General features: G+C 57.7%; 46 protein-coding genes, 19 tRNA genes, 1 rRNA gene and 1 riboswitch (2 of these 67 only partly in view). Of the genes, 15 read left to right on the top strand and 51 right to left on the bottom strand.

Annotated elements, in window-relative coordinates; translation table 11 throughout:
• The 3 genes from ACFSKT_RS32200 to ACFSKT_RS32190 all read right to left on the bottom strand — a co-directional run.
• A protein-coding gene (locus ACFSKT_RS32200) for a heavy metal translocating P-type ATPase (protein ID WP_377718864.1) crosses the window boundary here: on the bottom strand, positions 1-543 show its 5' portion. It extends 1,698 nt beyond the left edge of the window; 543 of the gene's 2,241 nt are visible here — the first part of the coding sequence; it begins with the start codon at positions 541-543; the stop codon falls past the left edge of the window.
• A gap of 124 nt (positions 544-667) precedes the next feature.
• On the bottom strand, positions 668-871 hold the full coding sequence (gene copZ, locus ACFSKT_RS32195; RefSeq protein WP_377718819.1) for a copper chaperone CopZ: 204 nt from the start codon (positions 869-871) through the stop codon (positions 668-670).
• 19 nt (positions 872-890) lie between these two features.
• Positions 891-1,235: a metal-sensitive transcriptional regulator gene (locus ACFSKT_RS32190; protein WP_377718865.1), complete on the bottom strand. Its 345-nt coding sequence runs from the start codon at positions 1,233-1,235 to the stop codon at positions 891-893.
• A gap of 582 nt (positions 1,236-1,817) precedes the next feature.
• Here ACFSKT_RS32190 and ACFSKT_RS32185 point away from each other — a divergent pair.
• Together ACFSKT_RS32185 and ACFSKT_RS32180 are read left to right on the top strand one after the other, a co-directional pair.
• A complete protein-coding gene (locus ACFSKT_RS32185; protein ID WP_377718820.1) occupies positions 1,818-2,561 on the top strand; it encodes an MBL fold metallo-hydrolase in 744 nt (247 codons plus the stop codon).
• 123 nt (positions 2,562-2,684) lie between these two features.
• The gene (locus ACFSKT_RS32180; RefSeq protein ID WP_377718821.1) at positions 2,685-3,299 is read left to right on the top strand and encodes a PH domain-containing protein; all 615 of its coding nucleotides are present in this window, start codon (positions 2,685-2,687) and stop codon (positions 3,297-3,299) included.
• A 65-nt stretch (positions 3,300-3,364) separates the two neighbouring features.
• On the opposite strand, the gene ACFSKT_RS32175 is transcribed toward ACFSKT_RS32180, so the two are convergent.
• Positions 3,365-3,601: a hypothetical protein gene (locus tag ACFSKT_RS32175; protein ID WP_377718822.1), complete on the bottom strand. Its 237-nt coding sequence runs from the start codon at positions 3,599-3,601 to the stop codon at positions 3,365-3,367.
• Between the two features lie 179 nt (positions 3,602-3,780).
• On the opposite strand from ACFSKT_RS32175, the gene thpR reads away from it, so the two are divergent.
• Positions 3,781-4,371, top strand: coding sequence for an RNA 2',3'-cyclic phosphodiesterase (gene thpR / locus ACFSKT_RS32170; protein ID WP_377718823.1), 591 nt, complete (start codon positions 3,781-3,783; stop codon positions 4,369-4,371).
• Between the two features lie 155 nt (positions 4,372-4,526).
• Here thpR and infC read toward each other — a convergent pair whose 3' ends face one another.
• A complete protein-coding gene (infC, locus tag ACFSKT_RS32165) occupies positions 4,527-5,018 on the bottom strand; it encodes a translation initiation factor IF-3 (RefSeq protein ID WP_377718824.1) in 492 nt (163 codons plus the stop codon).
• 560 nt (positions 5,019-5,578) lie between these two features.
• Between infC and trhA the strand changes: the two genes are divergently transcribed.
• Positions 5,579-6,226, top strand: a complete 648-nt coding sequence (gene trhA, locus ACFSKT_RS32160; RefSeq protein ID WP_377718825.1) for a PAQR family membrane homeostasis protein TrhA — start codon at positions 5,579-5,581, stop codon at positions 6,224-6,226.
• A 126-nt stretch (positions 6,227-6,352) separates the two neighbouring features.
• Here the strand turns inward: trhA and ACFSKT_RS32155 are convergent, their stop codons facing one another.
• Entirely contained in the window at positions 6,353-7,837 is a 1,485-nt protein-coding gene (locus ACFSKT_RS32155) for a sensor histidine kinase (protein WP_377718826.1), read from the bottom strand.
• Between the two features lie 161 nt (positions 7,838-7,998).
• Positions 7,999-8,098, top strand: a riboswitch (purine riboswitch).
• Between the two features lie 66 nt (positions 8,099-8,164).
• Between ACFSKT_RS32155 and ACFSKT_RS32150 the strand changes: the two genes are divergently transcribed.
• Positions 8,165-9,502: a 5'-deoxyadenosine deaminase gene (locus tag ACFSKT_RS32150; RefSeq protein ID WP_377718827.1), complete on the top strand. Its 1,338-nt coding sequence runs from the start codon at positions 8,165-8,167 to the stop codon at positions 9,500-9,502.
• A 155-nt stretch (positions 9,503-9,657) separates the two neighbouring features.
• Here ACFSKT_RS32150 and ACFSKT_RS32145 read toward each other — a convergent pair whose 3' ends face one another.
• The 8 genes from ACFSKT_RS32145 to ACFSKT_RS32110 form a co-directional block, all read right to left on the bottom strand.
• On the bottom strand, positions 9,658-11,838 hold the full coding sequence (locus ACFSKT_RS32145; protein ID WP_377718828.1) for a methyl-accepting chemotaxis protein: 2,181 nt from the start codon (positions 11,836-11,838) through the stop codon (positions 9,658-9,660).
• A gap of 278 nt (positions 11,839-12,116) precedes the next feature.
• On the bottom strand, positions 12,117-13,622 hold the full coding sequence (locus ACFSKT_RS32140) for a DHA2 family efflux MFS transporter permease subunit (protein WP_377718829.1): 1,506 nt from the start codon (positions 13,620-13,622) through the stop codon (positions 12,117-12,119).
• Positions 13,623-13,710: 88 nt separating this feature from the next.
• Positions 13,711-14,085: a MarR family winged helix-turn-helix transcriptional regulator gene (locus ACFSKT_RS32135; RefSeq protein WP_377776383.1), complete on the bottom strand. Its 375-nt coding sequence runs from the start codon at positions 14,083-14,085 to the stop codon at positions 13,711-13,713.
• 402 nt (positions 14,086-14,487) lie between these two features.
• Positions 14,488-15,219, bottom strand: coding sequence for an amino acid ABC transporter ATP-binding protein (locus ACFSKT_RS32130; RefSeq protein ID WP_377718831.1), 732 nt, complete (start codon positions 15,217-15,219; stop codon positions 14,488-14,490).
• 3 nt (positions 15,220-15,222) lie between these two features.
• Entirely contained in the window at positions 15,223-15,870 is a 648-nt protein-coding gene (locus ACFSKT_RS32125) for an amino acid ABC transporter permease (protein WP_377718832.1), read from the bottom strand.
• A 128-nt stretch (positions 15,871-15,998) separates the two neighbouring features.
• Positions 15,999-16,844, bottom strand: coding sequence for a basic amino acid ABC transporter substrate-binding protein (locus ACFSKT_RS32120; RefSeq protein WP_377718833.1), 846 nt, complete (start codon positions 16,842-16,844; stop codon positions 15,999-16,001).
• A gap of 112 nt (positions 16,845-16,956) precedes the next feature.
• Positions 16,957-18,240, bottom strand: coding sequence for a sensor domain-containing diguanylate cyclase (locus ACFSKT_RS32115; RefSeq protein WP_377718834.1), 1,284 nt, complete (start codon positions 18,238-18,240; stop codon positions 16,957-16,959).
• Between the two features lie 221 nt (positions 18,241-18,461).
• Positions 18,462-20,777 (bottom strand): EAL domain-containing protein, encoded by a 2,316-nt coding sequence (locus ACFSKT_RS32110; protein WP_377718835.1) that lies wholly within the window; start codon positions 20,775-20,777, stop codon positions 18,462-18,464.
• A gap of 209 nt (positions 20,778-20,986) precedes the next feature.
• On the opposite strand from ACFSKT_RS32110, the gene ACFSKT_RS32105 reads away from it, so the two are divergent.
• A complete protein-coding gene (locus tag ACFSKT_RS32105) occupies positions 20,987-21,202 on the top strand; it encodes a hypothetical protein (RefSeq protein WP_377718836.1) in 216 nt (71 codons plus the stop codon).
• A gap of 78 nt (positions 21,203-21,280) precedes the next feature.
• On the opposite strand, the gene ACFSKT_RS32100 is transcribed toward ACFSKT_RS32105, so the two are convergent.
• The 8 genes from ACFSKT_RS32100 to ACFSKT_RS32065 all read right to left on the bottom strand — a co-directional run bounded on the left by ACFSKT_RS32100 (position 21,281) and on the right by ACFSKT_RS32065 (position 29,076).
• Positions 21,281-22,396 carry a GGDEF domain-containing protein gene (locus ACFSKT_RS32100; RefSeq protein WP_377718837.1) on the bottom strand — a complete coding sequence of 372 codons (1,116 nt, stop codon included), beginning with the start codon at positions 22,394-22,396 and terminating at the stop codon, positions 21,281-21,283.
• Positions 22,397-22,597: 201 nt separating this feature from the next.
• Positions 22,598-22,780: a hypothetical protein gene (locus tag ACFSKT_RS32095; protein ID WP_377718838.1), complete on the bottom strand. Its 183-nt coding sequence runs from the start codon at positions 22,778-22,780 to the stop codon at positions 22,598-22,600.
• A gap of 95 nt (positions 22,781-22,875) precedes the next feature.
• Entirely contained in the window at positions 22,876-23,388 is a 513-nt protein-coding gene (locus tag ACFSKT_RS32090) for an acyl-CoA thioesterase (protein WP_377718839.1), read from the bottom strand.
• 154 nt (positions 23,389-23,542) lie between these two features.
• A complete protein-coding gene (locus ACFSKT_RS32085; protein ID WP_377718840.1) occupies positions 23,543-25,108 on the bottom strand; it encodes an AraC family transcriptional regulator in 1,566 nt (521 codons plus the stop codon).
• A 178-nt stretch (positions 25,109-25,286) separates the two neighbouring features.
• Positions 25,287-26,333: a siderophore ABC transporter substrate-binding protein gene (locus ACFSKT_RS32080; RefSeq protein WP_377718841.1), complete on the bottom strand. Its 1,047-nt coding sequence runs from the start codon at positions 26,331-26,333 to the stop codon at positions 25,287-25,289.
• 97 nt (positions 26,334-26,430) lie between these two features.
• On the bottom strand, positions 26,431-27,189 hold the full coding sequence (locus tag ACFSKT_RS32075) for an iron ABC transporter ATP-binding protein (protein WP_377718842.1): 759 nt from the start codon (positions 27,187-27,189) through the stop codon (positions 26,431-26,433).
• Entirely contained in the window at positions 27,180-28,133 is a 954-nt protein-coding gene (locus ACFSKT_RS32070; protein WP_377718843.1) for an iron chelate uptake ABC transporter family permease subunit, read from the bottom strand. The genes ACFSKT_RS32075 and ACFSKT_RS32070 overlap by 10 nt, the downstream gene beginning before the upstream one ends.
• Positions 28,123-29,076 carry an ABC transporter permease gene (locus ACFSKT_RS32065; RefSeq protein WP_377718844.1) on the bottom strand — a complete coding sequence of 318 codons (954 nt, stop codon included), beginning with the start codon at positions 29,074-29,076 and terminating at the stop codon, positions 28,123-28,125. The genes ACFSKT_RS32070 and ACFSKT_RS32065 overlap by 11 nt, the downstream gene beginning before the upstream one ends.
• A 288-nt stretch (positions 29,077-29,364) precedes the next feature.
• Here ACFSKT_RS32065 and ACFSKT_RS32060 point away from each other — a divergent pair, with 288 nt between their 5' ends.
• Together ACFSKT_RS32060 and ACFSKT_RS32055 are read left to right on the top strand one after the other, a co-directional pair.
• Entirely contained in the window at positions 29,365-30,201 is an 837-nt protein-coding gene (locus ACFSKT_RS32060; protein ID WP_377718845.1) for a hypothetical protein, read from the top strand.
• Positions 30,202-30,373: 172 nt separating this feature from the next.
• Positions 30,374-31,333, top strand: coding sequence for a DMT family transporter (locus tag ACFSKT_RS32055; protein ID WP_377718846.1), 960 nt, complete (start codon positions 30,374-30,376; stop codon positions 31,331-31,333).
• A gap of 88 nt (positions 31,334-31,421) precedes the next feature.
• Here ACFSKT_RS32055 and ACFSKT_RS32050 read toward each other — a convergent pair whose 3' ends face one another.
• The gene (locus tag ACFSKT_RS32050; protein WP_377718866.1) at positions 31,422-33,758 is read right to left on the bottom strand and encodes a putative bifunctional diguanylate cyclase/phosphodiesterase; all 2,337 of its coding nucleotides are present in this window, start codon (positions 33,756-33,758) and stop codon (positions 31,422-31,424) included.
• A gap of 223 nt (positions 33,759-33,981) precedes the next feature.
• Here ACFSKT_RS32050 and ACFSKT_RS32045 point away from each other — a divergent pair, with 223 nt between their 5' ends.
• From ACFSKT_RS32045 to ACFSKT_RS32035, 3 genes are all read left to right on the top strand, one after another.
• Positions 33,982-34,635: a glycoside hydrolase domain-containing protein gene (locus tag ACFSKT_RS32045; RefSeq protein ID WP_377718847.1), complete on the top strand. Its 654-nt coding sequence runs from the start codon at positions 33,982-33,984 to the stop codon at positions 34,633-34,635.
• Between the two features lie 276 nt (positions 34,636-34,911).
• On the top strand, positions 34,912-38,979 hold the full coding sequence (locus ACFSKT_RS32040; protein WP_377718848.1) for a bifunctional 2',3'-cyclic-nucleotide 2'-phosphodiesterase/3'-nucleotidase: 4,068 nt from the start codon (positions 34,912-34,914) through the stop codon (positions 38,977-38,979).
• Positions 38,980-39,262: 283 nt separating this feature from the next.
• Complete coding sequence (locus ACFSKT_RS32035) at positions 39,263-39,685, top strand: hypothetical protein (protein WP_377718849.1); 423 nt, start codon at positions 39,263-39,265, stop codon at positions 39,683-39,685.
• 237 nt (positions 39,686-39,922) lie between these two features.
• On the opposite strand, the gene ACFSKT_RS32030 is transcribed toward ACFSKT_RS32035, so the two are convergent.
• From ACFSKT_RS32030 to ACFSKT_RS32005, 6 genes are all read right to left on the bottom strand, one after another.
• Positions 39,923-40,387, bottom strand: a complete 465-nt coding sequence (locus ACFSKT_RS32030) for a Fur family transcriptional regulator (RefSeq protein WP_377718850.1) — start codon at positions 40,385-40,387, stop codon at positions 39,923-39,925.
• Between the two features lie 208 nt (positions 40,388-40,595).
• Positions 40,596-42,053 carry a catalase KatA gene (gene katA, locus ACFSKT_RS32025; protein WP_377718851.1) on the bottom strand — a complete coding sequence of 486 codons (1,458 nt, stop codon included), beginning with the start codon at positions 42,051-42,053 and terminating at the stop codon, positions 40,596-40,598.
• Between the two features lie 204 nt (positions 42,054-42,257).
• Complete coding sequence (locus ACFSKT_RS32020; RefSeq protein WP_377718852.1) at positions 42,258-42,854, bottom strand: TetR/AcrR family transcriptional regulator; 597 nt, start codon at positions 42,852-42,854, stop codon at positions 42,258-42,260.
• Between the two features lie 30 nt (positions 42,855-42,884).
• Entirely contained in the window at positions 42,885-44,318 is a 1,434-nt protein-coding gene (locus ACFSKT_RS32015; RefSeq protein ID WP_377718867.1) for a DHA2 family efflux MFS transporter permease subunit, read from the bottom strand.
• Between the two features lie 392 nt (positions 44,319-44,710).
• On the bottom strand, positions 44,711-45,391 hold the full coding sequence (deoC, locus tag ACFSKT_RS32010; protein WP_377718853.1) for a deoxyribose-phosphate aldolase: 681 nt from the start codon (positions 45,389-45,391) through the stop codon (positions 44,711-44,713).
• A gap of 2 nt (positions 45,392-45,393) precedes the next feature.
• Positions 45,394-46,377, bottom strand: coding sequence for a sugar-binding transcriptional regulator (locus ACFSKT_RS32005; RefSeq protein WP_377718854.1), 984 nt, complete (start codon positions 46,375-46,377; stop codon positions 45,394-45,396).
• Between the two features lie 331 nt (positions 46,378-46,708).
• Between ACFSKT_RS32005 and ACFSKT_RS32000 the strand changes: the two genes are divergently transcribed.
• From ACFSKT_RS32000 to ACFSKT_RS31985, 4 genes are all read left to right on the top strand, one after another.
• Positions 46,709-47,944, top strand: a complete 1,236-nt coding sequence (locus ACFSKT_RS32000; RefSeq protein ID WP_377718855.1) for an MFS transporter — start codon at positions 46,709-46,711, stop codon at positions 47,942-47,944.
• Positions 47,945-48,394: 450 nt separating this feature from the next.
• Positions 48,395-49,096: a MerR family transcriptional regulator gene (locus ACFSKT_RS31995; RefSeq protein ID WP_377718856.1), complete on the top strand. Its 702-nt coding sequence runs from the start codon at positions 48,395-48,397 to the stop codon at positions 49,094-49,096.
• Positions 49,097-49,730: 634 nt separating this feature from the next.
• Entirely contained in the window at positions 49,731-51,191 is a 1,461-nt protein-coding gene (locus ACFSKT_RS31990; RefSeq protein WP_377718857.1) for a glycoside hydrolase family 43 protein, read from the top strand.
• Between the two features lie 158 nt (positions 51,192-51,349).
• The gene (locus tag ACFSKT_RS31985) at positions 51,350-52,483 is read left to right on the top strand and encodes a glycerate kinase (RefSeq protein WP_377718858.1); all 1,134 of its coding nucleotides are present in this window, start codon (positions 51,350-51,352) and stop codon (positions 52,481-52,483) included.
• A 220-nt stretch (positions 52,484-52,703) separates the two neighbouring features.
• Here the strand turns inward: ACFSKT_RS31985 and ACFSKT_RS31980 are convergent, their stop codons facing one another.
• The 22 genes from ACFSKT_RS31980 to ACFSKT_RS31875 form a co-directional block, all read right to left on the bottom strand.
• A complete protein-coding gene (locus ACFSKT_RS31980) occupies positions 52,704-52,997 on the bottom strand; it encodes a hypothetical protein (protein ID WP_377718859.1) in 294 nt (97 codons plus the stop codon).
• A gap of 208 nt (positions 52,998-53,205) precedes the next feature.
• Complete coding sequence (locus tag ACFSKT_RS31975; RefSeq protein ID WP_377718860.1) at positions 53,206-54,168, bottom strand: MraY family glycosyltransferase; 963 nt, start codon at positions 54,166-54,168, stop codon at positions 53,206-53,208.
• A gap of 434 nt (positions 54,169-54,602) precedes the next feature.
• Positions 54,603-54,679: transfer RNA gene (locus ACFSKT_RS31970), tRNA-Pro, on the bottom strand.
• A gap of 42 nt (positions 54,680-54,721) precedes the next feature.
• Positions 54,722-54,795: transfer RNA gene (locus ACFSKT_RS31965), tRNA-Cys, on the bottom strand.
• A 7-nt stretch (positions 54,796-54,802) separates the two neighbouring features.
• Positions 54,803-54,877: transfer RNA gene (locus ACFSKT_RS31960), tRNA-Gly, on the bottom strand.
• A 10-nt stretch (positions 54,878-54,887) separates the two neighbouring features.
• Positions 54,888-54,970 (bottom strand) — tRNA-Leu (locus ACFSKT_RS31955).
• Between the two features lie 35 nt (positions 54,971-55,005).
• Positions 55,006-55,078: transfer RNA gene (locus tag ACFSKT_RS31950), tRNA-Lys, on the bottom strand.
• A 9-nt stretch (positions 55,079-55,087) separates the two neighbouring features.
• Positions 55,088-55,162: transfer RNA gene (locus ACFSKT_RS31945), tRNA-Gln, on the bottom strand.
• Positions 55,163-55,170: 8 nt separating this feature from the next.
• A tRNA-His gene (locus tag ACFSKT_RS31940) sits at positions 55,171-55,246 on the bottom strand.
• Positions 55,247-55,264: 18 nt separating this feature from the next.
• Positions 55,265-55,338: transfer RNA gene (locus ACFSKT_RS31935), tRNA-Trp, on the bottom strand.
• A 5-nt stretch (positions 55,339-55,343) separates the two neighbouring features.
• Positions 55,344-55,429: transfer RNA gene (locus ACFSKT_RS31930), tRNA-Tyr, on the bottom strand.
• Between the two features lie 7 nt (positions 55,430-55,436).
• A tRNA-Thr gene (locus ACFSKT_RS31925) sits at positions 55,437-55,512 on the bottom strand.
• A 13-nt stretch (positions 55,513-55,525) separates the two neighbouring features.
• Positions 55,526-55,601: transfer RNA gene (locus ACFSKT_RS31920), tRNA-Phe, on the bottom strand.
• Positions 55,602-55,610: 9 nt separating this feature from the next.
• Positions 55,611-55,687 (bottom strand) — tRNA-Asp (locus ACFSKT_RS31915).
• Positions 55,688-55,698: 11 nt separating this feature from the next.
• Positions 55,699-55,775: transfer RNA gene (locus ACFSKT_RS31910), tRNA-Met, on the bottom strand.
• A gap of 17 nt (positions 55,776-55,792) precedes the next feature.
• Positions 55,793-55,868: transfer RNA gene (locus ACFSKT_RS31905), tRNA-Val, on the bottom strand.
• Positions 55,869-55,877: 9 nt separating this feature from the next.
• A tRNA-Glu gene (locus ACFSKT_RS31900) sits at positions 55,878-55,952 on the bottom strand.
• A 14-nt stretch (positions 55,953-55,966) separates the two neighbouring features.
• Positions 55,967-56,054: transfer RNA gene (locus ACFSKT_RS31895), tRNA-Ser, on the bottom strand.
• A 5-nt stretch (positions 56,055-56,059) separates the two neighbouring features.
• A tRNA-Asn gene (locus tag ACFSKT_RS31890) sits at positions 56,060-56,135 on the bottom strand.
• 16 nt (positions 56,136-56,151) lie between these two features.
• A tRNA-Ala gene (locus ACFSKT_RS31885) sits at positions 56,152-56,227 on the bottom strand.
• A gap of 12 nt (positions 56,228-56,239) precedes the next feature.
• Positions 56,240-56,316, bottom strand: a tRNA-Ile gene (locus tag ACFSKT_RS31880).
• Positions 56,317-56,443: 127 nt separating this feature from the next.
• A 23S ribosomal RNA gene (locus ACFSKT_RS31875) occupies positions 56,444-57,671 on the bottom strand; it runs 1,701 nt beyond the window's last position.

Below are 57,671 nucleotides of genomic sequence, written 5' to 3'. Positions count from 1 at the left end.
ATAAGCCGCCGACGTCCCCAGCGCCACGAGCACATCCATGTTCGCGCTGCGGCTGCGAAGCGCTTTGTACGCCCCCGTATAAAAGTGTGCGCCGATTACGAACTGGACCGGCGTGGCCAAGGACAGCTGGAACCACGGGTTCATGAACAACTCCGGCACCCACAGCCACGTCGTAAAGGAGAAATGGCCCGCCATCGCCCAGAGCAGCGGAAGCGACAGCAGCGCGGAGATCGCAAATTTCAACTGCTGCTTGCGAATCGCCGCCTGCCGAGCATCGCCGCTATCTTCCCGCTCGACCTTCGGCTTGGCGTGATAGCCCAGCTGCTCTACCTTGTTCACCACTTGATCGATCGTCAGTCCCGATGGCGCGAATGCCACGTGAGCCGTCTCCATCGCAAAATTGACCGTCGCCTGCTGCATCCCCGGCAGCTTATTCAAACCTTTCTCGATCCGGTTCGCGCACGCCGCGCACGTCATTCCCTCGATATCCAAGGTCATTTGCTCTACATCCGGATTCAACTGCTCGCCGCTAGCGTGCGGCATCGCCCTTTCGCCCATCGGGATCACCTTCCGTATCTATAGTAACGAACTATACCCCTGTAGGGTATAAATTCGAGCTAAATGTAGGAGCCGCCTCTTCCGAGGCCAGCTCCCTATGCCAAGCCGGTTACACCACGTCGTAACCTTGATCCTCAATCGCTTCCTTGATCGCGCTAAGCGACACTTTCGACGCGTCGAATTCGACGGTGACGGATTTGCCGGCCAGATCGACCTTCGCTTCCGCGTTGCCCAGCTTCTTCACGGCGCCCTCGACCGAGCTTACGCAATGTCCGCAGGACATGCCTTCCACTTTCAACGTTTCTCGCTGCATCGTACAGCCCTCCGCTTCCTTATTTCATTAATTTCTTCACGGTAATGAGCAGCTCGTCGATAACGTCGTCGTCGCCTGCTTGAATCCGCTCGATGACGCAGCTCTTCATGTGTCCTTCCAGCAGCAGCTTGCCGACGCTGTTGAGCGCCGATTGAATAGCCGCGATCTGGTTCAGCACATCGTCGCAATAGGCATCCCGGTCGATCAAGCCTTTCACGCCGCGAATTTGTCCTTCGATCCGATTCAGGCGCGAGATCAAATTCGACTTCGTTTTGTCCGAATGATGGCTCTTGCGCTCGCCGCCGGAGGCGTGGTCGCACGATTCGTGCCCGCATTCCGCAGTGACTGTGTGGTTATCTTCCATGTTCATAGCATGCTCACCTCGTGAATCAAATATACAATACCCCCCATGGGTATGTCAACGGGCGAAATGAACTTTTTCAAGCCTCTTCCTTTACGCTGTCCGATCTCCGCCCCGGTTATGTATATGGATGCTGCCAACCGGTTATTCGCCGTGCATTAGCGATGCTTTAGACAACCACCTTCTCGAATCTCGCCAAGATACACGTCTATCTCGCCCTATCCGTACGCCGACGAAAGCAGGTAGGAGAACCGGCAAGCCGCATCTCCTACCTGCTTTCGTTCTATAAGGGCTGATGCATAGCGGAAAGACGATCCCCGGTACTCCTTAGGGGTATATCATACGACCCCGCTGCCCGCCGGCCGATTCACTTCTTGCTAAAATGAAAACGGCTGGCCAGGTCCAGTCCGACTAGCCTATCCATTCTAAGCCGCCTGTCAGTCGTGACAAATTGGGACTCAGAAAAATAATAGTTGACAAATTCAAAAATGTATGGTATAATTAAATATTTTATTTACAAGGTAACTTTTTACCGCTATCCTTATAGTCTGAGAACATTCATTCCGACTATTGGAGGCGATTATAATGGTTCATTCCAATCCAGTCACCATGCTCACCCTCACCGCTCATTTGCTCGGCGAAGAGCGCACGATTCACCCCGTATTGCTTCGAGACGGCGATTCCGCCGCGCTCGTCGACGCCGGGTACCCCGGCCAGCTGCCGCTTCTGGAGGAAGCGCTCCGGGACGCCGGCGTATCGCTCGAACAGTTAACCGCGGTCATCGTTACTCATCAAGATATCGATCATATCGGCGGGCTGCCTGGACTGCTGCAGGCCGCGCCGCAGCCGCTCGAGGTGCTGGCCCATCCGTTCGAACAGCCGTTCATCGAAGGGAAGCAGATGCTGCTTAAGTTCAGCGGCGACGCCCTGAAAGACATCGACAGTTGGCCGGAAGCGATGAGCGCGCCCTTCAAAAGGCTGATCGCCAATATGCCTCGAGCGGACGTTACCCGGCTGCTGACCGGCGGCGAGACGCTCCCCTATGGCGGCGGAGTCACCGTCATCCCTACACCTGGCCATACGCCAGGTCACATTAGTTTATATCATCCCGCCAGTAAAACACTGATCGCCGTCGACGCCCTGATAATTGAAGACGGAGAGCTTCAGATTTCCCCGCCGGCTCTCACATGGGATATGCAAGCCGCCATCCAGTCCGTCCGCGAGCTGTGCCGCTACGAGATCGAGACCGTCATCTGCTACCACGGCGGCTTGTACGCCGGCAATGCAGCCGAGCGCCTAAGGGAGCTGGCTATGCTGACTGCACAATAACCCCACCTTGCCGACCATCCAACCTTTAACAAATCTAAAGGGAACGAAACGCCTTCGCGTCCGGCCCGTATGCTACAATAGCAATGCACACCACTCATGGGATAACCAAGGAGGAACGGGTAGATGTTTGGAAAAGTAGCTGCCGATATGCTCGGCCTTAGCGATGTAGGCGCGGTCATTCGCCCCGAGAACTACGACAAGGTGGATGCGGACGATTACGTCTTCCACGAAGACAACGAGAAAATTTTCTTCCTGATTAAGTCCAAGGCGGACGAATATTGCTTCACGAACCTGGCTCTTATCCATCTGAACGGCACGAGCGCGATGAGCAAAAAGCGGACGCTGGAGCGTTATCCGTACGTCACGCACCGCATCTCCAACGTCACGCTGGAGACGGCCGGCACGGTCGACCTTGACGTGGAGATCAAATTCACGATCGGCAGCACGACGCTCTCGATCGACGTTCATAAGAAGCATATCGAAGAAGTGAAGGACCTGTACAAGGCGCTGCTTCGCATCGCCGAGATTACGCACGAGAACGAAATCACGCTCGATTTCGCCCGCCAAAGCCTGGACATGGCCGCATCGACGGTCAGCAACATTCAGAAGGCCGACATCAACGTCGCCGAGCAGTTTAACGCGATTAACCAATCCGCGTTCGACTGGCTGTCCGCGGCGCAGAAACAATACAAGGTGAAAGACTACACGCACGTGTTCGAGCGGTATATTAACCGTTAATCACGCGAATGACCGCGTTCCTTTCGGACGCGGTCTTTTTTGTGGCCATACGCCTCGCGCGGCCGTCACTTCCACAGCGTCACGACGAGCACGCCGGCCATCGACGCGGCGAAAGCGGCGATAAAGAAATACCCGAATATGCGGACAGGACCCGGCATCGCCTGCCAATCGACCGGGCGCGGCGGTCCGCCGCCTTCGATCCGTTGGCTCTCCCGCAGCTGCTCCCACGCCGGCGCGTCGTCCAGCAGCCGTTGTTCGACTTGCTCGGCCGGCTGCGTTTGATGCAAAGAGGAACGTTCCATCCCGTTGATTTCGCCTCCTCGAACCCTGTTCTCACCGATTGTATACCTTATTTTACCATACCCCTTTGCATTTAAAACCTTCGTGCTTACAGATGCCTGATCCGGAAGCGTCTGCACATAAGCCGCCGTAATCCTCTCGCGCCGACGGGGCATCCTATCTAGGGAAGGAGATGATTCGCATGACGGAATCGCACCGTCTCTTCGTCGCGGTCTCGCTGCCCAAGCCGGTCAAAACAGGCATCGCCAATTGGTCCGCACCGCTTGCGCGCGAGCTGCCTTTTCGCAAATGGACGCATCCCGAGGATCTCCATATCACGCTGCAGTTCCTCGGCAACACGGAGACCGACCGCTATGAGCAAATTTCCCGCAAGCTGGCGGCTGCGGCGGCCGGATCCGAAGGCACCGCGCTGGCGTTAACGGTCGCTTCGCTCGGCACCTTCGGCCGCCCCGCATCGCCGGCTATTCTATGGGCCGGGATTGGCGGGGAGGGCGCCGAGGCGCTGCACGAGATTCAGCGCCGCGTGGCAGACGCCATGAAGAGCATCGGCTTCGCGCCCGACAATCGGCCTTTCCACCCGCATTTGACCGTCGCGCGTGAGTATCGGGGCGAGGCGCCGATGAAGCAGGATGCCATTGAGAGGTACGGCGCCCCCGTCGACCCGCTCGGCCGTCCGTTCGCTTGGGAAGCCGCCGATATCGTGCTCTATCGCAGCCATCTGAACCGCAAGCCGATGTACGAGCCGCTGACCCGCTTTTCGCTTGGACAGTAACCCCATCCCGTAACCCGCTCATCAGGTTTGTACCGGGTGACTCACCCTCGGCACGCGCAGCAAGGCAGCGCGTTCGCGGCCGGTAGCCCAGCGCCTCGCGAGAACGCACGAAAGGCCGATTCCGCCATTACGGCGCGAATCGGCCTTCCTGTTCCCTACTTCGGATTCACTTTCACGGCCGCCTGCTTGCCGCTTACCTGGATGCCGCTCTCGCGCGTGCCGTAAGCGGACAATTCCTTGGTCAACCGCTCTAGCAGCTCGCGCGCTTGCTGCCCTTCCTTGCTGCCGGAGAGCTTCACGACGAGCTGTACGGCATTGCCGGACGCGAGCAGCTTCTCGGCCTGCCGCTTCTTCGTGTCGTAGTCGTGCTCCTCGATATGAGGCGTCAAGCGCAGCTCCTTCACCTTCAAGCCCTGCTCCTGCCGGCGTTCGGCCTGCTTGTCCTTCTGCGCCTGCTGCTTGGCGGCGCCTGCGCCGACCAGCTTGCACGGCGGCGGACTGCTCATCAGCGACGTGCATACCAAATCAACCTTCAGCTTCTTGGCCAGCGCCAACGCTTCCTCGCGCGGCACGACGCCGAGATCCTCCCCGTCCACGCCGGTGAGATGCACCTCCGACGCTTTGATTTTCTCGTTCATAATTAGCATGTAGCCTGTCCTCCAGCGGTTTTGTTCTTATTATGAACGATAGCCGCCGCCCAGTCGAGGTCGAGGATGCGCCGGCCTATACCGCAATAGCATTAGGACGAAATATTCCTTATTCGAACGTAAGCGTTCATCGTGATCCTATTGATGGCTTACCTCATAATCATAAACCGCGGATATTAAGATCATTGTCGATACGATCAGCGCAAATAAGACCATGATAATCGTCATTATGATGTCATCCTCCTCAATTTGCATGCGTGGGATCGTTCGTCGTCAAAAACAGCACCCACTAAGGATATACACCTTTTTGGGCTACTATGTATATGATCTACATCACAGTCCCCGTATCAGCAACGTGCGTCTGTTGGTTGGATCGCGAATACCCTGCTGCCGCGCTTCGACTCAGGAGCAGCATAAGGACATTATCGCGTTCTTCCGTCAAGACGCACTTCGGCATTCGGTCGCCCATATGGTATAATAGGAGGAACGAAGGCTCTCGGACGGGCAGCCTCGCCCGTGCTTAACCTCATAACTAATTTAAGGAAAGCGGAGTGAATCGGATGGCCAATACGTACACCTACAGCCGCCGGGAAGAAGTCGCCAACGCCGTCACCCACGGCATCGGCGCGCTTCTGAGCGTCGCGGCGCTCGTGCTGCTCATCGTCTACGCCAGCCTGCACGGCACGGCTTGGCATGTCGTCAGCTTTACCATTTTCGGCTCCACCATGCTGCTGCTGTATACCTCGTCCACCCTTGTGCACAGTTTCCCGGAAGGACGCTTGAAAGACTTCTTCGAGATCATGGACCACTCGTCCATTTACTTGTTCATCGCCGGGACCTATACCCCTATTCTGTTCGGCATTCTGCGCGGTCCGCTCGGCTGGACGCTGTTCGGACTCGTCTGGGGCATCGCGCTTGTCGGCGTCGTGTTCAAATCCTTTTTCACCAAGCGATTCCTGTTCACGTCCACGCTCTTCTACATTCTGATGGGCTGGCTGATCGTGTTCGCTTGGGGTCCGCTCACTGCCAGCCTGCCGGCAGGCGGATTGAATTTACTCATCGCGGGCGGGATTTGCTACACGGTCGGCACGATCTTCTACGTCTGGCGCGGCTTCCCGTACCACCATGCGGTCTGGCATCTGTTCGTACTGGCCGGCTCCGCGCTGCACTTTTTCTCGGTGCTGTTGTATATGCTGCCCCGCGTTTAGCCTGCAGGCTCGCGAATCCGATGTTTTTCGCAACGAACAAACCCGTTCGCCGCCGCAAGGCGATGAACGGGTTTGTCGTCGTTGCCGAACCGAATGGTTGACGAAACGAAGCCGGTGTCCAGCAGGTCAGCGACTACCCGGAACGACAGGCAACCGGGCGGCCGCCGCCCCCTCCGGCGCAGGCAGCGGCATATGCAGCGTAAACCGGCTGCCTCGCCCTTCCTCGCTGGCCACCTCGATCCGGCCGCCGAGCATATGGGCGAACCGCTGCGAGATCGCAAGCCCCAGCCCACTGCCTCCGTAAAGCCGGCTCGTCGAGCCGTCCGCTTGGCGGAACGCTTCGAAAATATAGGCCTGCTTATCCGCCGCGATGCCGATCCCGGTGTCCTCCACCGCGAACACGACCTCCCGCACGCCCGCCTGGCCATGAATCAGCCCCGCCAGGCCGACGGTCAGCCGAACTTCGCCGGATTCCGTAAATTTCAACGCGTTCGCCAGCAAGTTTTGCAAAATTTGGTACAGCCGTCTGCCGTCCGTCCGGAGGAACTCGGGCACGGCGTCCTCTACCCGGGTTGCGAAAGCGAGCCCCTTCTGCCCGGCGAGCGAACCGAACACGTATTCCAGCTGCTGCACGATTTCGGCGATGCTCTGCACGTCGAATTCCAGCTCCATGCGGCCGGCGTCGACGCGGGACAAATCCAGCACGTCGTTGATCATCGACAGCAGCTGCTCGCCCGATGACCGGATGATGCCCGCATATCGGACCTCCTCCGGGCTAAAACGCGCCTCCGCGTTCTCCTCCAGCAGCTGCGAGAACACAATCATGGAATTGAGGGGCGTGCGCAGCTCGTGCGACATGTTGGCCAGGAAATCGGTCTTGTACTGCGAGGAGCGCCGAAGCTGCTCGTTGGTATCCTCCAGCGCAAGCTTGGCCAGCGCAAGCTCCGAACTCCGTTCCTCGGCGATCCGATATTGATCGCGGAGCTTGGCATTGGCCTGCTCTAGCGCCTCCTTGCGACCGGCCTCCACGATGAACTCCCGCAGGACGAAGACGAACAGGAAGCCGTAGCTCAAGCTGAGCGCATAAGTCGGAGGCACCACGTCCGACAGATACTCCATCGTCGGCATCACCCCGAACACGGACAGGAACAAGACGTTCCACGTGTTCATGGCCAGGATGACGGCCGTCATCCGTTTGGCGAACGAGAATCGCTTCGACTCCAACAATTGCATCAGCGCCGCGAGCAATACGCCCATCAGCGACAAGTTCACAAAGCCGACCCAAGCGGCTGCTTGAAGACCAAAGGTCAGTCGGGCCAGTCCGATGCCTACGCCGATCATCACGATCGACAGGCGACTTCGCACGAACATCGGAGCTACGATTAGCGGAAGAATCCGCATATCCAGCCGCACTGATTCCGAGAGCTGGACGCCGTAATGCATCGCCCCCCAGCCGGCGAATATCGCCAGCGCAATGAACAACACTTCCTTCGTCCGCGCGGAACAGCGGAAGATCGCGTATTTATACACGAGACTCGCCATATACATGAGAAACAGCATCAAGCTGATGTTGACGAAAAATGAACTCACGAACCCGGATGAGCTTGGCATCGCGGCAAGTTTCCTCTCCTTGTTAGATGATGGTATTAGTATACTACACGAGTCCACGTCGCTGCAGAGCATCATCCGATCATCCACTCCGCAATTCATGTCATATTTCTTGACCCACCCTTGACATGAAATCTAGTTTGGATTATTATGACATCAATCACGGCAAACTGAATAATTTTTTTCGTATAACCTTAATGATCGGATTAAGGGTCTCTACTTAGAAACCGTAAATTTCTAGCTACGAAGAAATATGCTCGCCAGCGTATTTTTTCGTGGCTTTTTTCGTGCCCGCTGGCCGGGAGCCGCTCATTAAAGGAGGAACCGCCCATGTCCAAATTGCTGATTAAGAACGCGCAGATCGTCACGATGAACAAAGCGGAGGAGATTATGCACGGCGATATCCTGATCGAGAACGACCGCATCGCCGCCATGGGTCCGAACCTCGATTCCGGTCCCGTCGACCGCGTTATCGATGCCGCGAACCGCACCGTTATTCCCGGCTTCGTCCAGACCCACATCCACCTCTGCCAGACGCTGTTCCGCGGCAAAGGGGACGACCTGGAGCTGATGGACTGGCTGCGCAAACGCATATGGCCGCTCGAGGCGGCGCACGACGAAGAATCGCTTTATTACTCCGCGATGCTCGGCATCGGCGAACTGATTGCCAGCGGCACCACGACGATCGTCGACATGGAGACCGTTCACCATACCGATTCGGCCTTCCAAGCGATTGCGAAAAGCGGCATCCGCGCCCTCTCGGGCAAAGTGATGATGGATCGCAAGAGCAGCGACATCCCCGCCGAGCTGCAAGAGGAGACGGCCGACTCCATTCAAGAGAGCGTCGATCTGCTGGAGAAGTGGCACGGACACGACAACGGCCGCATTCAATACGCCTTCTCCCCGCGCTTTGTCATCTCCTGCACGGAGCAGCTGCTGACGGAAGTGCGTGACCTGTCTGCTTCTTATAACGTGAAGGTGCATACGCACGCATCCGAGAACAAAGGCGAGATCGAGATCGTGCAGGCGGAGACCGGCATGCGCAACGTCGTCTATCTCGATCACATTGGACTCGCCAACGAACGGCTTATCCTCGCCCACGCGATCTGGCTGGACGCCGAGGAGAAGCGCATCCTTCGGGAGCGCGGCGTACACGTCAGCCATTGCCCGGGCTCCAACCTGAAGCTCGCTTCCGGCATTGCGGAGACGCCCGAGCTGCTGCACGCGCACGTCTCCGTCAGCTTGGGCGCGGACGGCGCGCCGTGCAACAACAACCTGGACATGTTCAACGAAATGCGCTTGGCCGCCCTTATTCAAAAGCCGGCGCACGGCCCGACCGCGATGGACGCGCGCACCGTATTCCGGATGGCGACGATCGGCGGCGCACGCGCGGTCGGCCTCGCGGATCAGATCGGCAGCCTCGAGGTCGGCAAGAAGGCGGATCTCGCCATTTTGAACCTGTACAACTTCCACACGTTCCCTTCGTTCGACGTCGACCCGATCTCGCGCATCGTCTACTCCGCGACGCGCGCCGACGTCGAGACGACGATCATCGACGGCAAAGTCGTCATGCACCAAGGCATCATGGCTACCGTCGACAAGGAGATTGTGCTGCGTGAGTCGGACCGTGCCATCAAGCGGCTGCTCAGTCGGACGTCGATCGCCTGATGATTCTTTCGCCGCAAGGCATTGCGGCTGCCAGGTGGGACTGAGATATCGTTTATCCTTGTCCGGTCCGCTATGTCAAAAAAGCCGCTGTCGGTTGCCCGACAGCGGCTTTCGCCTTTACTGCTTATGTGACGGCATTATCGCCGCTCTATTGTCTAGAACTTGAACTCCCCGATGATCGCCTTCAGCTCGCCGGAAAGATCCTGCAGCCGATCGGCCAGTTCGACCAGATTATTACTGACGCCAAGCTGCTCGCTGCCAAGCGACGCCACTTCCTCCGAGGAAGCCGACGACTGCTGGGCGACGGCGCTGACGCCGCTCATCGTCTCGGACAGCTGACGCTGCGTCTGCTCCAGCTCCTGGACCGAGGACGTCACTTCCGTCAGCTTCGCGGAGAGACCGCTCATGCGCTCCTGCACGCTGCCGAAGATCACGTCCGCCTCCTGCACGGATACCGCCTGCTGATGGAACATCGGATATACCTCGGAGAGCGACGACACCGCTTCGCCGACCTCTTGCTGAATTTGCTTGGCCATCTTGCTGACCGTCTGAATCGATGTCTTGGACTGCTCGGCCAGCTTGCGAATCTCGCCCGCCACGACCATGAAGCCGCGACCGGCCTCGCCCGCGCGGGACGCTTCGATCGTCGCGTTGAGCGAGAGGACGTTCGTCTGCTTCGTAATATCGTTCAGCAGCACCGAGATCTGGTCGACCGCCTTCGCGCTGTCGCCGAGCTTGCCGACCTTCTCGACGAGCGAACGCGTCATCTCCTCGGTCTTGTCCGTCTGCACGATCAGCACCTTCATCGCGTCGGTGCCGCGTGCGCTGGCTGCCCGCGCTTCCTCGGCGGAGGCTCCCATCTCGTCGTTGGCGCGGATCGTCCGCACGACGCGTTCGTTGATCGCGTCGGTCAGCGATTGGCCGCGCTCCGCTTCGATCGCGAGCGTGGACGCGCCGCCGGCGATTTCTTCGGTTGCCGTGGAAATTTCCTTGGCGGCCTGCGCGGTCCGCTTCGACGCCTCGGCCAGCTCCTGCGCGGTCTTCAGCACATGCATCGCCGAATCGTTCGTGCGCGTCACCAGCTTCGTGATATTCTCCATCATGACGTTAAAGCTGATGCCAAGACGCCCGATCTCATCCCGGCCTTTAATATCGGAGCGAACCGTCAGATTGCCTTGCTCGCCCTCGTTCATCAGCATGCTGAGCTGCACGAGCGGACGCGCGACCTTGTGCACGATGAACCAGCCGATGCCGATGGCCAGCACCGCCGCGAGCACCGCCATGATCGCGACGAAGTTGAAGATCTTGTCCGCTTGCGCGACCAATTCCTCCGCGCTGAAGCTGCCGACGACCGTCCACCCTTCCACCGACGACAGGGTTTGGTAGAGCACGATCATCTCTTCGCCCTGGACCTTGTCGTGGAAGGAACCGGCGACCTCTTTCGCCTTCGGCATCTCGATATCGGCGCGCTTGCCGACCTCCGCCAGATCGGTCGAGGTGATGACCATCATATCTTCGCGAACGATGCGCTTCAGCCCGCCGGTCTCGCCGAGCTTCACGTCCAGCTGCTTGGCCAGCGCTTCCGCCTTCATCTCCAGCTGGATAACGTACAGATCGGAGCTCGTGGACGGGTTCTTGATCAGACGCGTCATCGTGACGACCGGCACCTCGCCGTTCTTCGAGGCGCTCCACGCCATCTTATCTTTGTTCTTGAGCGCGGACATGAACCAATTCTCGCCCGCGACGTATTTCACATTATTGGTCGTGTCGCCCATATGCAGGAATTGATTGCCCTGCAGCGTATAGAGCGAGACGCCCAGCACATCCCCATCCGAGAGCAGACGCTCCTGCAGACGCTGCTTCAGCACGAGGCCGGCGGCCATGCGCTGCGCATCCCCTTTGGCCGCGATCATGCCTTGCGCTTGCTGGATGATGTCCGATTCCATCAGAATGGACGAGACGAGCGATTCATACCGCATCAGCGTCGCGTCGACCTTGTCGCCGGTCAGCATAATGCTCTGCTGGCTGGCGGAGGATACGTTGTCCTCCAGCATGTTCTTCGCGATCGAATACGAGAATGCCCCGACGACGAGCACGAAGGCGACGATCGCGACGAAAATCGTCGTGAACAGCTTAAAGCCGACCGAGTGCAAAAACTTCAGCCCGCCTTTGAACTCCACGTTCTTGATCTTCTCGCCCACGTTCGCCTCTTTCCACTTGCGGGCCGCCGCGCGCACGAGCGGACGCGCCTTCGCCGAGGCTTTGTTCCCCCATGATTTTAGCATCTTCAACTGCTTACTTGCGTTAAGCCGCTCCTTCAGCCGCAATTTCGCCACCCCATCCTTTACTCATCATCATGCCTGGCTAAGCAGTGTCTTCCCCACTTCACTTATGTCACAAAACTTAACATACCAAAATCGTATGTCGATACAAGAAAATTGTCAACCTATGACTATGTATGTCGAATTAGGCACTTTCGACTATTATTCTATCATGAAATCAACCTTTAAATAAGCATATAGGAATATAATGGCTACATTTTTTTGCAAAAAAAAACCCTCGACCGCGGGTAGTCGCGTTCGAGGGTGAATGGGTTGGTTGCGGATTCGAGCGGTTATTTCGCAGGCGTAGGAGCAGGCGTCGCTTTTCCCGCCTCTTGGACGGCATCGGTCTCCTGATGCGGCTTCACCTTGCGAATGAAGAAGGCCAGCACGAGCGCGGCAATCGTAATCCAGGTCGCGACGACGAAGGAGTGGTTGATGCCGTCTACCGTCGCCTGCTGAACGATCGCGCCCATTTTGACTTTGTCCGTCTGATCCACTTGGCCGGCGATGACGAGCTCTTTCACCCGTTCGGCGGCATGGTTGGACATGATCGTCACCAGCAGCGCCGTGCCGAGCGCGCCCGCCACGTTGCGGAGCGTCTGCGACATCGCCGATCCATGCGCGTTCAGCCGCGCCGGCAGCTGGTTCATGCCCGCCGTCTGAATCGGCATCATCAGCATCGACATGCCGAACATGCGGGCCGTGTACAAGAAGAGCATGTGGTTGTATGTCGTGTCGACCGTCAGCTTGCTCAATTCGTACGTCGTGATCGTCGTGATGATCAGACCGACGACCGCCAGCCAGCGCGCGCCGATTTTATCGAAAATAATGCCGGTGATCGGCGACATGATGCCCATCAGAATCGCGCCCGGCAGCAGCAGCAAGCCGGATTCGAGCGGCGTGAAGCCGCGGATCGTCTGCAGGTAGATCGGCAGCAGGATCATGCCCGAGAACATCGCCATCGTGATGATGACGTTAATGACCGTCGTCAGGGAGAACATGCTGTAAGAGAATACGCGGATCTCCAGGAGCGGCTTATCGACCGTGAGCTCGCGCCAGACGAACAACGCCAGCGAGATGACGCCCACGATGAGACAGGTCAGCACGACCGCGCTATCCCAGCCGTCTTTGCCGGCGTCGCTGAAGCCGTACAGCAGGCCGCCGAAGCCGAGCGTCGACAGAATGACGCCGAGCGTATCGAGCTTCGAGTCGCCGTTGCGCGTCACGTTCTTCATCGAGATCGCGCCGTAGATGAGCGCGAACAGCGAAAGCGGCAGCACGATGTAGAAGAGGACGCGCCACGAATAGTGCTCGACGACCCAACCGGACAGCGTCGGACCTATCGCGGGGGCGAAGATCATCGCAAGTCCCATCATGCCCATCGCCTTGCCGCGCTCTTCGACCGGGAAGATGGTCAGGAACACGATCGACATCAGCGGCATCAGAATACCGGCGCCCGCCGCTTGCACGAGACGACCGGCCAGCAGCATCTCAAAGCCTGGCGCGATCGCGCAAAGAATCGTGCCGATCACGAATAAGGCAACCGAGGTGACAAATAATTTCCGCGTCGTAAATTTACTAATTAGATAAGCGCTGACCGGGATCAGAACGCCGTTGACGAGCATATAGCCGTTGGACAGCCATTGCACCGTATTGGCGCTGACGTTCAGGTCTTCCATGATTTTCGGAAGCGCGACGTTCAGCAGCGTTTGCGCGAGCAGGGCGACGAAAGCCCCGATCAGCAGGGAGGCCACGATCGGTCCCTTGCGCAGCGTTTGCGTTACAGCTTGACTCATGTTTGTTCCCTCTCTCACTCTCTATTTAATGTATGGCAGGGTGAACCGGCTGCGCCAAGGCCTGGCGGCGGAGCGTCAGCCTCTGCCTCTATTCGGCCGCGCGCGCGTTCGCTTGCGAAGCGTTCGGCTCACGATCCAGCAGCAATGTGAAGATCCGGCATAGATGCTCGATATCCTCGTCGTTCAACCGATCGAAAATCGTCTCGAGCGCGTCCTGCTGCCGATTCTTGATCCCCTCCACGAACCGGCGCCCCTCATCCGTGATTGCAAGCAGGGCTACCCGCCGATCCTGGCCGTCGCGCGTCCGCGTAACATACCGCTTTTCCATGAGCCGATCGGCCAATCCCGTTACCGCACCCGGCGTGACGCCGAGTGACACCGCCAAGTCGGCCGACTTCCCCGGCCCTTCGGCATATAACGCATAGAGCATGCGGAACTGCGAGATGGACAAGTCATGCTCCATCGTCTCTTTCCACTCCTGCGTCGCTTTTTTCATGAAACATTTGAATAGTGCAGGTAACTCCAGCAATCGGGCATTCGCCTGCATCGGCTTTCACCTTCTTTTCATTTACACCTCAATTGTTTAGTTCTAAAACTTTAGCTCTAAAACATTTAGTAATATACCTTATTTCCTTGCTGCAGGTCAATGGAAAATTTGCAAATCCGGAAGAATCCTTTTTTAGATTACCCTTGCCATTCCGCGCTGATTCACCTTCACCTTACCGAGATACTCGCGAATAAGGTCCGTCCGTGGCCCATTTGACATGACAAAAAGACCCACGTCGCCGTGGGTCTCTCTTCATGTACCTCAGCCGGCGAACGGGTCTTCCCGCCCTACGCCGAGGTTGTTGCCTCTTCCCTCTTGCTACAGCACTTTGGACAAGAATGCCCGTGTGCGCTCCTGCTTCGGCCGCTCGAAAATGTCCGCCGGCGATCCCATCTCGACGATGCCGCCCTGCTCCATGAAGACGACGCGATCCGCGACTTCCCGGGCGAAGCCCATCTCGTGCGTCACGACGACCATCGTCATGCCTTCCTTCGCCAGCTGCTTCATGACCGCCAGCACTTCCCCGACCATCTCGGGGTCGAGCGCGGAGGTCGGCTCGTCGAACAGCATGATCTTCGGCTCCATCGCCAGCGCCCGCGCGATCGCGACCCGCTGCGATTGGCCCCCGGAGAGCGATGCCGGAAAAGCGCCTGCCTTCTCCGCAAGTCCGACCTTGCCGAGCAGTTCCATCGCCTTGGCCTTTGCTTGTTCCGGATTCTGCTTTCTCACTTTAATAGGGGAAAGCGTAATGTTGTCAAGAACCGTCAAATGCGGGAACAGATTGAACTGTTGAAACACCATTCCGACTTCGGTCCGAATGTCGGTGAGCTTCGTCGCCTTGTCCATGAGCGATCGGCCTTCGATCCGAATATCCCCGCTCTGCGCGGTCTCCAGCCCGTTCAGGCAGCGGAGCAGCGTCGATTTGCCGGATCCGGACGGACCGATCACGACCATGACCTCGCCTTCTTGCACGTTCACGCTGACGTTCTCCAGGACGACGTTCGGGCCGTAAGCTTTTCTCAGCTGGCTTACTTCAATAACAGCCGCCATGCGTTACACCTTCCTCTCTACGTAGCTGAGCACCTTGCCGAGCACGTACGTCAGGATGAAGTAGATGAGCGCCGCCGCCAAATACGGCTCCCATACGCGGGAGTATTGCGCCGCCATCGCCTTGCTCCAATACATGATCTCGGGCGCCGTAATGACCGCCACGAGCGACGAATCCTTGATCAGCGTAATGAACTCGTTGCTGAACGCCGGGACCATTCGCCGGATCGCCTGCGGCAGGATGACCAGCCGCATCGCCTGCGCGTGCGTCATGCCGAGCGAATACGCTGCCTCGGACTGCCCGCGATCGATCGATTGGATGCCAGCCCGGTAAATTTCCGCCGTGTAAGCGGCTGCATTCAACGCCAGCGCAACGATGGCCGCGATGATCGCGTCCGTGGTGTCCAGAATCAGCGGCACGAGGCCGTAATAGACGAGGAAGATTTGTACCAGCAGCGGCGTGCCCCGGAAGAAGTTGATGTAGATGCTGGCGGGATAATTGAAATACCAGCGCGCGGACATTTTGCCCAGACTGATGATGAGGCCGAGAATCGAACCGATGACGATCCCCGCAAGGGAGATGCCGATCGTGTACAAGGTTCCTTTCATAAGAAGCGGTAAGTAATCTAGAATGATATCGAACCTAAAATCCATGTATGTCGTCCTTTCTGCTTAATCTCCCGGTCTTTCGACCGTGAACGCAAACCAATGCGCTTTCCCAAACAAAAAGCATGCGTGTCGCTGCCGCTTGACGCATGCTCCCGATACCCAATGCTTCTATCCTACTTCGCCTCTTCGTGCTTCTTCAGCTCGGCGAGCAGATTCGTCGTGTCCGGCTCTTCGCCGAACCAGGTTTTGTATACTTCGGCGTATTTGCCGTTCTCGATAACCGCCTTCACGGCCGGATCGAGCTTCGCCTTCAGCTCGCTGCCCTTCGGAAGCAGGATGCCGTAATATTCGGAGGCGAACGAGGAATCCGTCACGCTCTCATATTTCTTGTCCGGGTTGTTCTTCAGATATTCCTGCACGATCGCGATGTCCGCGACGACCGCGTCCGCCCCGCCTTGGTCCATATCCATGAACGCCAGCGTGTTGCTCTCGAACCGCTTCAGCTTCGTGTTGCCATTGCCCATGATGCCGGTCATAATCTCGTCGGCCGTCGTGGAGATCTGCACCGCGACCGTCTTATCCTTCAGATCTTGGGCAGACGTGATGCCGCTGCCTTCTTTGACGAGGATCATGTTCGTCGATTCGAAATAAGGCAGGGTGAAATCATAAGTCTCTTGGCGTTTGTCTGTAATCGTCACGGCCGAGATCGCGCCGTCGTAATCTTTGCCCTGCTGTACGCTGCCGAGCATCGTCTCCCACGCGACGTTCTTCACTTCATACTTCAGGCCCGCTTCTTCCATGACGGCCTTCAGGAAGTCGATGTCGAAACCGACCAGGTCTTCTTTATCCATGTACTCCATCGGCGCATAGGAAGCATCGCTGGCGATCACGTAGGTCTTCGCGTCTTCGCCGCCGCCGCTATTGGCCGCATTGTTCGTGCTTTCGTCATTCTTCGAGCCACACGCTGCCAAAATAACGACAAGTAACGCAAGAATTGACAATAACTTCAAATTCTTCATACGAACACCCTTTACTATTTGATGGATTTATCAAAATAGTAACAGGAATCTGACAGGTATACAATGCAAGATTTGCAAAAATGTTAGTTAACATAACATACTCGACGGCGGGTCAACTCTCTACTCGGTTTCGACCGTTTGCTTTGGCCAAATAAAGCGCCTTGTCCGCCCGCGCGAGAAGCGCTTCGCCGACCGCGTCGTCGCCGACGCTCAGCTGCGCCGCGCCAAAGCTCATCGTCAGCGAATAGGGGGGCAGCGACTGCTCGATCACGGCCAAGCGCAGCCGCTCGGCCTCCTCGATGGCCGCCTGGCGGTCGCAGCCGGGCAGCAGGATGCAGAACTCTTCTCCGCCGTAACGAAAAGCAAAGCGGCTGCCCGCCTCGGGGCCCTGCAGTACGCGAGCCGTATGCCGCAGCACCCGATCGCCCTCCAAGTGGCCGAATCGATCGTTGAACTGCTTGAAGTGGTCGATATCGCATAACAATAAGCTGAGCGGCATGCCGCTGGACAGCGCGGCCTCGGCCATCGCGGCCAGATGCGCGTCCAGCTGCCGCCGGTTCGGGATGCCGGTCAGGCCGTCCAACTGGGCGAGCTCCTCGATTTTGCCGAATTTCAGCTTTAGTTCCATGCGCATCCCGTCGATGCCGGCGATCAGCCGGTGAAGATCGTCCCGCTCCTTGCGGTCCGGCAGCCGCTCGTCGAACTTGCGATCGGCGAACCTGCGCACCGCTTCGGACAGCTCGTGAAGCACGGTCGTATCCCGATGGAGCTTACCCGCCAGCAGCATAATTAGCAGCACGATAATCATCACTGCGCCGATCCCGAACAACAACAGCTTGATCCCGATGCTGCGCTGAAGGCCGACGAAGGCGGCCTCCTTCTCCTCTTGCAGCACGCCTACCGCAAAATCGATTTTCCACCGGAACTCGTCGAACAGCTGTCTGCCTTCCTCCAGCTGCGCCGTCGTCGCGTTATGGCCCAGCCGTTTGGCGGTAATCTGTTTTTCCGCGTAATCGTGCCAGTACAACCCTTGCTTGATCGCTTCCTGGATCGCGACCGAAGCTTTCAGATAGGTATCGCCCTCCACATCCATCACGGCGATGAGCCGGTAGAACTCCAGCGTTCCTGTCTCGTACGGCTCGAGGAAGGCATCCTCGCCCGTCAGCTCGAATCCGCGCTGGCCGGTCTCCTGATCGATCAAGGAGGAGCGCAGCTTATCCAGATGCTGCGTATAGCGGTGCAGTCCCCCTTGCGCGCGGACGGATTCTTTGAAATCCTGGTTGATCCAGTACAAGCCCATCGACACGAGCAAAATGAGCAGCAATCCCCCCGTCAGCACCGCGATGTAGATGCTGCGGCCGAACCGGTGCTTCGGTATGTACACTCGGCTAAACATCGGCTCCTCCCTTCCCGTTCGCTCCCGCTGGTCATGTGTCGGGTTAGTTTCCGCGCACGAGGCTGCGCTTGAGACCATGGTTGAATACGTTTTCGACGCAAGGGCGGGGTTTCCTCTTGTTCGTTCCGCTCCTCCCAGGAAGGCGGAGAAGCCGCATGCCCGTCTCTTTACCCGATCGCGCTATTCTTTCCCTTCAAGCCTTTCGCATCAAGCGCACGTCATCACCGCTTCCGCACATACGTGCTGCCGAACTGATCCGCCGGCAGCGGCCGGCTGAAATAGTAGCCTTGGATCCAGCCGCAGCCCCGCGCTCGCAAGAACCGGTACTGGTCCGCCGTCTCGACGCCTTCGGCGATGACCTCCATCTTTAGGCTTGACGCCATGGCGAGTATCGCCTCCACGATCGTCGCCTGCTCTTCGTTGCCGCCGATATCGCGCACGAACGTCTGGTCGATCTTCAGCTTGTCGACCTTGAACCGCTTCAGCACGCCGAGCGACGAATAGCCGGTGCCGAAGTCGTCCATCGCGATCTGGATACCCGCGTTCTTGATGGCCAGCAGCTTGACGATGGCATCCCCCTCGTCTTGTATGGCGATGCTCTCGGTAATTTCCAACACGAGCCGATCCGGCGGCAGTCCGGTTTCCTCGACGATGCGCAGCACGCCCGCGGCAAAATCCGTCTCCTGAAACTGGCGCGACGATACGTTGACTGAAATTTGGAACGCATCCAGCCCCTCCCTGAACCACTGCAGCGCCTGCAGGCAGGCGGTCCGGATCACCCACTCGCCGATCGGCACGATCAGCCCCGTCTCCTCGGCGATCGGGATGAAGACGGCGGGCGAGATCATCGTGCCGCTTCTCGGCTGCCAGCGGATGAGCGCTTCGGCGCCCACGATCCGCTCCGTCTGCGCGTTGACCTGCGGCTGGTAATGCAGACGCAGCTCGTCCTGCTCGAGCGCTCTGCGGAGCGCCTGCTCCATCTCCAGCTTACGCGTGACCGCCTCCGACAGCTCCTCCGTGTAGAAGACCGTCTTCCCCCCGCCCTGGCCCTTCGCCTTGTCCAACGCCAGGTCGACGTTGCGCATCAGGTCGGAAGCCTCCTCCCCGGGCTCCGCCACCGTGATGCCGAAGCTGGCCGTCATGAGAAATTCGACCCGCTCCGCAAGCTGAAACGGTCTTGATATGGAACGCTGCAGGCGCTGCGCCCATTCTTGGAGATCCAAGCGGTCGTACCGCCCCTCCAGCAAAATCGCGAACTCATCGCCGCTCTGCCGCGCAACGAAGCCCCGGCTGCCGACGACGTCGGACAGCCGCTCCGCCACCTGGCAGATGATCCGATCCCCCGCCGCATGGCCGTACGTATCATTCGCATATTTGAACCGGTCGAGGTCGACGACGATGACCGCCGTTCCCCCCATCGTCTCCGGCGTCTCCCGTCTCGCCAGCGCCTCCTTGACCCGCAGTTCGAAGTACCGCCGGTTCGGCAAATTGGACAACGGGTCGTGATTGGCCAAATACTCGTACCGCTCCAGCAAATGTCGGGATTGCTGGACCAAGTCTTCGTTTTCGCGCAGCACGACCATTTGGCGGATGACGATGACGGCGATCGTCAGACTTCCGCCGATCATGACTCCGTTCCATTGATCGATCTGATCCAGCGCACAGCCGACCAAGACGACGAGCGAGACCGCCGGCAGAAACGTCCGCGCCTTCGAGCGAGCCAGGGGATACAGCTCATCGTCCATGGCGGGGGGCGACTCCGGCCGTCCGCCGGGGAGCATACCGGCCAGCGGGAACAACAGCAAGCCGATGCCGAAGAGCGATGCGGTCCAACTTTCGGAGAAGTTCCCTCCTCGGTGCGTCAGCAGCGCGTAGATGCCGTCGGCAATGCCGAACAGCAGGAGCGGCGCGGCCAGGGCTAGCCAAGCCCCCGTCGATAAGAAGGTGCGGTAGCCGAAGAACAGCGCGGCCAAGCTGGCGAGGGCCAAGAAATCGTAGACCGGGTACAGCGCCGTAGCCAAAAATTCGAAGACGTTTTTCGTTTCCCAAAATACCCATATCCCGGGAGAAACCACATAGACCCAGAACAACGTGCCGCCCACCATAATAACGGTCATTGTGTCGAGCAAATAACGTATGCCGCGATACTTGTTCCGAAGCTTCCCGAATAAATAAACGAATGCCACAACCAAGGTGAAGCTTTGCAGATTCCAGAGAAGATCCGCGTAATTGGGGGAGCGCACGACGCCGTCCGTCTTCAAATACAGTACACCCCATATGAGCTGAGCACCCGCGCAAAACAAGCAGCTTAAGCCGAGCAGCTGCCAGAAGCGTCGCACCCCTCCCTCGTGCCGGGCTGCGACACGAAACAGGATAGCCCATGCCACCAGCGGCGGCATCACAGGCAGCGCAACAGCCAGCGGCGCCGCTCGGTCGAGAATGGACGGCGTATTTATAACAAGAACATGTAGTCCGGTATAGCCCGCAATGGCGAACAATAATAACAAAATCCGTCTATTCACGTTGGATTCCTTCAAGCCTTTTGACCTCCAGCTCGCTCGCGCGCTAGTTGCGTTCATCGGGGTTCGGCGCGAAGAGGTTCCCGAACCTTCGTTCCGCGTCGTCTGCCTGCCCTCTTTGCTCGCCCGTGGCAGCGCGCATTGGTTTCCCGGCCGGGCGTTTGTCGTCTTCCCGGCAAGACGATACAATAGGAGCATCCGAGCTCACCGGGAAGGGAGGACCTTGCATGCATAACCAGAAACTGCTGACCGATCAAGATTTCGCCGAGGCGATGGACAAGGGAGTCCGTCTTCGCGTATTCCAGGACGATCATGTCATCGATTCCGGCGGCGTCATTATTCGATTCGATGCCGATACGGTCGTCATTCAATCCTCCGTCAGCGACGTCGCCTACCACTCGCGGCGAGACTGCGAATTTTTTGCCACAAGGCGAAAAGGCTAGCGCCGTCTTTTTTTGCGGCGTATGTTGAATCGAAGATAGGCTCGATCGAACGCCCTTCCTCCCGAAGGGCGTTCGCCGTTATCGGCCCGCCGCCGACGACGTCGGAGACGTCTCAATCCGATTGCGGCCGGCCCGCTTCGCCTCATACAAGAGCGCGTCCGCTTGCGCGAAGAACGCGGCCTTGCCCACGACGGGCTGAAGGTCCTGCAAGCCGCCGCTGATCGTGGCCGTCCTCCCCTCCATCTCCGGATGGGGCAGCCGGCCGACCGCGATGCGCATGCGCTCCATGAGCCGTGTCGCCTCTTCCATGGTTTTGTCGCTGAACAGAATCGCGAATTCCTCGCCGCCGTAACGCGCGACGAATTCGGCTCCCGTCACGGATTCCGCGATCGCCCTGGCTACGCGCCGAAGAATGGCATCGCCCGCGTGATGGCCATAGTTATCGTTAATGCGCTTGAAATGATCGATGTCCACGATCGCCAGCTGCACCGACGCCTCCCCGCGGTTGCCCTGCTCCACCAGGCGCTCCAGCTCCTCTTGGAACGTTCGGTGATTGTAGAGGCCGGTCAGCGAATCGGTTCGGGCCATCTTGTCGACGATCATCTTCTCGATCCGCAGCTCTTGCTCGGTATCGATCGCTTTCCGAAGCGATCCCATGACCTCGATCTCCCGCTGCAGCACGGCATAATAAATAATGTACCCCGCGCACAACAAGGCGGTATATGCCATCGATTCATATTCCACCACCCGATCCCGATAGACCGGGATAAACACGTACGCCAGCATGTAGCAGATCAGGCTCGACACGAAGCTGAACACGAGCACGCCCAGCCGAAAGAAAATGAGCGATACCGCCATCGGCAGCAGCAGCCCCAGCTCCAACCCATGCAAGGTCGGCATCGTCAGCGTCAACGCCATCGTGATACCGATGCCGCACAGCACCAGCGCGTAAATCGCCAGCGACCGCCGAACCACGCGCACGATCGCATACGACAAGGTGATCACGGTTAGCTGCATGGCCGTTGGCCGCACGATCATCCTCACGAAAGAATGCATCTGCGGCCCTTCGTGAATCGTCCGCGTGATCACCCAGGCCAGCGCCTCGCCCGTCACCGACAGCATGACGATGAACAGGTAAAAGAGCAGAATGCGCCGGGACCAATAGTTAAAATTGAGTAACGTCGGGTCGTCCACCGCCCTGCCCTCCTCCCAAGCCGTGCTCCGGTAAGTTCTACTCCGTAGGATGTCACAATCTGGGCATGATCAAACGTTTTTCGAAAAGCGGATTGGCTTGCGTTCCGTACAAACCCTTCTATATAGAAAAAGCCGCGGACAGCATCGCCTGTCCGCGGCTTGGATGAACGCCAGCCAAAGCGGGCTGGCGTTCCCTAAGAATTATTCCTCGTACTTCACAATAATGTCGTCCAGCTCGCTGGCATGCTCATGGCTTGCCGCGACGATCGCCTGATCGACCGGATTCTCGCCTTGAATGGCGGTGCCTGCCTTAATCTGGCGGTCCAGCTGCTTCTCCGCCTGGCCTAAGCCAAGCGCGCCTTGATGGCCTCTGCTTGATGTCATGCGTTACCCCTGCCTTTGCCCGTGGTGTACAGCATTCCTGTCTCTTGCTGCCACCTATACCGTGCGCCAACCGGGGTACATTTATGCCGCCCGCCTTACTCCCATGGATACGTCGTCAGCAGGTAATCGGCGAACTTCTTGCTCTCCGCCCGGCGATGCTTGCGCATGAGGGCCCGCTCGTCCGCCGTCTCGAACAGCTTCTTCTCCTCTTCCGTCTCCGGGACGATCTGCGGTACCTCCATCGGCCGGTTATCCTCGCCAAGGGCGACGAACGTCAGGAACGAGGTGGCCGCGATCTTGCGCTCGCCGCTCAGCAGATCCTCGCGAATGACCTTCACGAAGATTTCCATCGACGTGCGGCCCGTATACGTCACGAACGACTCGAGCGACACGGAATCCGTCTGCCGGATTGGCTGCAGGAAATCCACCGAGTCGGTCGACGCGGTGACCGCGGATGCCCGGCACAGCTTCGAGGCGGAGATGGACGCGATATCATCGATATAGGACATCAATTTGCCGCCGAAGAGCGTATCGTGATTGTTGACGTCCGTCGGGAACACGCGGGCGACCTTGAAGCATCTTGTTTCCCGCACAAACTTTTTCTCCATCGAACTCCCCGCCTTTTTCCATAATGAATCGCTAGCATTGTACCCCTCGGGATTCCCCGGTATACACGCCTTTACGCCGCATAGAAGCTGCAAATCACATGAGAAGCTCGCCGCTGCTGGCCGAAGCGGTGCCACACGGGTGCCCGCGATTCGACTAACCGATCTCCAGCAGCTTATAGACGGTCTCCTCCACCAGCCGCTCATGGACCGCCGCATTGTAATTCATATGCTCCCGATAGCGTACGAACAAGCACTGATGGCGCATGCGGCTCCTTTTGGTCTCGCGCCAACGCTGCTCCAGCTCCCGAATGTACGTCTCTGGCTCCGTCTCCTCGACGAAAAACAGCACGTTCTCGCAGCCGAGCTCCGCGATCTCCTGCAAATTGTCCGTGTGCATGAGGCCAATCTCCCGCGCTTTGGCCGGCGGACGGACTTGCAGATCGTCATAATACAGATCCTTCAGCTTCTGTATGCGCGTCCCGAACACCCGGTAATCGTCACGCCCCGCGGAGACGAGCAGCAGCGGCTCGTCCCCGATCCTCCTGCGGACGTGGTAGCGCGCATTCTCCACCTTCATATCGTAATAGGACAGCCAGCGTTCCCCAACCGAGGTCATGCCCAGCTGACCGGCGATGCGCAGCAGACGCTCTTTCCAGGAGAATCGCTTCCAATCGAGCGAGACCGTCGGCGCGATCGCCGACAGCGCTTGATAGACGCCGGCCGTGACGGGTCCGGTCAAAATCAGCTCCGGCTGCGCCGCAGCCACTTCCGCCAGCTTCTCCGCGACTCCGACCTCCTCTCGCAACTGCTCCGCCCATGCCCGCTTCACGCTAAACGCAGACTGCATGCCGAGCACGGCCATATCGCCGTCGAAGACGGCGCTAAGCGTCGCCACCCGCCGCTTCGCCAGCGCGCTGTACTCCTTCGGGCTAAGACCGACATGCTTCTTGAACAGCCGGCTAAAGTAGAATTCGTCCGTGTAGCCGACCGAGTGGGCGACCTCCATGATCGTCCCTCCGCTGCCCGCGAGCAGCCGCAAGGAGGCATCCACCCGCACCTTCGTCATGAATTTGTGCGGGCTAAGCCCGGTGTAGCGGCGGAACGATTGATAGAACCGGCTCGCGCTAAAACCCGATTGCGCGGCGATTTGCTCCACGTCGATCGGCTTATGAAAGTGTTCCTTCATAAACTTGCGCGTCTGCTCGACATAATCGAATACGTCCTCTTCCGGCTCCTGCGGCTTCTTCGCGCTTGTCAGCAGAGCCGAAGCCATCGCGTACAAATAGGATTGCAGCTGATAGTAAAGCGCTTCGTCCGTGCCCCCCGCGGAGAGGAAATCCGGGATCCAGCTTCGAATCTGGGGCATTCGGAAAATATAGAGCTTCTGTATATTCGAAATCCGACCGGTGACGGCTTCGTCCGGCTCCGGCGTCTGCCAGGCCTTCGTAAAATAAATGAGCAGTACCTGCGACTCCTGCTTCGCGGTGCTCTGGAGCACGCAGCGCGTACCGGACGGAAGCAGAAACAACTCGCCGCCGAGCGCCTTCCCCTTGCGCTTCGCGCCGCCCATATCCGCCGTGATGCCGACGCCCTCACGCGTCACGAAACCGAAGACGTCCTCTTCCACGGCAGGCAGCTCCAGCCTCGTCCCGCCGGCGATCCGCACCTCTTCGGTGCGCGTATAATGAAGCGAGAGCCCCCGCAACAGCTGTTGTGTCATCCCATCACTCCGTTACTTCAGTAAACTCTTCCTAATAAATTTTAAGTGATAATCATTCTCATAGTCAAACCGGCTGATTGGAGCATGCTGCTCACACCGCGACTGCACCAAAAAAAACGGCCCCCAACGCAGCGCCATTCCATCGGCGCCTCTTTGGGAGCAGTTCCTCATCGCAATTCTATTTGACTACCGCTTCGACCGCTTGGATCATTTGGGCCGTGGACTCCAGGCCGCCGCCCGCGAGGTACCAGTAGTTTGGATCCAGGTAGGCGATTTTGCCGTTTTTGAACGCGTTCGTGTTTTTCACGAGGTCGTTCTCAATCACTTCTTTGCCGTTCTTCGCACCTTCGCTCTCGACGACCGCGTCACGGTCGACGACGAACAGGTAGTCCGGGTTCTTCTCGGCGATGAACTCGCTCGTTACGCTCATGCCGTGCGTGCTGACTTCGATGCTCTCGTCGCTGGCCGGCACGCCGAGCACGTCGTGGATGATGCCGAAACGGGAGCCTTTGCCGTATGCGCTCATTTTGCCGCCGGTCGTCAGAACGATGAGACCTTTCTTGCCGCTAGCCGTCGCCGCCGCATTCACGGTTTGGATCGACGCCTCCAGCTTCGCGAGCTCCGCATCTACCTCGGCCGTCTTATTGAAGATTTGGCCGATGACGGACAGGTTTTGCTTGAACGACTCCATGTATTTGGTCGTATCCACGCCCGTGAAGATCGTCGGCGCGATTTTGTTCAGCTCTTCGTAGGCTTCCGCCGCGCGCCCGGAGATGAAGATGACGTCCGGCTTCAGGGAAGCGAGCTTCTCGAAGTCCGGCTCGAACAGCGTGCCCGCGTTCTCGTACGCGTCGGTATTGTAGGTCTCTTTCAAGTAGGAAGGCAGGCTGTCTTTCGGCAGTGCCGTTACGTTGATGCCCAGCTTATTCAGCGTGTCGAGCGTGCCGAAGTCGAAGACGGCGACTTTCTCGGGATTCGTCTTCACTGTCGCTTCGCCGAGCTGGTGCTTGATCGTCACTTCGGCCGGGGCGGCAGCTTCCGTCGTGCCTGCAGCTGAGCTTGCGTCGCCTTCGGTCGCGGCATTCGTATTGCCTTCGGCCGTCGCGGCATTCTCCGTGCTCGCGCCGTTGTTCACGCTGCTATTCGAGTTCGACGTGCTGCCGCATGCGGCGAGGACGATCATGAGTACGAGAGACATCATCAAGAGCAGAGCTTTCTTCTTCACTTCTATTCATCCACCTTTGCTTATCGTTTTCTATGTTTCATCGCCCTCAGCATGGAACCAGCTCCCCGAACGGGCCCTGTCCGGCCGCCGCCTGCTTTTAAGCGAAGTAAACGCCAATTTTATGCCCGCCGATAACCTCGATCGGGATGTCCATGTCGTAGACGTCCTTCAGCACCGCGGTGTCGATGATCTCGTCCGTCGGCCCTTCTTTGACGACGCGGCCGTCCTTAAGCGCCACGATATAGTCGGAGTAGCAGGACGCGAAATTAATGTCGTGAATGACGAGAATGACCGTTTTGCCCAAGTCGTCGACGAGCTTGCGGAGCACCTTCATGATTTGCACCGAATGCTTCATGTCGAGATTGTTCAGCGGCTCGTCGAGCAGCACGTACTCCGTGTTCTGCGCCACGACCATCGCGATGAACGCCCGCTGCTTTTGGCCGCCGCTCAGCTGATCGAGGTACTTGTCCTGCATGTCCGTCAGGTCCATGTAGGCGATCGCCTCGTCGACGTACCGTTTATCCTCCGCCGTCAGCCTGCCCTGCGAATACGGGAACCGGCCGAAATTGACGAGCTCGCGCACCGTGAGGCGGACGTTGATATGGTTGGATTGCTTGAGGATCGAGATTTTCTTCGCCAGATCGGCGCTTTTCGCCGCGGTCACATCCACGCCGTCGATCGTCACCATGCCGCTATCCTTGGGGATGAGCCGGCTGATGATCGAGAGCAGCGTGCTTTTGCCCGCGCCGTTGGGACCGATGAAGGAGGTGATGACCCCTCGTTTGATGTTCACCGAGACGTTGTCGATGACATTTTTGTTACCGTACCGCTTGGATACGCCTTGAACTACGACCACGACCGATTCTCCTTCAATACGAGATAGATGAAATACAGCCCGCCGGCGAAATTGATGATGACCGGGAGCGTTGTCGAGAACGTAAAGACGCGTTCAACGATCAGCTGCCCGCCGAGCAGCGTCACGACACTGATGAGGATCGATCCCGGGATGAGCACGCTGTGCCTGTACGTCCGCATGAGCGGGTACGTGATGTTTACGACAAGCAGCCCGAGGAACGTGATCGGCCCGACGAGCGCGGTCGAGATCGCCACTAGGATCGTCACGACGAACAGCAGCCGCTTCACGACGCCGTCGTAATGAATGCCTAGATTGACCGCGTGGTCTTTGCCCAATGCGAGGACGTCGAGATATTTGGCGAACTTAAGAAAATAGAGGATCGCCGCCCCCGCCAGAATGAAGGAGAGGATAAGCAAATCCGTATTCACGTTGTTGAAGCTGGCGAACATTTTGTTCTGCAGGACGAGGAACTCGTTCGGGTCGATCAGCATCTGCATGAACGACGCGATATTCATGAAGAACGTGCCGAAGATGATGCCAACCAGCAGCAGGAAGTAAATCCCTCGCTCCTCGCGCTGGAACAGCAGCTTATATAGAAGCCCCGCGAACAGCACCATCAGACCGACGGTGAGCAGAAAATGAACGTTTTTGTTCATCATCGTGAGCACCATCGAACCGAACACGTACACGATGAACGTCTGCAACAGCATATAGAGCGAATCTAGGCCGATTATGCTCGGCGTCAGAATCCTATTGTTCGTGATCGTCTGGAAAATGAGCGTCGAGAAGGCGATCGCCCCGCCCGTCAGGATGATCGCGAGAATTTTCTTCGCGCGTCTTGGCAGGATGTACTCCCAATTGCCGCCGGACTGAATCGTCATAAAGACGAGAATCAGCACCAGCGCGGCCGCGAGCAGCAGCCCGATTTTTACTTTATAACCCATATGTCTTTCTCCTCATGAGCAAATACAGGAAGATGCCGCTGCCGATGACGCCGACCGTCAGGCCGATCGACACCTCGTACGGGTACAGCACGACGCGCCCCAGAATATCGCAGAACAACAGGAACACCGCGCCGAGCAAAGCGGTATGCGGCAAGTTTTTCTTCAAGTGATCGCCTTGATAGATCGTGACGATATTCGGGATGATGAGACCGAGGAACGGAATCGTGCCGACCGTCAGGATGACCACCGCGCATACGAGCGACACGAGGATGAGCCCGATATTCACGACCCGGCTATAACGAAGCCCGAGGTTGACCGCGAACTCCTCGCCCATGCCCGCTACCGTGAACTTGTTGGCGAACACGTAGGCCAGGATAACGAGCGGGATGCTCAAGTAAAGCATCTCGTAGCGTCCTTTGAGAATCATCGAGAAATCGCCGTTCAGCCAAGAGCCCAACGTTTGGAGTAAATCGTGCTTGTAGGCGAAGAACGTCGTCACGGAGCTGATCACTCCGCCGAACATCATGCCGACGAGCGGGATGAAAATCGTATCCTTCAGCTTTACGCGGTCTAGAATTTTCATGAACACGAACGTGCCGGCCAGCGCGAACAAGAACGCGAACGCTATTTTCTGCAGCGGCGTCGCGGCAGGCAGGATCAAAATCGCCATCAGGAGGCCCAGACTCGCCGAGTCCATCGTGCCCGCCGTCGAAGGCGATACGAATTTGTTGCGGCTAAGCTGCTGCATGATAAGACCGATGACGCTCATGCTGACGCCCGCGATGAGCAGGCTGACGAGCCGCGGAATCCGGCTGACGAACAACACCTGTTCCTGCGCGTCGGTGAGGTGGAACAGGTCCAGCGGCGAGAGGTCGTTCACGCCGATAAAGACCGAACAGATTGACAGCACGATCATTGCAGCCCATAAGTAGCGAGTTCTCATGACAGTTCCTTCGTTTATGTTTGTATTGATAATAATTATCACTATCATTTAGTCTAGCGATTTTTCCGTTTGCTGGAATGGACTTTTCTTTACCGGGCATGGATATTTCGATAACCAGGAGGTAATGACTGGTAAAACAAACCTTAAACCGCTTGACATAGGCACATACGTTCGCTATCATGAAATCAATATATACCACTGCGAACGGAAGCACCGGAGCGCAAGGGCCCTTGGCCTTTGCATGCCGGTGCTTTTTTGCGTTCGCGGCTATTCAAGGAGGCTATTAAGATGAACCGTAATATGCCATACGCCCCATCCTTTCACTTGTCGCTCCTGTTCGCTTCTATTCTGATGCTGCTCACCTTAGCCGCTCCGCTTGCCGTCTCCGCCCTCTCCTTGACCGAGAGCGCGAAGACCGCCTTGGACAAGACCGCCGCGGAAGCCGATACGGCGACGCGAGACAAGCTGCAGACCGGCTGGAGCGAACTCGTCTCGCTCGAACACCGGCAGGAGCAGCAGGACGAACGCATCGATGCCCTTCATTACCGGAATACCAATGCGCTGGCGGCCGTGCGCAAGTCGATCCGCGAGATCGGCCAATCGCGCATCGCGAAGCTCGAGCAGGAGACGTCCGCCAAGAAGAAGCAATACGAGCCGCTCTTCGCCAGCTACAGCGCGGTCGGCCAGCAGCTAGCGCTCGCCCGGCAGCTTGGCAGCAAGACCGCGGCCTCGCTGCTGAAGACGCAGCAGGATGCGATGAAGCCAGCCGTCCATCTCGCCAGACTCGACATTCGGGCCAAGCAGGAAGCGTTAACGGCGGCCAAATCGCAAGCATCGAAGCAGATGAAGCAAGCGCGCGAAGTACTGGAGGACATCGATCCGCTCAACACGCGCATCCAAGCTTACAAGAGCGCGATGCGCACGCCTAAGAAGCACCTGTCGACGGCATGGAGCAACTTCACCGCCGCCGCACGCAAGAAGAACGCGGCGGGCACGCTGGCGGGGCTGACCGCGACGCTGCAGCTATCCCGCCAAATTCTGGAGCAGAAGGCGCAAGTCGCCGCCTGCGAGGAGCGTATTTACGCCGTTATTCTACGAGCGAAGACGCAAATTCCGGCCGCCTGACCGGGAGCTGACCTCCTACCCGATCCATGCAGCGATCCGCGAGCTGCTTGCATCATGCGCCTAGACCTACCATTAGAGGAATTGATGACTTGCATACTCTTTTCATTTTGCGTCGGCGGCAGTAGAATAGATGAACTGTCTGTTAATTCGCACCTTAGGAGAGAATATGCAAGTGAAACCAACCGCACCGCCCATCCCGACGTTCGTGCCGCTGCTAGTCGGCATGCTCGCCATCTCGTTCTCGCCTATCTTAGTCCGTTATTCCGATGCGCCGGTCTCCATCCAAGGCATGTACCGGATGCTGTTCACGTTCCTGCTCATGCTCCCTTTCGGCGTCAAGTCCATGCCGGCCTTCAGACGGCTGACGCTGAAGGACTGGTGGCTGCTCTTCTGGGCCGGCTTCTTCCTGGCGCTCCACTTCATCCTCTGGATGGCTTCGCTGACCTACACGTCCATCGCCAGCTCGACGATTCTGCTGTCGCTGGAGCCGGTGTTCGTCATGGTCGGCACGTTCCTGATCTTCAAAGACCGGGCAAGCCGAATGGCCATCATCGGCATGGTCATCGCGCTGGCCGGCGCGATCCTCGTCGGATCGGGCGACATGAGCGTCTCGCGCGAGGCGGTGTTCGGCGATCTGCTGTCGTTCCTCGGCACGGTGGCCGTCGCGGTCAACATGCTGATCGCCAAGCAGATTTTGACCCGCGTGCCCGCTTTCCTGTACAGCCTGATCGTGTTCTTCTTCACGTTCCTTTGCTTCTTGGTCTACAATCTGGCGATGGGCATCGAGCTGACCGGTTATCCGCGCAAGGACTGGATCGTCTTCCTGCTGCTTGCCGTCATCCCGACCGTGTTCGGACATCTCGTCTTCAACTGGCTCATGCAGTACGTCAAGGCGACGACGATCTCTATGTCGGTGCTGGCCGAGCCCGTCGGCGCCAGCCTGCTCGGCATGCTGATCTTCGGCGAGATGGTGACAGGGATGCAGCTGTTCGGCGGCGCCTTCATTATTTACGGTCTGTACTTGTACCTGCGGGCGGAGCGAGCGGATACGGGGGCCGTACCGATGACGGAGCCGGCGGCTGCGCCTGATCTTGCCCCCTCCGGCCCGACGCCTTTGTCCAAGGAAGGCTAGTCGGACATCCGTTGGGCGAAAGTCGGCAGCATCGCATCTTCAAGACGCACGAAAGGCAGGTCCGCATTGCGGCCTGCCTTTCGTATTTTTAATCCGAGTGCCTCTTATTCCCCTGCCCGTCTTCCAATGGCGGGATTTTATCGTCGATCGGTTCTAGCAGAATCCGCTCGACCGCGCTCGGTTCCATGGGGCGATAAAAATAATAGCCCTGAATGAGCTCGCATCCGCTTTTGCGCAGAAACCTCGCCTGCTCGAGCGTTTCTACCCCCTCGGCCAGCACCTCCAGCCGGAACGACTTCGCCATCAGAATCACCGCTTGGATCATCGCCCGGTCCCGTTCATCCGTCCCGATCCCGCGAACGAAGAACTGATCCAGCTTGATCTTCGTGACCGGGAACCGCTTCAGATAGCTCAGCGACGAATAATGTGTGCCGAAGTCGTCGATCGAGATGGCGACGCCGAGCCGCCGCAGCTCGCCCAGCGTCTCCAGCTGTTCGTCCTTCATCGCCATATTCTCGGTAATCTCCAGCTCCAGATACCTCGGAAGAAGCCCGCTAACCGCGAGCGCCGCCTGCACCTTAGCGACGATGTCCTTCTCCCGCAGCTGCTTCACCGACAGATTGACCGATACCTGAAGCGGAATGCCATAGGTCCGCTGCAGGCGATTCGCGAACCCGCACGCCTCGCGCAGTACCCAATCGCCGATCGCCGATATGAGATTCAGCTCCTCGGCGAGGGGGATGAATAGCGATGGCGATATGTAACCGCGGCTCGTGTGATTCCACCGCAGCAGCGCTTCGATGCCGAACACCCGTCCTGCCGCGCAGTCCACCTGCGGCTGATAGTGCACCTCCAGCTCGCCCCGCTGCATCGCCTCGCGCAGATGATTGCCCATCTCCAGCTTCAGCAGCGACTCGGTCTCCATGAACGGCTCGAAAAAACGGTAATGGGCGCCGCCGTCTCGCTTTACCTGATACATCGCGATATCGGCCTTCATCAGCAGCGTGCCTTGGTCGCCGCCATCCTCCGGATAACGGGCGATCCCGATGCTCGGCGACATGTAGATGGACTGCCCTAGAATGACGAATGGCTCCTCGAACGCGCTTACTACCGTCTCCGCAGCCGCTCGTATGGTGTCCTTCCCCATCTCCTCCGCCGGCCCCGCCAGCAATACCGCGAATTCATCGCCCCCGAACCGGGCCAGCATTCGCGCGTTCAGCCCCTTCTCCCGAATGCGCCTCACCACCTCAATTAACATGTCGTCGCCTTTCTGATGACCGTAATTGTCGTTGATGGACTTGAAGCGATCCAAATCGAAGAATAGCACCGCCGCCGCGGCCTCGCCGCCGGTCAACGCTCGCCCCAGCTCCTCCAAGAAAGCCGCTCGGTTGGAGACGTTGGTCAGCATATCGTGATAAGCCATGTGGCTCAGTTTCTGCTCGGACTCGCGCAAAGCGTCGGCGTACTGATCAAGCAGCACGTATTGTTCGCGGAGCTCCCGCTCGCCGTAAGCCAAATTCTCATTGATGGCGGCGAGCTCCTTGTTGGACTCGCGCAGCTCTCGCGTCCTGCGCTCGACCATCTTGCGCAGCGTGTCTCGCTGTCTCCATATGCCGATATACAACAGGACGAGCAAGACGAGCGCGAACAGCCCCATGCCCCGGACGATATCGGCCTGTCGCATCGCTTCGCGCAGACTTCTCTCCGCCGGGACGGCGCCCATCTCCCAGCGACTATCCATGAAGATGACGTCGCGGGCGAAATGCTTGCCCGCGAACAGCGCGTCGTCGCCATAGAAGGCGGGCTCGCCGGCCTGCCTTATGGCCACGGTCGCTTCGCCTTCGCCGATTTGCGATTGCGCCAGCAAGCGTTCCAAGTCCAGCGACACCGAGATAAATCCCCAGAAATGGCTGCCCCGGTATACCGCCTTGCGTGCAATCAGCGCGGTATTGCCTTGAAGCAGTTCGATCGGGCCATAGATATGCATCTTATTGTCCGTCAAATCATGTCGGATTTGCTTTTGAATTTCAGGCCTCGGATCATGCAGAAAATCCCAACCGACGATCGCTTCGTTCCCTTGCGAGGGATACACATAAGAAGCGACTCCGCCCGGCGCAATGATGAAATTGAACGCGGTGCTCCCCGAGGAATCGTAGAGCGTCCGCAGAAAGGTCGGCGTCAGCGATTCGATCGCCACCTTCGGATAGGTGTCGTCGAACGAACGCACGTAAGCATCCAGACTCGCCATTAGATCGAAATTACGGTCGGCAACGGCTTGCAGCGTCATGGACGCGGAGGCCAGCTCTGCCTGCGTGTCGCTATCGACGGCTTCCAGCAGCGAGTCCTCGTATTGGCGAACGACCGATTCGCCGAGCAGAAGCAGCGTAAGCAACACCGCTGATAGCAAAGCCAGATGGCGGTACATGTTCACGTCCCTCATCTCCTATAGTTAACCACTAGCCCGTATATCTATTGTCGAACGCAGCCGCGTTTTTTTGAATAGCGGGCAGGAAAGTTATACCTAGGGGATGCGGAAGGCGCGTCCGGCGGATTGCTGGGTAGGGGCCCGGTTCTGTGGCAAAGCTCGCGAACGATTGGGCAGCCGCATATATATGATGGGAACCGACTTCAAAAAAGGAGCAGAACGCATGGCAAATCCGGTATGGGGCGTCGATTCCGCGGCGCCCGTCAACCAGCAGCTGCTGGACTGCGTCAAAAGGGAATTCGGCACGCCGAAAGTGTGGGGGCGCTATATGAAAACCGTGCCCGGCGCGGCCGACGGCTTAACCGCGCAGGAAGTATCGTTTATTAGAAGAAACGGAATCAAAATCCTGCCGATCTACAGCGACTTCCGCCAGGCGACCGGCTATCGGGAAGGCCAGACGGTCGCGCGCAACGCCATCTACCATGCCGGACGGCTAGGTATTCCGCGCAATGTGGCCGTATTCGCGAACGTCGAGCGGTTCTTCGACGTGGACGCGGCATGGATTCGCGGATGGGCCAACACGTTCTACAACAGCGAATATAAGCCGGGCATTTATCACGACCCGATCGAAGGCGGCTTCAGCGCGGCATACTGCGCGGCGCAAGCGGAAGACGAGAAGGTGCGGGCGCACACGATTCTGTGGAGCGCCGAGTCGGACCCGGGCGTCTCCAAGCCGTCCGAAGCGCCGGCGTTCAAGCCGCAGTCCCCGCCGTGCGAAGCGCATGTATGGGCCTGGCAATATGGGCGCGATGCCGAATCCTGCCCGATCGACACGAATCTGTTCTCGCCGCTGCTGCTGCCTCACCTGTGGACTTAATTCCTTCAACGCATTAATGCGTCACCTTTACTAACATCACAGCGTAAATCAATACACCCATTTATTTCAATATTTATGCGATCCAAAGACGCTCAATCGAGCGTCTTTTTCTCTATTAATCCCTTATATGTGTCATCATTTTACATATTGTCGTATTTTGTAGGCGTTATTGCTACTTTTTTCTTCATTTTCGCTGAAAGTTTACTATACCAATTCCGCTCTATCTGAATTATGATAGATTTGTAAACATAGATAACATGAAGGGAAGGTTCTTGCATGCAACAACCTATCAAGAAGCGCCTCAGCTCGATGTTAGCGACCTCGCTGACGTTCAGCCTGCTTGCCCTGCCGTTCGGCGGCACGTTCGCAGAGGCGGCCGACGCCGGCTCCACGCTCAAACTGCGGATTATGGAGACGACGGACATCCACACGAATATCATGAACTATGATTACTACAAGGATGCCGCTTCCGACACGGTCGGTCTGGCGAGAACGTCCACTGTGATCAAAGCCGCGCGGGCCGAAGTGAAAAACTCGTTCCTGATCGATAACGGCGACTTGATCCAAGGCACGCCGCTCGGCACATACAAAGCCACGGTCGCTCCCCTGAAAGCAGGCGAGACGCACACCGTCTTCAAAGCCATGAACCTGATGGGCTACGATGCCGCGACGCTCGGCAACCATGAGTTCAACTACGGTCTGGACTACCTGGGCAACGCGATCAAAGGCGCCAACTTCCCTTATGTCAATGCAAACGTATACATTGACGACAAAGACAACAATCCCGACAACGACGTCAACAAATTCGAACCTTATAAAATCATCGAGAAGAAATTCGTCGATGAATCCGGTAATGAGCAAGTCGTGAAGATCGGCGTGCTCGGTCTTGTCACGCCGCAAATCACGACATGGGACAAGACTTGGCTGGAAGGCAAAGTCATCGCCAAGGACATCGTCGCCACGGCCGAGAAATTCGTGCCGAAGCTGCGCGAAGCGGGCGCGGACATCATCATCGCGATGACGCACTCCGGCTTCAATGCCAGCGCGACGGCGAACTCGATGGCCGAAGACGCGATTCTGCCGCTGAGCAAAGTGCCGGGCATCGATGCCATCACGTTCTCCCACACGCACAAGGTGTTCCCGGCGGCGGACGTCAAGTCGCTTGACGCGCTGTTCAAGGACGCTTCCGGCAACGCGCTTCCGGGCGTGGATAATGCCAAAGGCACGATCAATGGCGTTCCGGCCGTACAAGCCGGCTACGGCGGCAACAACCTCGGCCTGATCGACCTGACGCTCGAGAAGACGGACGGCAAATGGAAAGTCGCGACTTCCCAATCGTCCACGCGCGCGATCTATGATTCGGTCGCGAAGAAGCCGAAGGTCGAGCTGGACCAAGCGATCGTGGACGCGGTCAAATCCGATCATGAAGCGACGATCAAATACGCGAACAGCCCGATCGGCACGACGACGGCGCCGATTCACAGCTACTTCGCGCTCGTGCAGGACGACCCTTCGATCCAAATCGTGACGAACGCACAGAAGGCGTACGTCGCCGATTACGTGGCGAAGAACCTCCCGCAATACAAAGATACGCCGATTCTTTCCGTTGGCGCTCCGTTCAAGGCGGGCCGCAACGGCGTCGAGGAATTCACGGAGATCAAGACCGGTCCGCTGGCGATCAAGAGCGCGGGCGACCTGTACCTGTACGACAACACGCTGAAGGCGATTCTCGTTAAAGGCTCCGTCGTGAAAGAATGGCTCGAGATGACGGCGGGCAAATTCAACCAAATCGACCCGACGAAGACGGAAGAGCAGCAGCTGCTTAACCCGCAGTTCCAAGTTTACAATTTCGACGTCATCGATGGCGTGACGTATCAAGTCGATGTCACCAAGCCGGCGAAGTACAAAATCGACGGCACGATCAGCGACGCTTCCGCGAGCCGGATCGTCAACCTGAAGTACAAAGGCAAAGCACTTGATCCGAACCAAGACTTCATCGTCGTCACGAACAACTACCGCGCTGGCGGCGGCGGCAACTTCCCGGGCGTCAAGGGCAGCAAATACATCATCGACTCGCCGGATGAGAACCGTCAAATCCTGATGGACTACATTACGGCGCAGAAGGAAATCAACCCGACGGCTGATAACAACTGGTCGATCGCGCCGATCTCCGGCAGCGTCAACGTCACGTTTACGTCTTCGCCAAAAGGTGCGGACTACGCAAAAGCGACAACGAACATTACGTACACGGGCAAGACCGACGAGAAGGGCTTCGGCATCTATTCGATCAACCTGAGCAAGTCGTTCGCGGACGTGCCGGCTTCCCACTGGGCATCCGCTTCCATCAACAAGCTGGCAGGCAAAGGCATCGTAACGGGCAAGACGGAAACAACGTTCGATCCGGGCGCATCCGTCACGCGCGCCGAGTTCGCCACCCTGTTGGCCAAGGCGCTTGATCTGAAAGCAACGGGCAAATCCTCGTTCAAAGACGTCGCGGACGGCAAATGGTTCACGCCATTCGTAACGGCGGCATTCGAGAACGGCCTCGTGAGCGGCGTCAGCAAGACGGAATTCGCGCCGGATCAAACGATTACCCGCGAGCAAATGGCGGTGATGGCCGCGAACGCGCTCGAGCTGCAAGCGAAAGCGGAACTGAAGGCGGATAAGGCGGCTTCCTTCTCCGACAGCAAAGCGTTCAGCGCATGGGCGAAATCGGCGATCGACCTCGTCGTCGACCGCGGCGTCATGAACGGCAGCGCCGGCGCATTCAAGCCGCAAGCTTCCACGACGCGCGCCGAAGCGGCGAAAGTCATCGACACGCTGACGACGGACATCTCCGTACAGCTGCTCGGCATCAACGACTTCCACGGCCAGCTGGACTACAAGAAGGACGTGAAGGACGCAGCCGGCAAAGTAACGGCGACGCTCGGCGGCGCGGACTACCTGGCGACGTACCTGAAACAACGCGAAGCAACGAACCCGAACACGCTGCTCGTGCACGCGGGCGATGCGGTAGGCGCTTCCGCTCCGGTATCGGCGCTGCTGCGCGACGAGCCGACGATCGACTTCTTGAACCGTCTCGGCTTCGACGCGGCAACGCTCGGCAATCATGAGTTCGACCGCGGCGCGGAAGAAGCGCTCCGTCTGATCAACGGCGGCAAGAACCCGGACACGGGCGCTGATTTCGCGGGTGCCAACTTCCCTTACGTTGCCGCGAACGTCATCGGCGCGGACGGCAAACCGCTTCTTGATCCTTACGTGGTGAAAGAAGTCGGCGGCGTGAAGATCGGCTTCATCGGCGTCGTAACCAACATTACGCCGACGATCGTCAAAGCCGAGAGCATCAAAGGCATTACGTTCGTCGAGCAAGCGCCGGTCGTCAACAAGGCGGTCGCCGAGCTGAAGGCGAAAGGCATTCAATCGATCGTCATCCTGGCGCACGATCCGTATGAGGGCAAAGCGGACGCGCCTACGGGCGAAGTCGTCGACTTGGCGAAAGCCGTAGACGACGAAGTCGACGTGATCTTCGCCGGCCACAACCATGGCGGCCTGAATCAAGTCATCGACGGCAAAATCGTCGTCGAAGCGTTCTCCTACGGCACGGCATTCGCGGATATCGACCTGTCGATCAACCGCGCGACGAAGAACATCAACGTGGCGAAATCCAAAGCCGAGATCGTCGACGTGAAGCAGCAAGGCGTTACGCCGGACGCTGAAATTTCCGCGATGATCAAATCGTACCAAGACAAGAATGCACCGGTGATGAACGCGCCAGTCGGCAAGTCCGCGGCGGCGATCACGCGCGAAGCGACCGCAGCCGGCGAATCCGCGCTTGGCAACCTGATCGCCGACGGCATGCGCGAGACGATGAAGACGGACTTCGCGTTCATGAACTCCGGCGGCATCCGCAACGACCTGCCGCAAGGCAACGTCACGTACGGCAACATGTTCAGCATCCAGCCGTTCGGCAACGTGCTGATCAAGATGACGCTCACCGGCGCCCAAATGAAAGAGCTGATGAACCAGCAGTGGGCAGGCACGTCCGCGAAGATCGGCCAAGTGTCCGGCTTCACGTACAGCTATGACCTGAGCAAGCCGGTCGGCTCCCGCATCGTCGACATCAAGAAAGCCGACGGTACGCCGCTGAAGGATGACGCGACCTACACGATCGTGGTCAACGACTTCATGGCGACGGGTGGCGACGGCTATGCAGTACTGACGAAGGGCACGAACCGCGAAGCAGGTCCGGTGGATCTCGACGCGACAATCGCGTACCTGAAATCCAAATTCGGCACGGCCGACATCACGGCAAAGACCGAAGGCCGCATTACCAAAATCGGCTAATACAGCCGCATAAACACGCGATTCGCACGAAATCCCCGCAGGCAAGCTGGATAACTCCAGCGCCTGCGGGGATTTTTTAGTAAATGTTTAAACGCGTTTAAGCTGTGTTTAATAGAAGACGGTTATGCTTTATACATGGCCGCAGCGTAACTGAAACGGTTCGCCCCCCTCGCCGTATAACCAAGCACTGCGCTTCCATATAGATGTTCCCTGCGTTGAACACTCGAACACGAACCATAACCGACCCGTTCTACATAAATCGAGAAGAAGGTGCTTTTACCCAATGAAATCCACACGAATGATTATGGCCGCCTCTCTGGCCGCCGCCATTACGCTCAGCAGCGGTTTGCTGTCCGACCGCGGCTACGCCGCCGTCTTGACGCCGACGCTGTTCAAGACGAAGCTGTCCGGCCAGCCGAGCGCGCTGCAGCAGACGCAGCAAGCGGAACAGCGTTTCCTGCATGCCCTTGGCGCCTCCTCGGCGGATGACGTGCGCGAGGCGCTCTACAACGGAAGCTCGCTGGCGGAGATCGCGTCCCGCGGCGGGTCGAACGCCCAGCAGGTCGTCGATCTGCAGCTGAGCGAACTAGCGGAACAGCTCCGCCAGCGTTACGTGGCCGGCAGCATTTCGCTCGCCCAATATGAAGCGCACCTGGCGGAACTGCCGGAGATCGTAGCGGACAGAGTGTTCGCCAACTATGCATAACCACGAACTCGACGTCCTTTGCTTCACGCAGGCTTTAAAGTGACGAGATGCTCACCAAGCGGCTATTCCATCCGGTCCACGTTGGCCCGCGATTCGGAAAAGCCGCTTTTCTCATTCACGTTCGCCCCATGACTGCCATCCCCCTTTGGAGAGAAGACACCGCTGAATCATCACGAAAAAAAGCCCTCGCTGCCGCATCATCGCGGCGTTGAAGGCTTGTTCCCTTGCTGATAAGCGCTAATGCTTCGTTCGTCCCGCATGGGCTTCCGGCTTCCTGCCCTCGGCGCAGACCGGACATGTCCCATAAAACTCCAGACGGACAAAATCAACCTGGTAGCCCTGCTCGGCATGCAGCATGTGCTGCAGGTGATGCGCGTCCTTCACGTCCACGTCGTAAATCCCTCCGCACGACTTGCAATTGAAATGCGCGTGTTCCTCCTGCGTCAGCTCGAAGTGGCTCGACCGGTCGCCGTACGTCAGCTCGTTCACGATGCCTAAGTCCTTCAGCATCTTCAGCGTGCTGTACACCGTCGTCTGGCTGACATAGGGAAATTTCTTCGACATGAGCGAGTATACCTGCTCGGCCGTCGGATGGGACAATTGATACAACAGCGTAATGACCTCGACCCGTTGGGGAGTGAGGCGCAGCCCTTTCTCTTTCAGCCGTTCGAGAACGGCTTCCATGTCCATTGGCTCGTTCATGGCAGCTCCCCCTTTCATCTGATTTATATTCAGTATACGCATTAGTAAAGTTAATATCAATTGATAACGATTATAATCAAAAAGTCAATGTTGCCCTTCATGCATTCGGATCGGGTTGAGCGACGCCCCTGAAACGACAAAGCCGCGTCCTCCTGTACGTACAGTTTGACGCGGCTTTTCGGTTCAAGCAGTGGTTAGCGGCAGCCTCTTATTCGCCTTGCGGCACCGGCAGCCCGAGTCCTTCCGCCACGCGGCGTCCGTATTCCGGATCCGCTTTGTAGAAGTGTCCGATCTGGCGAAGCTTGATATCGTCGCGCTCCACCGGCTTCATGGCGCCGACGATCGTGTCGATGAGGTACGCGCGCTCCGGCTCGCTCATCAGACGGTACAGATCGCCTGCTTGCGTGTAGTGGTCGTCGCGGTCATAGGCTACGCTGTCCGCGGTGCCCGTAACCGGGAAGGCCGAGATGCGGTGCTGCGGCGCTTCCGTCGGTCCGCCGTAGCTGTTCGGCTCGTAGTAGACGCCGGAGCCGCCATTGTTGTCCGGACGCATCGCGCCGTCGCGCTGGTTGTTGTGCACCGGGCATTGCGGCTTGTTGATCGGCAGCGCGTTGTGGTTCGCGCCTACCCGGTAGCGGTGCGCATCGGCGTAGGCGAACAGGCGGCCCTGCAGCATTTTGTCGGGGGAAGCCTCGATGCCCGGCACGAAGTTGCCTGGCGACAGCGTCACCTGCTCGACTTCGGCGAAGTAGTTCTCCGGATTGCGGTTCAGCACCATGCGGCCGACTTCGATGAGCGGATAGTCCTTTTGCGACCAGACTTTCGTCACGTCGAACGGATCGAAGCGGTACGTATCGGCGTCCGCGAGCGGCATGATCTGCACATACAGTTTCCAAGCCGGGAACTCGCCCCGTTCGATCGCGCGGAACAGATCCTCCGTGTGGTAGTCCGGATTGTCGCCCGCGATTTGCGCCGCCAGCTTCGGATCCAGGTTGCGAATGCCTTGCTCCGTCTTGAAGTGGTATTTCACCCATACGCCCTCGCCCTGCTCATTCACCCATTTGAAGGTATGGCTGCCGAAACCGTGCATATGTCTAAGAGTAGCCGGGATCCCGCGGTCGGACATCAGAATCGTCACTTGGTGGAGCGATTCCGGCGAGAGCGACCAGAAATCCCATACCGCGTTCGGGTTCTTCAGATGCGTCTGCGGGTGGCGCTTCTGCGTGTGGATGAAGTCCGGGAACTTGATCGCGTCGCGAATGAAGAATACCGGCGTGTTGTTGCCGACCAGGTCATAGTTGCCTTCTTCGGTGTAGAACTTCACGGCGAAGCCGCGCGGGTCGCGAACCGTATCCGCCGAGCCCAGCTCGCCCGCTACCGTCGAGAAGCGGATGAACATCGGCGTGCGTTTGCCGACTTCCGACAGGAATGCGGCTTTCGTATATTTGGAAACATCGTTCGTGACTTCAAAATAACCATGCGCCCCAGCGCCTTTCGCGTGAACGACGCGCTCCGGAACGCGCTCGCGGTTGAAATGCGCCAGTTTCTCGAGAAGATGGATGTCCTGAATAAGTACCGGTCCGCGCTGTCCCGCGGTCAAGGAATTCTGGTTGTCGCCAACGGGAGCGCCCGTGCTTGTCGTCAAGTAGTTCTTGTCTGCCGTCATCGTAAGATCACCTCATAATATGTTGTTGGGCTTATGAGGATATGATAACACTTCTCAAAGAAATATCAATACTTTTTTATAATAATTATTAATTAGTATTTATTTTATGTATTGCGACAGGAAAACCCGCCATTTTCTCGCATCTGGGGCGGCTATGCGCGACAAAAAAAGCCGATCCCCGGGAGGATCGGCTTTCGTGCTTACTTATTCAGAACGCGCTGAGAAGAGTGGTGCAATGAACGACCGGACGAAATGCTCCGCGATCTGCTCGCCGGTATATCCTTTGTCGTCGAGATAGAAGAGCAGCTCCGGCGAGAGCGCGGCCGCGATCAAGCTGGCCGTGAACACCGGATCGACTGGCGGAAGCTCTTCTTTCTCCACCGCCTCCTCCAGCAGCCGCTGTACCGTGTGAAGCATAAAGACGAACGGCGGCGACTCGAACGCATTCGTCTTGACGTCCTTCAGCTTGCCGGATCGGAATAGCTCTTTCATCCAGGCGATGTCGGCGTGACAAAACAAAATTTGCTTCGTCATGATCCCGGACAACCTCGCCAACACCGGCGCTTCAGCATGAGCTGCCAAGTAACCGCGCAGTTCGTCTAAGAACTTATCGATCTTCGACTGCATGATCGACATGCACAGGTTGCTCTTGCTCGGGTAGCGGCGGTACAGCGTGCCTTGCCCGACGCCCGCCGCCTTTGCCACCTGATGCATGCTCACCGCCTCTACGCCATGTTCGGCGAATAACCCTTGGGCCTTGCGCAGAATCTGCGCGCCCAGTTCATCGTTACCGCTGGTCATAGGCCTACTTCCTCCTTGAAGGAAAACCGCTTAAGCTGCCTGTTTGGCTTGTTCTTCGGGTGCTTTGGTCGGTTTGATGAAGAATCCGATCACGAGCGCCACAATGGAGATGATGAAGGCCAACGTGAAGGCGTCATCCATGCCTGCTACCAAGCCCTGAACTATGTCTAGCGGACCTGCGGCTGCCGGATTATCCAGTCCGCTGATATACGCTTTCGACCCGGAGGTCATGACGCTGATGAACAATGCCGTCCCGATGGCGCCAGCTACTTGTTGCAGCGTGTTCATGATTGCCGTGCCATGCGGGTACAGGCTGCGCGGCAGCTGGTTCAGTGCCGTCGTCTGCGCCGGCATCATGACGAGCGAGATGCCGATCATCATGATGATGTTGACGGCAATGACGTGCCCGCGGCTCCATTCGGAGGTGATGCCCGTGAACAGCCATACGGAAAGCACGATCAGAATCAGACCCGGAATAACGAGCACGCGCGGACCGAACTTATCGAACAGTTTGCCGGATACCGGCGCCATAATCCCGTTCACGATACCGCCCGGCATCATCGTCAGCCCCGCCGCGAACGCGGTGAGCCCCAGCACGTTTTGCAGATAGAGCGGCATGATGATCATCGTCGAGAACAGCGTCATCATCATGACGAGCATGAGAACCGTCACGAGCGAGAACATCGGGAACTTGAAGGCGCGCAGGTCGAGGATCGGTTCCTTGACCACCAATTGGCGCCAGACGAACAGCACGAGGCCGATGATGCCCGCGATGAGCGTCAGATACACTTCTTGTTCGTGCCAACCGATCTCGCCGGATTTACTGAAGCTGTACACAAGCCCGCCGAAGCCGATCGTAGACAGAAGAATGGCCAGAATATCGACCTTCGGACGCGTCAATTCCGACACGTTCTTCAAATACACGAAGGCGAAAATAATCGAGAACGCCGCCAGCGGAATGACGGAATAAAACAACCAACGCCAGTCGAGCTGCTCGATGAGCAGGCCTGCCAGTGTAGGCCCGATCGCCGGCCCGAACATGATGACCAGACCGATCATCCCCATCGCGCCGCCGCGCTCGTGCGGCGGGAAGATCGCGAGGATCGTGTTCATCATGACCGGAAGCATAAGCCCGGTACCGAGCGCTTGGATGATACGGCCGATCAGCAGCAGCTCGAATGATGGAGCGATGCCGCATATGATCGTACCGACCAAGAATAGTATCATGGCCGACAAAAACATCTGTCTGGTCGTAAACCACAGCTGGAGCAGCGCGGTTACCGGTACGAGGATACCGATAACGAGCATGTAGGCCGTGGAGAGCCATTGGATCGTTGCCGCCGATACGGCAAAGTCCTCCATGAGCTGCGGGAAGGCAATGTTCAGCAGCGTTTCGTTCAGAATAGCCACGAACGCGCCGATAATGAGAGCCGCGACGATCGGGCCTCTCTTAATGCCGCTCAAATCGAGATTTGAAGCGGTTGATTCTGCGCCTGCAGGGTTCAAGCTAAGTTCCTCCTCTATGTAGCGCTCGACTGCGGACAATTGTCCGCACCACGCAAAAAATGACCGGACAATTGTCCGATAGACCGAGTGTAGCAGAGCGCCGGATTCGATGTCAAAACAAATTTGCGTAAATATAGCCCGGAATATGCGGCCAAGCCTGCCATTTTTTAAGGAAAATCGAACATAACGGCCGGAAATGCGGCAAAATGATCACTTTTGACGATATTTAAGAGGCTTGAACGCCTACATGGTGACCGAGCACTTCTGTCGCTGTGGCCATTCTTGTACCATCGTCCGAAAACAACTCCGGCGACGCCTCTACAGCGCCGCCGGATAGATGCTCCCGCTTCTTAGTATCCTTCGCCTTGCAGCCCCTTCACGATCGCCACGCTCGCGCTCGCGCCGATCCGCGTCGCGCCCGCTTCGATCATCGCCTGTACCGTTTCCAGGTTACGCACGCCGCCGGATGCTTTGACGCCGATGTCGGGACCGACCGTCTTGCGCATCAAGGCAATGTCGGCCGCCGTCGCGCCGCCGGGCCCGAAGCCCGTGGACGTCTTCACGAAGTCCGCGCCGGCCTTCACGCACAGCTCGCAGGCCTTCACCTTCTCTACGTCGGTCAACAGCCCCGTCTCCAGAATGACCTTCAGCACCGCGCGGCCTTTACACGCCGCCGCCACGGAAGCCACGTCGCGCTCGACCTCCTCGTACAGACCGGACTTAAGGGCGCCAACGTTCAGTACCATATCGACTTCCGTCGCGCCGGCCGCGATCGCGTCGCGCGCTTCCAGCGTCTTGGCGATCGTCGTGGACGCGCCGAGCGGGAACCCGACCACGGTCGTAATGCCTACGCTCGTGCCCGACAGCTCCGCCGCCGCCGTGCTCACCCAGTACGGGTTTACGCATACCGTGGCGAAGCCGTATTCCTTCGCCTCTTGGCACAGCGCGATTACGGCTTCTTTCGTGCTTTCGGGCTTGAGCAGCGTATGGTCAAAGTAAGAAGCCAGCTCCTGCTGCGAATTCGTTGTCATGATTAAATCTCTCCTTTAGGTGGGTTGGACGCGTCCTGCGCGCCGTCTAACAAATAAGCGGCGGTGATATGGTCGGTAATCAGCACGTTCGTATAGCCGCCCCGCAGCGCGCCGCGAATGCCGCTTACTTTGCGGGCGCCGCCGGCCACGAGGATCGACTTCTCTTTGTACCGCAGCTCCTCGAGGTCGATGCCGATCGTGCGCTGGCTCAGCTCTTCGGAGCATAGCTTGCCCTCGGCGTCGATATACCGGGAACAAATATCGCCCGCTCCCCGCTCGTATATGAGCGCCAGCTCCTCTTCCGTGAAGTAGTCCGCGCGAATGAGAACGGAATCGTCCGTCGGCGCGCCGACCGTCACGACCGCGATATTCGATCGTTTGCCCAGCTCCAGAATGCCCTGGATATGCCGATCTGATTCGATCGTTTGCTTCACGACCGGATGATCCACGATCGCCGGCAGCGGGATGAAGTAAGGGACGGTATGGAACGCCTTGCCGAACAGGTGGATGATCTCATGCGCGTACGTATTCGTCTCCGAATGGCTGACGCCGCCGTTCAGCTGCACGACCTTCACGTCTTTCACGTGCTTGTCCTTCAAGTTCAAGGCCACTTCGTACAGCGTCGTTCCCCACGTCGCCGCGATAATGTCGCCGTCTTTCACCGTTTCGTGCACATAATCGGCGGCCGCCTCGCCCAAGTACTTTTTCACGATCCCATCATCATATTGCGGGACCGTCACCACGATCGCTTTTTGGAGCCCGAAAGCCCGCTCCAGCTGCTCCGCCAGCATGACGCTGCTCTCGCGCGGGTCGTGAATCGTGATTTGGACATACCCTTCATCCTTCGCCTGCTGCAGGAAACGAGACACCGTCGGGCGCGACACCCCGAACAATCGGGCGATTTCCTGCTGGCTGTAATCCAGCTGATAGTACATGCGGGCCGCATCGATCATTTTGGCCAGCTTCTCTTCCGCGCGCTCTTCCATGTCGACCACCGCCGTTATTATTTTTAACAAACGTACATTTAAAAATAATCATTCGTTCATATTCTATTGTACAAAGGCGCTCTGCGGAAAGCAACATCGTGCATCCACCAACATCGGCTGGCCGCCTAACATACTAAATGGAATTTTTAAACATACAGAATTTCTGAATTTCACCATAATCCGAAAGTATAATCGCAATATCAGTAAGAAGTCTGACGATACTCCGCACATTTATACGTTATAATAGAACAATTCCTAGCAAATTCCGATAACACCTCCATACATAAAACCATTATATACCATTACTTTTCTATGAATCGGAGCGATACACATGCGCTACTTCTCTAAGTACCCCAAAGAAATCAACGTATTTCTTGGCGCCAGTCTGATCAATTCAACCGGCAGCTCGCTTATGTGGCCGCTCATCGCCATGTTCGTCTTCGACGAACTGGGCCGCAATATGAAGGCCGCCGGCCTTGTCATTCTGATCCATTCCTTGGGCGGCATTGCCGGTCAACTGCTGGGCGGGGCGCTGTACCACCGCGTCGGCGTGAAAAGGCTGATCGTTGGCGCCCTCGGGATGAACGCGCTCGGCCTGTTCGCGCTGCCGGTCGCCAGCCAATCCTGGCCGCTTTTCATCACCCTAATGGCGCTCATCGGCGTCTTCAACGCGCTCTCCATGCCGGCAATTCAAGCGTTCATCGGCTTTCGCTTCCCCGAACGCCGCGGCGAGCTGTTCAACGTCATCTACGTCGCGAATAACATCGGCGTAGCGGTCGGCACCGCGCTAAGCGGCTTCCTGGCCGACGTCTCCTACACGCTCAGCTTCGTGTTGAACGGCGTCACATCCGGCGCGTTCGCCGTCTTCTTCCTCTTTTATTTGGGTCGGACCGAGAACAAGACCGCCGGGTCGCCGGTCCTTGCCCAGACGAGCGTCTCCAGGTCCGAGAGCGCCTGGATGCTCATGCGCAACATTCGCATTTACCTGTATATGTCCGTGGCCGTTCTGCTGCTGAACTTCGGCAACTCGATTTGGAATACGGGCGTCTCTCCGTTCATCATTGCCGAAGACATGCCTAAGCGGATGTACGGTTTCCTCTGGACGCTGAACGGCATTCTCATTTTTGTCGCGCAACCGCTGATGACGCTGCTCAAACGAACGGCTGCCCGCACGATCAACGCCCAAATGACGGCGAGCGCCATCTTCTACATGGCCGGCTACGCCTGCATTCTGACGATGCAAAGCTACCCGGGCATGGTGCTCGCCATGATTCTGGCCACCTTCGGGGAGATGCTCATCGCGCCCGCGATGCCCGCCTTCCTCTCTGAACGGGCCGGCAAGCATACGCCGTTCTACTTGGGTCTCTCCGGCGGCATCGGCTCTGCCGGTCGCGTGATCGGACCTTACATGATGGGCGCTTATTATGATCGAGGCGGCTTAAGTCCCGTGGCATGGCTGGCCGTCGTCACCGCGCTGCTATCGATCGGATTTTTCATCATTCACGCCATGGCCAGCCGGCATCGGGCCAGCGCGAAGGCGAGCGCCGCGGCGGTCAGCCAGACGTAAATATTCGACGCCGCATGCGATCGCCCGGCTTCCATCTCCTCGCGGTCCGCAGGCAGACTAGGTATGGCTGCGTGCAACGACGTGCATCCGACGTGCTTCGACGTCAAGACCGCCCTCCATCCCATCGCGCATCCGCATCGCGACCTCGCAGCTCGTCGAAGCCGCCATCGCTCGTCTGCGTCTCCCCTTATTGTGCGTAACGATTGCCGACTCGCTTGCTAACATGCATCCGCCCCAAGCTCCCTTCACCGGAGCTTGGGGCTTTTTGCACTTGCCGCCGCCGTGGCAGACAGAGAGCGACACCCTCCGCAGGCATGTGCGCCGCTTACGCCGTTTTCCCCGCATTAACACTAGTTTTAGCGATTGCCCACTACCTTTGTCTACCCGGCAGGGAGGGCGCATATGCATGGCGAATACAGTGGCCAAGACGTTGATAGAGGTGATGGGATGATGATGAAAACCAAAGAGGTGGCGCGGCAATTAGGGGTAAGCCAAACGACGGTCAGACGCTGGATGACCCTTCTCCCGTCCACGCCGGCCAAAGACGCCTTCGGCAGCTTCCTGTTCGAAGAACGCGACCTGGCGCATCTGCGAGACATCCAGAACCAAATCGAAAGCGGCAAAGGCATGAGCGAGATCACGCTAGCCGCCCAGCGCGAAGTCTCGGGCGCTACGAGACTGCCGCAGTTAGCGGCAGAGACCGCGTCTGACCTCCCGCCCGAGTATGAGTTCGACCCCGCCATGCAGCAGCTGATCAACGAAATTACCAGCAGCGCCGTACAGACAGAGGAGGAGGCGTCCGACGCGCCGGCAGCCGTCGTTGTGCATACGGAACCCGCTCAGCCGGAGATAATGCCGGAACAACTGGAACCTATCACCAATGAGGTGCGCGAACGCTTGCAAAGGCTGGAGCAAGCGCTTGCCCACAAAGCGGACGATGTCGTCTCGGTTCAACTGCTTCAGCACCGCGAAGAGCTGGAGGAACTGCGTCAAACCGTAAGTCAGCTGGCCGCGGCGGTCGAGCAGCTCCAAATGCCCCTCCAGATGGTCGCGGCGGCAGGCTGGGATTCGACGAACAAGCTGGCGCCGATTCCGATCAAACAACGACCGAAGAAACGCAGCTTCCTGCGGCAACTCTTCTTTTTCATTTAATCTTTTAGCTTCGCGGTCATGCGGCATGCCGACGCACAGCCTTTCCCCCGGCAACGAATCACTCGCCCCTTGACCGCGATTTTGATTTTTCGCCCGTTACCGATACGCCGCTCCCACACATCCAAAAAGTCCCGTTGCCTCGTAAATATTTCGTCCTCCTGCTGAGGAGATACCCCCTCAACCGCGCTCGCTTGTCCCTACTCTTGGCCCCCACCATCTACATCACCTTGGCTCGCTTGTCCCTACTCTTGGCCCCCAAGCATCTACATCACCTTGGCTCGCTTGTACCGCTTTAGCTTCGTTCTCCTTTGTACCTGCAAAGCATCGTTTGCTCGCCTCCTGTCTCTCCCTTCCCTTCTCAAGACCCTATTTTCGTAGCCCTCCATCACCATCAACAGCTTCCAATTACCCTGCTAATCCGATCAAAAAGCCTCATCCTCACGCACACTGCTTCCGTCCATCCCACCCTCGCATCGATCCATATATCGCGCTTCTCACCCTCCCACTAGCTTAAACCCGACCCTGTCTGACGTCCTAATGTAAATATAAACATTAATAAATTCATAAAAATACTATTGACTCTTTCGTCCGTTTTACCGACAATGTAAGGGTATACATGAAGGAGGTCTAACGGATGAAGGCAAAAGCACTAGCCCTGGTTTTACTTACCGCTGCCCTGCTGTCGAGCGCCTGCAGCAGCGCGTCGAATAATGCGGGTTCCAATGTCACCACCACCGCACCGCCGGTGTTCGAAAATGTATCGGTGCACGACCCGTCCATCATTGAATCGGACGGCACCTATTACGTGTTCGGTTCCCATCTGGCCTCGGCCAAGTCATCCGATCTGATGGCATGGACGCAAATTTCCACCAGCGTGTCCGACGACAACCCGCTCATCCCGGGCGTCAAGGAAGAGCTCGCCGAGACGTTCGCGTGGGCGGAGACCGACACGCTGTGGGCGGCAGACGTCATTCAGCTCGAGGACGGCAAATACTACATGTACTACAACGCCTGCCGCGGCGATTCGCCGTTGTCCGCCATGGGCGTTGCCGTATCCGACAACATCGAAGGCCCCTACCGAAATCTGGGCATTATGCTGAAGTCCGGCATGGTCGGAGAGGCCGGCGCGGACAGAGAGATTTACGATGCGACCGTCCATCCGAACGTCGTCGACCCCGACGTGTTTTATGACAAGGACGGCCAATTGTGGATGGTGTACGGCTCGTACTCGGGCGGCATATTCATCCTGAAGATGGATCCGAAGACCGGCTTCCCTCTCCCGGATCAAGGCTATGGCAAGAAGCTGCTGGGCGGCAACCACAGCCGGATCGAAGGACCGTATATGCTGTACAGCCCAGACACGGAATACTACTACCTGTTCCTCTCCTATGGCGGATTGACGGCCGACGGCGGGTACAACATGCGCGTCGCGCGTTCCAAAAATCCGGACGGTCCTTTCGTCGACGCCGAGGACAAGCCGATGGAAGAGGCGATGGGCGCCTTCGGCACCGTTTTCGACGATGCCTCCTATGCGCCATACGGCGCCAAATTGATGGGCAGCTACGCATTCCAACCGGCAGAAGGCGAGACCGATGGCAGCGAATACGGCTATGTGTCGCCCGGCCACAACTCCGCTTACTACGATGAGAAGACGAAGCGTTATTATCTGATCTTCCACGCGCGGTTCCCGAATCTTGGCGAGCAGCATGAAGTCCGCGTCCATCAAATGTTCTTCAACGAGGAAGGCTGGCCGGTGGTCGCGCCGTACCGCTACGGCGGCGAGAAGATTGCCAATTATGCCAAAGCCGACATTACGGGCGAATACAAATTCGTTAACCATAACAAAGAGATTACGGCCGACATTCAACAATCCGCCGTCATCACCCTCGCCGAGGATGGCGCCGTAACCGGCTCGGTCAGCGGCACGTGGAAGCTCAGCGACGATCACACGGCGACGATCACGATCGATGGCGCCACCTACAAAGGCGTGTTCCTGCGGCAATATGACGAGACTGGAGAGCGTCAGACGATGACCTTCTCGGCGATGTCGGGCGAGGGCATCACGATTTGGGGCAGCCGCATCGTCTCCCCTTAAATACTCGGTTACAACAAAAGCAGGACATTGCCCCGACGGGCGACGTCCTGCTTTTTGCATTCTTCTGCTATAATCAGGTATTAGCTGATAAGGACAATTCCACTTCGTCCCCTATAAAGCCCACTCACCGCGGGTCTGCCGCTAAGGAGGAACGTCAGATGAAAATCGTCATTGCCCCCGACTCGTTCAAGGGAAGCCTTACCGCGGCCGAAGCCGCGCAAGCGATCGAACGCGGCATCCGCAACGCTTTCCCCGAAGCGGACACGGTGCTCGTCCCGATGGCCGATGGAGGAGAAGGATCCCTGGAGCCGATCGTTCGAAGCGCCGGTGGCACGTTCGTTACGCACACCGTACGTGATCCGTTCGGCTCCCCCGTCGACGCCGCATACGGGCTGCTTGCGGACGGCACAACCGCCGTGGTCGAAATGGCGCGCGCGTCGGGCCTGCTCCTCGTGCCTGCTCCTCTGCGCAATCCGGGACTGACGTCGACCTACGGCACGGGCGAGCTAATCCGGCACGCCTTGGACAAGGGTTGCAGGCGTTTTATTGTCGCCTTGGGCGGCAGCGCGACCAACGACGGCGGCGCAGGCATGCTCGAGGCTCTTGGAATGGCGTTCTATGATGCGAGCGGCTGCGTCATCCATCCTTCGGGAGGGAACCTCGAACAGATCGCGCGCATCGATGACGCCGCGTTCGATCCGCGTATTGCCGAATCCGATTTTCTCCTTGCTTGCGACGTGAACAATCCACTGATCGGGGTCCATGGCGCAACCGCTGTGTATGCCCCGCAGAAAGGCGCAGCCCCCAGCAATATCGAGCACTTGGAGCGCAATATGCGCCACTGGGCCGACCTCGTAGAGTCGAAGACGAACCTGCGGCTGCATGATTATCCGGGGGCTGGGGCCGCCGGCGGTTTAGCAGGCGCGTTTCTCGCGTTCTTCCCCTCTCGTCTGCGCCCTGGCATCGAGGTGGTCATCGATGCAGCCGGATTGCGCCGGCATTTGTCTGGAGCCGACTTGGCAATCACCGGGGAAGGCAGTCTCGATGCCCAGACCGCGTCGGGCAAAGCCCCCTTGGGCGTCGCGCGTGAAGCGCAATCGCTCGGCATTCCCGTCATCGCGCTGGCCGGCGCCGTCCGCCCGGATTTGCGCGCGCTTTACGAGGGCGGCATCAACTGCGCGTTCAGCATCGTCAATACCCCTATGACACTGGACGAAGCCATCACGCGCGCCGCAGAACTGCTGGAGCACGCCGCCGAGCAAGCCGTTCGGGCTTTTGGGGCCGGTCGTTAGGCGCAGCTTAACCAGCTTGAAGCTCCAATCCAAGCGCTTCAAGCTGTCCCGGCTCCCCCGGCGGCTGCATTTCGCGCCATGCGCCGAGGGATGCATCGTATCGATGGGCCTATACCGCTTCCACAGATTCCGCAGTCCTTTTCAGCGCTTCGGTTGCCTTCCCTACCTTCATTCCTCTACTGGGGGGCAACCAAGCACCTAAGTGCCACTCGCTCCCTAATCAGGCCCCTGGATCTAGCGAATCGAATAAGATAAAGACGGGAAATTGCTTCGAGCTGATTTGGAGCCCGACCGGTTGCCCGTCTTGGTCCTGGTACGACACCATGTACGCCCCGAACTGCGACGAATACTCCAGCGTTTGAAAACGCAGATCGCGATCCCCATAATGAACGGTCAAATAGATTGCCGCCGTCATCCGTGCCGTCATCCGCTGTACGGGCCCAATCGATAACAAGATAAATAGCAACGCGACGATCATGAACAGCAGCTGCATGCTCACTCGATATTTAGTCATCCCAGACCCTCTTTTGCTCCCGATTTACTATATTAACAACGCTGCCCACGGTGCCGTAGGTCTCGTTCACCCAACCCGACCGCCTCAGGCTAAACCTGCTCCACATCATTCCACTTCATGTCCTTCTATTCCCAAGACGATAGCCCCTGCTCGAAAGCTTTCCCCGACAGCAAAAAAGCCGTCCGCAATTAGACGGACGGCTTGCTGCTTACGCGCTGATTTGCAGCGCCATGATAATGGCGGTCAACCCGAAGCAGACGTTCAGCAGACAGAGGAATACGAGCGTCTGCTTCTGATTCAATCCCGTCGCCAACAGCTTATAGTGCGCTTGGGACGCATCGGCTTGGTATATCGGCTTGGAAGCCCGTATCCGGCGAATGACGACGATGACGTTATCGAAGATCGGCACCCCTAGCGCCAAAATCGGAATAAACAGCGATAACAGCGTGGCCCCTTTGAACGCCCCGTCAAGCGCGATAATACCGAGCATGAATCCTAAGAACGTCGCCCCCGCATCGCCCATAAATACCCGTGCAGGCGGCTTATTGTAGCGCAAATAACCGAGTGCCGCGCCTACGAGTATAATGGACATGAGCGCGGAATCGCTCTGCCCCATCGTGAGCGCCACGACGAACAGCGTCCCGCCCGATATCGCGGACAACCCGCCTGCCAAGCCATCCATGCCATCCGAGAAGTTAATGACCGTCGTGACGCCGAAAATCCACAGAATCGTAAGCAGAAGCTCCAGCCACGTCGGCAAATTCACGAATTGTCCGTTGAACGGATTCGTAAACCCCTCGAAAGCGATGCCCGACGAATAGACGATGACAGCGGCGCCGACCTGTACGACCAACTTCGGCAGGGATGCAAGCTCCTTGCCCCGCGTTTTGTACCAGTCATCGATCAGCCCGATGCCGAGAATGCACAATCCTCCGCCGGTGATGGCCCACGTCTGTGCAGAGAAAAGGCCGCCGCATGCATAGTAAACCGCGAAAAATCCGACGAATATCGCGATACCCGCCGTCAGCGGAATCGGCTCCCGGTGAATTTTTCGTTCGACATCCGGTCTAGGCTTGTCCACGAAGTCGATTCGGACCGCCAACTTGCGCAGCGGAGGAATAAGCACCAGCACCAACAAAAATGACAGCGTAAAGCCAGCCCAGTAGAGCATGTGGATCCTCCTCGTAATCAGATGACATCTTCTGCAGCACTTCGATTCTCATGATGCCTAGTTTGTCCAAATGACGACGAAATCCGCGAAAAAGTTGCATTTTGCCCCAACTTTTACCACGATGTACCTAAGACTACTTCAACAGCCTCCGAAATCCCTCATCCCTCCATCTATCCTCCTGCACGCCACGCCTGGCGATATCTCTACGTCTCGACCGTCCAAAGCAGCCTGCCGCCTTGAATGCCAAGCAGCATCTCTTCCTAGCTCGCCAAGTTCCTTAACTACTCGCCGACGTGTGACCGAGTACTGAGCACCGCGTGCCGGGAATGCACCGCGCGCGGGAAGGGGTGCAACCATTTCAATTCAGGTACCGTTTCAAGGTGAACAACGCAAAAAAACCGGCGGATAATCCGCCGGTTACGATTGAAAAAGAATGGTCGGGATGACACGATTCGAACATGCGACCCCCTGGTCCCAAACCAGGTGCTCTACCAAGCTGAGCTACATCCCGATATACAAGCAGTATCTCATTGGATCAACCATGAGATGAAGGTGGAGGCGCCACCCAGATTCGAACTGGGGGTGAAGCTTTTGCAGAGCTCTGCCTTACCACTTGGCTATGGCGCCATAAAAATGGAGCGGAAGACGGGAATCGAACCCGCGACCCTCGCCTTGGCAAGGCGATGCTCTACCGCTGAGCCACTTCCGCATAAACATATTGGTGCGCGTAGAGGGACTTGAACCCCCACGGTCGCCCGCCAGATCCTAAGTCTGGTGCGTCTGCCAATTCCGCCATACGCGCGAGCTTCGACCATTTAGGTCAATATATGAAGAAAGTGAGCCATGTAGGACTCGAACCTACGACACCCTGATTAAAAGTCAGGTGCTCTACCAACTGAGCTAATGGCTCATAATAAAATGGCTGGGGATCAAGGATTCGAACCTTGGCATGACGGAGTCAAAGTCCGTTGCCTTACCGCTTGGCTAATCCCCAATAAAAGATGGGGCGATCGAGGGGAATTGAACCCCCGAATGTCGGAATCACAATCCGATGCGTTAACCACTTCGCCACGACCGCCACGGTCAAAAATACTTCTGGCAGGGGCAGCAGGAATTGAACCCACACTAACGGTTTTGGAGACCGCTGTTCTACCTTTAAACTATGCCCCTATAACTGGTGGAGGATGATGGATTCGAACCACCGAACTCGTCAGAGAACAGATTTACAGTCTGCTGCGTTTGGCCACTTCGCTAATCCTCCGTGAAACTGGTGCCGCCGAGAGGACTTGAACCCCCAACCTACTGATTACAAGTCAGTTGCTCTACCAGTTGAGCTACAGCGGCGTATAAAGTTAAATGGTGGCTCGGGACGGAATCGAACCGCCGACACGAGGATTTTCAGTCCTCTGCTCTACCAACTGAGCTACCGAGCCGTACTAAAATGGCGGAGCCGACGGGATTCGAACCCGCGGTCTCCTGCGTGACAGGCAGGCATGTTAGGCCTCTACACCACGGCTCCGCATTATAATTTGGTTGCGGGGGCAGGATTTGAACCTGCGGCCTTCGGGTTATGAGCCCGACGAGCTACCGAGCTGCTCCACCCCGCGTCATTAGAAAATCTATATGGTGGAGGCTGACGGGATCGAACCGCCGACCCTCTGCTTGTAAGGCAGATGCTCTCCCAGCTGAGCTAAGCCTCCATATAAAAGTGGTGACCCGTAGGGGATTCGAACCCCTGTTACCTCCGTGAAAGGGAGGTGTCTTAACCCCTTGACCAACGGGCCGTATGTAGAAAGAACGGAGAAGGAGGGATTCGAACCCTCGCACCACTTACGCAGTCTAACCCCTTAGCAGAGGGTCCCCTTGAGCCACTTGGGTACTTCTCCATGAATGGCTCCCCGAACAGGACTCGAACCTGTGACAACTCGATTAACAGTCGAGTGCTCTACCAACTGAGCTATCAGGGAACATTAGAAACGATATTGGTGGAGCCAAGCGGGATCGAACCGCTGACCTCCTGCTTGCAAGGCAGGCGCTCTCCCAGCTGAGCTATGGCCCCTTAGAATATGAATGGTTGGCCTTAGTGGACTCGAACCACCGACCTCACCCTTATCAGGGGTGCGCTCTAACCAGCTGAGCTAAAGGCCAGTAAATAACAAAACCCACAAAAGAGTGGGTGTGATTCCATTGTAAACAAGGCAATTACACCCTGAAAACTGGATACGAAACTCAACACTTTAGCTGTGTTTGTCTAAGCTCTTGCGAACTTAAACGTTAGGATAAGCCCTCGACCGATTAGTATTCGTCAGCTGCACGCATTGCTGCGCTTCCACCTCGAACCTATCAACCTGGTCGTCTTCCAGGGGTCTTACTAATTGGGAAATCTCATCTTGAGGGGGGCTTCACGCTTAGATGCTTTCAGCGCTTATCCCGTCCGTACTTGGCTACCCAGCGGTGCTCCTGGCGGAACAACTGGTACACCAGCGGTACGTCCATCCCGGTCCTCTCGTACTAAGGACAGCTCCTCTCAAATTTCCTACGCCCACGACAGATAGGGACCGAACTGTCTCACGACGTTCTGAACCCAGCTCGCGTACCGCTTTAATGGGCGAACAGCCCAACCCTTGGGACCTACTTCAGCCCCAGGATGCGATGAGCCGACATCGAGGTGCCAAACCTCCCCGTCGATGTGGACTCTTGGGGGAGATAAGCCTGTTATCCCCAGGGTAGCTTTTATCCGTTGAGCGATGGCCCTTCCATTCGGTACCACCGGATCACTAAGCCCGACTTTCGTCCCTGCTCGACTTGTTGGTCTCGCAGTCAAGCTCCCTTATGCCTTTGCACGCTTCGAATGATTTCCAACCATTCTGAGGGAACCTTTGGGCGCCTCCGTTACATTTTAGGAGGCGACCGCCCCAGTCAAACTGCCCGCCTGACACGGTCCCCCCACCCGATTCAGGGTGGCGGGTTAGAACTCCGATACGATCAGGGTGGTATCCCAACGGCGCCTCCACCCAAGCTGGCGCTCAGGCTTCTCAGGCTCCCACCTATCCTGTACAGATCGTACCAAAGTCCAATATCAAGCTGCAGTAAAGCTCCATGGGGTCTTTCCGTCTTGTCGCGGGTAACCTGCATCTTCACAGGTATTAAAATTTCACCGGATCTCTCGTTGAGACAGCGCCCAAGTCGTTACGCCATTCGTGCGGGTCAGAATTTACCTGACAAGGAATTTCGCTACCTTAGGACCGTTATAGTTACGGCCGCCGTTTACTGGGGCTTCGGTTCATAGCTTCGGGTTGCCCCTAACCACTCCCCTTAACCTTCCAGCACCGGGCAGGCGTCAGCCCGTATACTTCGCCTTACGGCTTCGCACAGACCTGTGTTTTTGCTAAACAGTCGCTTGGGCCTTTTCACTGCGGCCCCCTCGGGCTATTCACCCTACCGAGGCACCCCTTCTCCCGAAGTTACGGGGTCATTTTGCCGAGTTCCTTAACGAGAGTTCT

It is taken from the genome of Paenibacillus xanthanilyticus, from assembly GCF_042682185.1.
Classification (GTDB): domain Bacteria; phylum Bacillota; class Bacilli; order Paenibacillales; family Paenibacillaceae; genus Paenibacillus_Z; species Paenibacillus_Z xanthanilyticus.
This window is presented reverse-complemented; position numbering and strand designations above follow the sequence as displayed.

Excerpts from the sequence above, each read along its gene's own strand:
- copZ (WP_377718819.1), bottom strand. The coding sequence starts at position 871 with ATGCAGCGAGAAACGTTGAAAGTGGAAGGCATGTCCTGCGGACATTGC.
- ACFSKT_RS32190 (WP_377718865.1), bottom strand. The coding sequence starts at position 1,235 with ATGGAAGATAACCACACAGTCACTGCGGAATGCGGGCACGAATCGTGC.
- ACFSKT_RS32185 (WP_377718820.1), top strand. The coding sequence starts at position 1,818 with ATGGTTCATTCCAATCCAGTCACCATGCTCACCCTCACCGCTCATTTG.
- ACFSKT_RS32180 (WP_377718821.1), top strand. The coding sequence starts at position 2,685 with ATGTTTGGAAAAGTAGCTGCCGATATGCTCGGCCTTAGCGATGTAGGC.
- ACFSKT_RS32175 (WP_377718822.1), bottom strand. The coding sequence starts at position 3,601 with ATGGAACGTTCCTCTTTGCATCAAACGCAGCCGGCCGAGCAAGTCGAA.
- thpR (WP_377718823.1), top strand. The coding sequence starts at position 3,781 with ATGACGGAATCGCACCGTCTCTTCGTCGCGGTCTCGCTGCCCAAGCCG.
- infC (WP_377718824.1), bottom strand. The coding sequence starts at position 5,018 with ATGCTAATTATGAACGAGAAAATCAAAGCGTCGGAGGTGCATCTCACC.
- trhA (WP_377718825.1), top strand. The coding sequence starts at position 5,579 with ATGGCCAATACGTACACCTACAGCCGCCGGGAAGAAGTCGCCAACGCC.
- ACFSKT_RS32155 (WP_377718826.1), bottom strand. The coding sequence starts at position 7,837 with ATGCCAAGCTCATCCGGGTTCGTGAGTTCATTTTTCGTCAACATCAGC.
- ACFSKT_RS32150 (WP_377718827.1), top strand. The coding sequence starts at position 8,165 with ATGTCCAAATTGCTGATTAAGAACGCGCAGATCGTCACGATGAACAAA.
- ACFSKT_RS32140 (WP_377718829.1), bottom strand. The coding sequence starts at position 13,622 with ATGAGTCAAGCTGTAACGCAAACGCTGCGCAAGGGACCGATCGTGGCC.
- ACFSKT_RS32135 (WP_377776383.1), bottom strand. The coding sequence starts at position 14,085 with ATGGAGCATGACTTGTCCATCTCGCAGTTCCGCATGCTCTATGCGTTA.
- ACFSKT_RS32130 (WP_377718831.1), bottom strand. The coding sequence starts at position 15,219 with ATGGCGGCTGTTATTGAAGTAAGCCAGCTGAGAAAAGCTTACGGCCCG.
- ACFSKT_RS32125 (WP_377718832.1), bottom strand. The coding sequence starts at position 15,870 with ATGGATTTTAGGTTCGATATCATTCTAGATTACTTACCGCTTCTTATG.
- ACFSKT_RS32120 (WP_377718833.1), bottom strand. The coding sequence starts at position 16,844 with ATGAAGAATTTGAAGTTATTGTCAATTCTTGCGTTACTTGTCGTTATT.
- ACFSKT_RS32115 (WP_377718834.1), bottom strand. The coding sequence starts at position 18,240 with ATGTTTAGCCGAGTGTACATACCGAAGCACCGGTTCGGCCGCAGCATC.
- ACFSKT_RS32105 (WP_377718836.1), top strand. The coding sequence starts at position 20,987 with ATGCATAACCAGAAACTGCTGACCGATCAAGATTTCGCCGAGGCGATG.
- ACFSKT_RS32095 (WP_377718838.1), bottom strand. The coding sequence starts at position 22,780 with ATGACATCAAGCAGAGGCCATCAAGGCGCGCTTGGCTTAGGCCAGGCG.
- ACFSKT_RS32090 (WP_377718839.1), bottom strand. The coding sequence starts at position 23,388 with ATGGAGAAAAAGTTTGTGCGGGAAACAAGATGCTTCAAGGTCGCCCGC.
- ACFSKT_RS32085 (WP_377718840.1), bottom strand. The coding sequence starts at position 25,108 with ATGACACAACAGCTGTTGCGGGGGCTCTCGCTTCATTATACGCGCACC.
- ACFSKT_RS32070 (WP_377718843.1), bottom strand. The coding sequence starts at position 28,133 with ATGGGTTATAAAGTAAAAATCGGGCTGCTGCTCGCGGCCGCGCTGGTG.
- ACFSKT_RS32065 (WP_377718844.1), bottom strand. The coding sequence starts at position 29,076 with ATGAGAACTCGCTACTTATGGGCTGCAATGATCGTGCTGTCAATCTGT.
- ACFSKT_RS32060 (WP_377718845.1), top strand. The coding sequence starts at position 29,365 with ATGAACCGTAATATGCCATACGCCCCATCCTTTCACTTGTCGCTCCTG.
- ACFSKT_RS32050 (WP_377718866.1), bottom strand. The coding sequence starts at position 33,758 with ATGTACCGCCATCTGGCTTTGCTATCAGCGGTGTTGCTTACGCTGCTT.
- ACFSKT_RS32045 (WP_377718847.1), top strand. The coding sequence starts at position 33,982 with ATGGCAAATCCGGTATGGGGCGTCGATTCCGCGGCGCCCGTCAACCAG.
- ACFSKT_RS32040 (WP_377718848.1), top strand. The coding sequence starts at position 34,912 with ATGCAACAACCTATCAAGAAGCGCCTCAGCTCGATGTTAGCGACCTCG.
- ACFSKT_RS32035 (WP_377718849.1), top strand. The coding sequence starts at position 39,263 with ATGAAATCCACACGAATGATTATGGCCGCCTCTCTGGCCGCCGCCATT.
- ACFSKT_RS32030 (WP_377718850.1), bottom strand. The coding sequence starts at position 40,387 with ATGAACGAGCCAATGGACATGGAAGCCGTTCTCGAACGGCTGAAAGAG.
- katA (WP_377718851.1), bottom strand. The coding sequence starts at position 42,053 with ATGACGGCAGACAAGAACTACTTGACGACAAGCACGGGCGCTCCCGTT.
- ACFSKT_RS32020 (WP_377718852.1), bottom strand. The coding sequence starts at position 42,854 with ATGACCAGCGGTAACGATGAACTGGGCGCGCAGATTCTGCGCAAGGCC.
- deoC (WP_377718853.1), bottom strand. The coding sequence starts at position 45,391 with ATGACAACGAATTCGCAGCAGGAGCTGGCTTCTTACTTTGACCATACG.
- ACFSKT_RS32005 (WP_377718854.1), bottom strand. The coding sequence starts at position 46,377 with ATGGAAGAGCGCGCGGAAGAGAAGCTGGCCAAAATGATCGATGCGGCC.
- ACFSKT_RS32000 (WP_377718855.1), top strand. The coding sequence starts at position 46,709 with ATGCGCTACTTCTCTAAGTACCCCAAAGAAATCAACGTATTTCTTGGC.
- ACFSKT_RS31995 (WP_377718856.1), top strand. The coding sequence starts at position 48,395 with ATGATGAAAACCAAAGAGGTGGCGCGGCAATTAGGGGTAAGCCAAACG.
- ACFSKT_RS31990 (WP_377718857.1), top strand. The coding sequence starts at position 49,731 with ATGAAGGCAAAAGCACTAGCCCTGGTTTTACTTACCGCTGCCCTGCTG.
- ACFSKT_RS31985 (WP_377718858.1), top strand. The coding sequence starts at position 51,350 with ATGAAAATCGTCATTGCCCCCGACTCGTTCAAGGGAAGCCTTACCGCG.
- ACFSKT_RS31980 (WP_377718859.1), bottom strand. The coding sequence starts at position 52,997 with ATGACTAAATATCGAGTGAGCATGCAGCTGCTGTTCATGATCGTCGCG.
- ACFSKT_RS31975 (WP_377718860.1), bottom strand. The coding sequence starts at position 54,168 with ATGCTCTACTGGGCTGGCTTTACGCTGTCATTTTTGTTGGTGCTGGTG.